48 protein-coding genes and 1 pseudogene (2 of these 49 running past the window's edge) are annotated in these 57,671 nt (G+C 33.8%); 38 read left to right on the top strand and 11 right to left on the bottom strand.

Going from position 1 to position 57,671, the window contains the following annotated elements:
* Nucleotides 1-572 carry the 5' portion of an RNA polymerase sigma factor gene (locus CJ739_RS01295; RefSeq protein ID WP_117172263.1) on the bottom strand. It extends 100 nt beyond the left edge of the window, so only the first 572 of its 672 coding nucleotides appear in the window; it begins with the start codon at nucleotides 570-572; its stop codon lies off the left edge, out of view.
* A gap of 113 nt (nucleotides 573-685) precedes the next feature.
* On the opposite strand from CJ739_RS01295, the gene CJ739_RS01290 reads away from it, so the two are divergent.
* A complete protein-coding gene (locus CJ739_RS01290) occupies nucleotides 686-1,051 on the top strand; it encodes a hypothetical protein (protein WP_117172262.1) in 366 nt (121 codons plus the stop codon).
* Between the two features lie 19 nt (nucleotides 1,052-1,070).
* A complete protein-coding gene (folE, locus tag CJ739_RS01285) occupies nucleotides 1,071-1,745 on the top strand; it encodes a GTP cyclohydrolase I FolE (RefSeq protein WP_117172261.1) in 675 nt (224 codons plus the stop codon).
* A gap of 521 nt (nucleotides 1,746-2,266) precedes the next feature.
* On the opposite strand, the gene CJ739_RS01275 is transcribed toward folE, so the two are convergent.
* Both CJ739_RS01275 and CJ739_RS01270 read right to left on the bottom strand, forming a co-directional pair.
* The gene (locus tag CJ739_RS01275; protein WP_117172259.1) at nucleotides 2,267-3,535 is read right to left on the bottom strand and encodes a chloride channel protein; all 1,269 of its coding nucleotides are present in this window, start codon (nucleotides 3,533-3,535) and stop codon (nucleotides 2,267-2,269) included.
* 15 nt (nucleotides 3,536-3,550) lie between these two features.
* Complete coding sequence (locus CJ739_RS01270; RefSeq protein WP_117172258.1) at nucleotides 3,551-5,014, bottom strand: potassium/proton antiporter; 1,464 nt, start codon at nucleotides 5,012-5,014, stop codon at nucleotides 3,551-3,553.
* 462 nt (nucleotides 5,015-5,476) lie between these two features.
* Here CJ739_RS01270 and CJ739_RS20730 point away from each other — a divergent pair.
* The 8 genes and pseudogenes from CJ739_RS20730 to CJ739_RS01230 form a co-directional block, all read left to right on the top strand.
* Nucleotides 5,477-5,611, top strand: a pseudogene (locus CJ739_RS20730) (DUF4372 domain-containing protein); the annotation flags it as partial.
* Between the two features lie 1,254 nt (nucleotides 5,612-6,865).
* A complete protein-coding gene (locus tag CJ739_RS01260; protein ID WP_117172256.1) occupies nucleotides 6,866-7,954 on the top strand; it encodes a sensor histidine kinase in 1,089 nt (362 codons plus the stop codon).
* A 5-nt stretch (nucleotides 7,955-7,959) separates the two neighbouring features.
* Nucleotides 7,960-9,279, top strand: coding sequence for a sigma-54-dependent transcriptional regulator (locus CJ739_RS01255; RefSeq protein WP_117178660.1), 1,320 nt, complete (start codon nucleotides 7,960-7,962; stop codon nucleotides 9,277-9,279).
* 351 nt (nucleotides 9,280-9,630) lie between these two features.
* Complete coding sequence (locus CJ739_RS01250) at nucleotides 9,631-9,999, top strand: hypothetical protein (protein WP_117172255.1); 369 nt, start codon at nucleotides 9,631-9,633, stop codon at nucleotides 9,997-9,999.
* 20 nt (nucleotides 10,000-10,019) lie between these two features.
* Nucleotides 10,020-11,324 carry a Glu/Leu/Phe/Val family dehydrogenase gene (locus CJ739_RS01245; RefSeq protein WP_117178658.1) on the top strand — a complete coding sequence of 435 codons (1,305 nt, stop codon included), beginning with the start codon at nucleotides 10,020-10,022 and terminating at the stop codon, nucleotides 11,322-11,324.
* Between the two features lie 10 nt (nucleotides 11,325-11,334).
* Entirely contained in the window at nucleotides 11,335-11,748 is a 414-nt protein-coding gene (locus CJ739_RS01240) for a GreA/GreB family elongation factor (RefSeq protein WP_117172254.1), read from the top strand.
* Nucleotides 11,749-11,767: 19 nt separating this feature from the next.
* Entirely contained in the window at nucleotides 11,768-12,148 is a 381-nt protein-coding gene (locus CJ739_RS01235; protein ID WP_162880094.1) for a hypothetical protein, read from the top strand.
* 675 nt (nucleotides 12,149-12,823) lie between these two features.
* Nucleotides 12,824-13,213 (top strand): hypothetical protein, encoded by a 390-nt coding sequence (locus CJ739_RS01230; protein WP_117172252.1) that lies wholly within the window; start codon nucleotides 12,824-12,826, stop codon nucleotides 13,211-13,213.
* A 1,096-nt stretch (nucleotides 13,214-14,309) separates the two neighbouring features.
* Here CJ739_RS01230 and CJ739_RS01225 read toward each other — a convergent pair.
* Nucleotides 14,310-14,600 carry a hypothetical protein gene (locus CJ739_RS01225; protein ID WP_162880093.1) on the bottom strand — a complete coding sequence of 97 codons (291 nt, stop codon included), beginning with the start codon at nucleotides 14,598-14,600 and terminating at the stop codon, nucleotides 14,310-14,312.
* A gap of 473 nt (nucleotides 14,601-15,073) precedes the next feature.
* Here CJ739_RS01225 and CJ739_RS01220 point away from each other — a divergent pair, with 473 nt between their 5' ends.
* The 3 genes from CJ739_RS01220 to CJ739_RS01210 all read left to right on the top strand — a co-directional run bounded on the left by CJ739_RS01220 (nucleotide 15,074) and on the right by CJ739_RS01210 (nucleotide 20,409).
* Complete coding sequence (locus tag CJ739_RS01220; protein ID WP_117172250.1) at nucleotides 15,074-16,126, top strand: glycoside hydrolase family 130 protein; 1,053 nt, start codon at nucleotides 15,074-15,076, stop codon at nucleotides 16,124-16,126.
* A gap of 536 nt (nucleotides 16,127-16,662) precedes the next feature.
* Complete coding sequence (locus tag CJ739_RS01215; protein ID WP_236951582.1) at nucleotides 16,663-19,113, top strand: TonB-dependent receptor; 2,451 nt, start codon at nucleotides 16,663-16,665, stop codon at nucleotides 19,111-19,113.
* A 12-nt stretch (nucleotides 19,114-19,125) separates the two neighbouring features.
* Complete coding sequence (locus tag CJ739_RS01210; RefSeq protein ID WP_117172249.1) at nucleotides 19,126-20,409, top strand: PepSY-associated TM helix domain-containing protein; 1,284 nt, start codon at nucleotides 19,126-19,128, stop codon at nucleotides 20,407-20,409.
* A 188-nt stretch (nucleotides 20,410-20,597) separates the two neighbouring features.
* Here CJ739_RS01210 and CJ739_RS01205 read toward each other — a convergent pair whose 3' ends face one another.
* The 4 genes from CJ739_RS01205 to CJ739_RS01190 all read right to left on the bottom strand — a co-directional run bounded on the left by CJ739_RS01205 (nucleotide 20,598) and on the right by CJ739_RS01190 (nucleotide 24,862).
* Nucleotides 20,598-21,365, bottom strand: coding sequence for an SDR family NAD(P)-dependent oxidoreductase (locus CJ739_RS01205; RefSeq protein ID WP_117172248.1), 768 nt, complete (start codon nucleotides 21,363-21,365; stop codon nucleotides 20,598-20,600).
* An 88-nt stretch (nucleotides 21,366-21,453) separates the two neighbouring features.
* Entirely contained in the window at nucleotides 21,454-22,383 is a 930-nt protein-coding gene (locus tag CJ739_RS01200) for a helix-turn-helix domain-containing protein (protein WP_117172247.1), read from the bottom strand.
* Between the two features lie 275 nt (nucleotides 22,384-22,658).
* A complete protein-coding gene (locus CJ739_RS01195) occupies nucleotides 22,659-24,398 on the bottom strand; it encodes a thiamine pyrophosphate-dependent enzyme (protein ID WP_117172246.1) in 1,740 nt (579 codons plus the stop codon).
* A 278-nt stretch (nucleotides 24,399-24,676) separates the two neighbouring features.
* Nucleotides 24,677-24,862: a CsbD family protein gene (locus CJ739_RS01190; RefSeq protein WP_117172245.1), complete on the bottom strand. Its 186-nt coding sequence runs from the start codon at nucleotides 24,860-24,862 to the stop codon at nucleotides 24,677-24,679.
* A 500-nt stretch (nucleotides 24,863-25,362) separates the two neighbouring features.
* Between CJ739_RS01190 and CJ739_RS01185 the strand changes: the two genes are divergently transcribed.
* Both CJ739_RS01185 and hpf read left to right on the top strand, forming a co-directional pair.
* The gene (locus CJ739_RS01185; RefSeq protein WP_117172244.1) at nucleotides 25,363-26,004 is read left to right on the top strand and encodes an NADPH-dependent F420 reductase; all 642 of its coding nucleotides are present in this window, start codon (nucleotides 25,363-25,365) and stop codon (nucleotides 26,002-26,004) included.
* Nucleotides 26,005-26,031: 27 nt separating this feature from the next.
* Nucleotides 26,032-26,331 (top strand): ribosome hibernation-promoting factor, HPF/YfiA family, encoded by a 300-nt coding sequence (gene hpf / locus CJ739_RS01180; protein ID WP_117172243.1) that lies wholly within the window; start codon nucleotides 26,032-26,034, stop codon nucleotides 26,329-26,331.
* A gap of 166 nt (nucleotides 26,332-26,497) precedes the next feature.
* Here hpf and CJ739_RS01175 read toward each other — a convergent pair whose 3' ends face one another.
* Nucleotides 26,498-27,865: an NAD-dependent succinate-semialdehyde dehydrogenase gene (locus CJ739_RS01175; RefSeq protein WP_117172242.1), complete on the bottom strand. Its 1,368-nt coding sequence runs from the start codon at nucleotides 27,863-27,865 to the stop codon at nucleotides 26,498-26,500.
* A gap of 403 nt (nucleotides 27,866-28,268) precedes the next feature.
* Between CJ739_RS01175 and CJ739_RS01170 the strand changes: the two genes are divergently transcribed.
* From CJ739_RS01170 to CJ739_RS20225, 3 genes are all read left to right on the top strand, one after another.
* Nucleotides 28,269-28,601 carry a YtxH domain-containing protein gene (locus tag CJ739_RS01170; protein ID WP_335645417.1) on the top strand — a complete coding sequence of 111 codons (333 nt, stop codon included), beginning with the start codon at nucleotides 28,269-28,271 and terminating at the stop codon, nucleotides 28,599-28,601.
* Between the two features lie 746 nt (nucleotides 28,602-29,347).
* The gene (mscL, locus tag CJ739_RS01165; protein ID WP_117178654.1) at nucleotides 29,348-29,800 is read left to right on the top strand and encodes a large conductance mechanosensitive channel protein MscL; all 453 of its coding nucleotides are present in this window, start codon (nucleotides 29,348-29,350) and stop codon (nucleotides 29,798-29,800) included.
* Between the two features lie 498 nt (nucleotides 29,801-30,298).
* A complete protein-coding gene (locus CJ739_RS20225; RefSeq protein WP_162880092.1) occupies nucleotides 30,299-30,469 on the top strand; it encodes a hypothetical protein in 171 nt (56 codons plus the stop codon).
* On the opposite strand, the gene CJ739_RS01160 is transcribed toward CJ739_RS20225, so the two are convergent.
* Nucleotides 30,447-31,766 carry an IS4 family transposase gene (locus CJ739_RS01160; RefSeq protein ID WP_117172240.1) on the bottom strand — a complete coding sequence of 440 codons (1,320 nt, stop codon included), beginning with the start codon at nucleotides 31,764-31,766 and terminating at the stop codon, nucleotides 30,447-30,449. The genes CJ739_RS20225 and CJ739_RS01160 overlap by 23 nt on opposite strands.
* A 320-nt stretch (nucleotides 31,767-32,086) precedes the next feature.
* Between CJ739_RS01160 and CJ739_RS20220 the strand changes: the two genes are divergently transcribed.
* The 18 genes from CJ739_RS20220 (at nucleotide 32,087) to CJ739_RS20725 (ending at nucleotide 54,574) form a co-directional block, all read left to right on the top strand.
* Nucleotides 32,087-32,299 (top strand): hypothetical protein, encoded by a 213-nt coding sequence (locus CJ739_RS20220; RefSeq protein WP_162880091.1) that lies wholly within the window; start codon nucleotides 32,087-32,089, stop codon nucleotides 32,297-32,299.
* A gap of 78 nt (nucleotides 32,300-32,377) precedes the next feature.
* On the top strand, nucleotides 32,378-33,454 hold the full coding sequence (locus tag CJ739_RS01150) for a CgeB family protein (protein ID WP_117172238.1): 1,077 nt from the start codon (nucleotides 32,378-32,380) through the stop codon (nucleotides 33,452-33,454).
* A 330-nt stretch (nucleotides 33,455-33,784) separates the two neighbouring features.
* A complete protein-coding gene (locus tag CJ739_RS20215; RefSeq protein ID WP_162880090.1) occupies nucleotides 33,785-34,165 on the top strand; it encodes a hypothetical protein in 381 nt (126 codons plus the stop codon).
* 98 nt (nucleotides 34,166-34,263) lie between these two features.
* Nucleotides 34,264-34,812: an RNA polymerase sigma-70 factor gene (locus tag CJ739_RS01140; protein ID WP_117172236.1), complete on the top strand. Its 549-nt coding sequence runs from the start codon at nucleotides 34,264-34,266 to the stop codon at nucleotides 34,810-34,812.
* 244 nt (nucleotides 34,813-35,056) lie between these two features.
* Complete coding sequence (locus tag CJ739_RS01135) at nucleotides 35,057-35,401, top strand: hypothetical protein (RefSeq protein WP_162880089.1); 345 nt, start codon at nucleotides 35,057-35,059, stop codon at nucleotides 35,399-35,401.
* Between the two features lie 1,103 nt (nucleotides 35,402-36,504).
* Nucleotides 36,505-41,214, top strand: a complete 4,710-nt coding sequence (locus tag CJ739_RS01130; protein ID WP_442914937.1) for a translocation/assembly module TamB domain-containing protein — start codon at nucleotides 36,505-36,507, stop codon at nucleotides 41,212-41,214.
* Nucleotides 41,211-43,499 (top strand): translocation and assembly module lipoprotein TamL, encoded by a 2,289-nt coding sequence (gene tamL, locus CJ739_RS01125; protein WP_117172233.1) that lies wholly within the window; start codon nucleotides 41,211-41,213, stop codon nucleotides 43,497-43,499. The genes CJ739_RS01130 and tamL overlap by 4 nt, the downstream gene beginning before the upstream one ends.
* A gap of 155 nt (nucleotides 43,500-43,654) precedes the next feature.
* Nucleotides 43,655-44,473: an MlaE family ABC transporter permease gene (locus CJ739_RS01120; protein WP_117172232.1), complete on the top strand. Its 819-nt coding sequence runs from the start codon at nucleotides 43,655-43,657 to the stop codon at nucleotides 44,471-44,473.
* Nucleotides 44,473-45,216 (top strand): ABC transporter ATP-binding protein, encoded by a 744-nt coding sequence (locus CJ739_RS01115; RefSeq protein WP_117172231.1) that lies wholly within the window; start codon nucleotides 44,473-44,475, stop codon nucleotides 45,214-45,216. Before CJ739_RS01120 ends, CJ739_RS01115 begins: the two co-directional genes overlap by 1 nt.
* Nucleotides 45,217-45,314: 98 nt before the next feature.
* Entirely contained in the window at nucleotides 45,315-46,049 is a 735-nt protein-coding gene (locus CJ739_RS01110) for an MlaD family protein (RefSeq protein WP_117172230.1), read from the top strand.
* Nucleotides 46,050-46,481: 432 nt separating this feature from the next.
* A complete protein-coding gene (locus tag CJ739_RS01105) occupies nucleotides 46,482-47,015 on the top strand; it encodes a lipid-binding SYLF domain-containing protein (RefSeq protein WP_117172229.1) in 534 nt (177 codons plus the stop codon).
* Between the two features lie 769 nt (nucleotides 47,016-47,784).
* Nucleotides 47,785-48,024 (top strand): DUF7218 family protein, encoded by a 240-nt coding sequence (locus CJ739_RS01100; protein WP_117172228.1) that lies wholly within the window; start codon nucleotides 47,785-47,787, stop codon nucleotides 48,022-48,024.
* A 36-nt stretch (nucleotides 48,025-48,060) separates the two neighbouring features.
* A complete protein-coding gene (locus tag CJ739_RS01095; protein ID WP_117172227.1) occupies nucleotides 48,061-49,083 on the top strand; it encodes an AI-2E family transporter in 1,023 nt (340 codons plus the stop codon).
* A 348-nt stretch (nucleotides 49,084-49,431) separates the two neighbouring features.
* Entirely contained in the window at nucleotides 49,432-50,043 is a 612-nt protein-coding gene (locus CJ739_RS01090; protein WP_117172226.1) for a nitroreductase family protein, read from the top strand.
* A gap of 206 nt (nucleotides 50,044-50,249) precedes the next feature.
* Nucleotides 50,250-50,603 (top strand): hypothetical protein, encoded by a 354-nt coding sequence (locus CJ739_RS01085; protein ID WP_117172225.1) that lies wholly within the window; start codon nucleotides 50,250-50,252, stop codon nucleotides 50,601-50,603.
* Nucleotides 50,604-51,069: 466 nt separating this feature from the next.
* Nucleotides 51,070-51,516, top strand: a complete 447-nt coding sequence (locus CJ739_RS01080; RefSeq protein WP_117172224.1) for a response regulator — start codon at nucleotides 51,070-51,072, stop codon at nucleotides 51,514-51,516.
* A gap of 5 nt (nucleotides 51,517-51,521) precedes the next feature.
* A complete protein-coding gene (locus tag CJ739_RS01075) occupies nucleotides 51,522-54,116 on the top strand; it encodes an ATP-binding protein (protein ID WP_117172223.1) in 2,595 nt (864 codons plus the stop codon).
* A gap of 140 nt (nucleotides 54,117-54,256) precedes the next feature.
* The gene (locus CJ739_RS20725) at nucleotides 54,257-54,574 is read left to right on the top strand and encodes a four-helix bundle copper-binding protein (protein ID WP_117172222.1); all 318 of its coding nucleotides are present in this window, start codon (nucleotides 54,257-54,259) and stop codon (nucleotides 54,572-54,574) included.
* A gap of 13 nt (nucleotides 54,575-54,587) precedes the next feature.
* Here the strand turns inward: CJ739_RS20725 and CJ739_RS01065 are convergent, their stop codons facing one another.
* Nucleotides 54,588-55,106 (bottom strand): response regulator, encoded by a 519-nt coding sequence (locus CJ739_RS01065; RefSeq protein WP_162880088.1) that lies wholly within the window; start codon nucleotides 55,104-55,106, stop codon nucleotides 54,588-54,590.
* A 703-nt stretch (nucleotides 55,107-55,809) separates the two neighbouring features.
* Between CJ739_RS01065 and CJ739_RS01060 the strand changes: the two genes are divergently transcribed.
* Together CJ739_RS01060 and CJ739_RS01055 are read left to right on the top strand one after the other, a co-directional pair.
* The gene (locus tag CJ739_RS01060) at nucleotides 55,810-57,294 is read left to right on the top strand and encodes an FAD-dependent oxidoreductase (RefSeq protein WP_236951581.1); all 1,485 of its coding nucleotides are present in this window, start codon (nucleotides 55,810-55,812) and stop codon (nucleotides 57,292-57,294) included.
* A protein-coding gene (locus CJ739_RS01055) for an SDR family oxidoreductase (RefSeq protein WP_117172219.1) crosses the window boundary here: on the top strand, nucleotides 57,291-57,671 show its 5' portion. 378 nt of this gene lie beyond the right edge of the window; 381 of the gene's 759 nt are visible here — the first part of the coding sequence; its start codon is at nucleotides 57,291-57,293; its stop codon lies off the right edge, out of view. The genes CJ739_RS01060 and CJ739_RS01055 overlap by 4 nt, the downstream gene beginning before the upstream one ends.

The following is a 57,671-nucleotide window of genomic DNA, read 5'->3' as shown; positions in this document are numbered from 1 at the left end:
TTTAGCATTTCTTTTGACCGGTGTAAACGTACTTTTACATTAGCAACAGTTAAGTTTAATACAATTGAAATTTCTTTTAGACTCATTTCTTCCACTTCTTTCATAATATAAACAGTTTTATATTTTATATCTAAACTGTCAATAGCATTTTCTAATATTTGCTTTGCTTCATTCCTTATCATTTTGTCTTGTGGATTTAATTGCCTGTTATCTGGAATTTCTAAAGTTGTATAACTTAAATTATCTGATTGTTCATTTAGACGATAAAGTTTTCCTTTTTCCTTTAAACGAGCTAAAGATTCGTTTATTCCTATGCGAATAAGCCAAGTAGAAAACGCAGAATCAAGTCTAAATTGATACAATTTAGTGAATGCTTTTACATAACTATCTTGCATTATATCTTCAATTTCAGCTTCATCTTTGAGGTAACCCCTAATTACACGATATAACTTTTGATTGTTCCGTCTTACCAAAATTTCATAAAGTTCTTTTTCTCCACCTAAAATGCGTTTTATAACTTCACTCTCTTTTATTTTATGATTGTTAAAATCATTGATGTTTATAGCTTCCATTTTATTGAGCCTTTTACTTTTGATGGGAAACTTTAAAAAAAGTTACAAAATTTTGTATCCTTTTTTAAAATCTGTTATCAAAAGTGTGTAATAAATTTAAAAAAACTAAAATTATGAATTCGAATTTACAATTAGTAAAAAACATTTTAAAGTACACTTTTGGTTTAGTGCCAATCGTTGCAGGATTAGACAAATTCACTAACATTTTAACCAATTGGTCTCAATATATTTCTGAAGGTTTTGCTGGAATACTTCCTTTTGAGCCTATTACATTTATGATGATAGTAGGTGTTATCGAGATAATTGCAGGTATGCTTGTTTTAACTAAAACAAAAATTGGTGCTTATATAGTTTGTGCTTGGTTGGTATCAATTGCCTTAACTTTAATTTTTAGTTGGACTTTTGTAGACGTTGCTATAAGAGATTTAGTAATGGCTATTGGTGCATTTTCTTTAGCAAAATTATCTGAAGATAATTAGAATAAAACCAATAATTAATATGACAAAATTGAACGGAAACACACGTTTGGTAGAAGAAAGTTTGAAAAATTCCAATCAACACGTGTCGATTAAAAATCCGTTACGTGATGATGCTTTTGATGTTGATGATACTTTAAAAACTGAATTAATAGCGGAGAAGTTTAAGGATATTATTGAAATATTGGGCTTTGACCTTACGAATGATAGTATAAAAGACACTCCAAATCGAGTAGCAAAAATGTATGTTAACGAAATATTTAAAGGATTAAATCCAATCAATAAACCTAAAGTTGCCGTATTTAAAAATGAATATGGGTACCATACTCCATTAGTAGAGTTAAATATTCCTTTTACTTCATTTTGTGAACATCATTTTGTTCCAATTCAAGGAAAAGTTAATATAGCCTACATACCAAAAGATTATGTTATAGGGTTGTCTAAAATTCATAGACTTGTTGATTTTTATGCGAGAAGACCACAAGTCCAAGAACGATTAACAATGCAGATCGTTCAAGAACTGTCAACCACTCTTGATACAAAGGATGTGGGTGTTGTCTTAAAAGCAAATCATAGTTGTATTTCTTGTAGAGGTGTAGAGGATTTTGGAAGTTTAACTCTCACGTCGGTTTTTTTAGGTCAAATAGAAAATGATTATAATTTGATGTCAGTTCTACTTGGTTCTAATTCTGTCTAATTTGTTTTTCCCAAACTTTGTACCTTGGCCTTTGTTTAATTGGGAAATCGAGGGTTTATATCATTAATGGTTTTTAGTAAAACGAAAGTATAAACAGTAATCGAAAATTAATGATTGTATTTGTTAATTCAATCAAGGGAAGTTTATACAATTAATACAAAGCAATTTGTGAAATTATTTAGTCCATCTAGTTCACATGTTTGTTTATGTGTGGCCTTCCCTTTTTTTACCTGAAAAGCTTTATCCACAAAAAGCATATGGTTTACATCGTATCTATATACTGTACAATGCCTACAATATTATGCCTTTCAAAGCATATAATGAATTCTCAGAAAAGAATGTGGATAAAGCTATAGCAGATGAACACATTTTTTTTTTGAAGAAGCCAAGGTTATTGGAGAAAAGCAACTGGATTATCTTAAGGAACTCCATGGCGAACCAATGAACTAATCTGAGTCAAAAGCTTTGATTTTACTTCTGTTTTGCCTGTTTTTTATGTGCATTTTTGTATACCTATTTCTTTATTCTTTCTCCATTTGCGAACCTATAAAAGGTATTCTTGGAGCCAAAAAATAGCCTGTTAAACTCGCAAAAAGGATGGGGATGAAATGTCCGAAACCTGTTAAAGTTGCCAATAAAATGGTCGTGCTCATTGGCGTTCGAGTAACACAAGCATTAATTGCTGCCATACAGCTAACAATTGCTAACGTCAGATTTATTGTTGGGAACAATTGATAAATTATCAGTCCTAATGTTGCTCCTACGAAAAACAAGGGGATAATGAACCCGCCTCTCCAACCGGATGTCACGGTTATTGAAATGGCTATGATTTTAAAAATCAAAATAGCAAACAACAAAGTCAAGGAAAAATTCCCTGATAACAGTTCGTTAATCTCGTGATGTCCGAAGTATCGGGTTAATGGAAAGTAAAATGCTATGACACCTAGTAGAACTCCCCCAATGAGTGTTTTGATATAAATGGGTATAGGTCTTTTCTCGAAAATTGATTTGAAAAATTTGGTGCAAAAAATAAAAGCCCATCCAAAAGCAGCTCCAATTATTGCGAACAGCACGGCATAACCAAAATCAAAAATTCCTGAATATTCATACGCAGATAAATCCCATATTGGTCCAAGACCTAAATGAATGATCAAGGCAAATACCAAATAGCTAAAACAACTTGCCACAAATGCAGGAATAATGGCTTTGTAATACTCCACGGCGTGTTTATGATGAAGTATCTCCAATGAAAACAAGCTACCGCCCAGTGGCGCTCCAAATAAGGCTGTAAAGCCTGATGCCATTCCTGCAATACTCAATGACCTTAATTCCTCCCCTTTAAGTCGGAACAACTTTCCTATCCAAGTACCTGTCGAGCCTGTTACTTGGACTAATGGCGCTTCTGGTCCGAGACTTCCACCTGATGCTACGCACAACAACGAGGATAGTACCATGGAAGGATTGTTTTTGGGGTCTAGCTTTCCCTTATTAAAACGGATATTGTTTACGATCAAATGTATTTCTCCCGGGTCTCCAATAAAGTGAATGATCAAACCTGCTAAAAGGCCGCAGGTTGCCATTACGGGAATTACTTGCCAACCACTAAAAAAAGCCAATTGGTGCGTTAGAAATTCAAGTCCAATCCAATAAAGTCCCGCTATTATTCCACCTACTAGTCCGAGAAAAGCCCACAATAAAAAAGTCCGACTGAAAACAAAAGGGTTGAATCGGACAGGTTGGTCTAAAATATTTAAGTACGTTACTAATTTTCTTCTTCGTTTTAATTTCACTTTTTCCTTTCTGTTTTATTTGGCCTGTATAGAATCGACCACTTTTGCAAAATCGTCCTGACTGTCTGCAAGGACCATTAAAATATCTTTTGCTTCCAACTCTGTTGAACCACCCGGACGAATATATTCCCCGTTTCTTTTTATCATCACAATAAACGCTGATTTTGGGAAATTCAAATCAACAATTCTTTTGTTTACTGCGTGAAAATGGGGCAAAACTTCAAATTCTTGTAAGGATGATTTAGGAAGTTCTAAAATGAGCTTGTCTATTTCAGTAACCTTTTTTGCTTTTTCGGGCAAGGCAACATTGAGCCATTTAGCAACAATGGATAAAGTTGTTCCTTGAATTAAAACCGACGTAACAGATATGAAAAACACGATATTGAAAATCATATTGGCCTTGTCGATTCCGGCCAACAAAGGATAAGTTGCAAACACAATTGGAACAGCACCACGCAAACCAACCCAAGAAATATAAAATCTTCTTTTAAGTCTCATTTTAAAAAACATCAAACTGAGAAAAACGCTCACAGGTCGAGCAACGATTATCAGAAATAATGAGATGATCATCCCTATGCCGAAATATGGAATTATTTGAGAAGGGAAAACAAGTAAACCTAACGTAAGGAAAAGCACAATCTGCATTAGCCAAGCCAAACCGTCATACATTTTTAAGATGGTTTTCTTGTGTATCAGGTCTTGATTGCCTAAGTAAACCGCACAAATGTAAATAGCGAGAAATCCGTTACCGCCCACAAAATCGGTTGCCGAGAATGTAATAAACATCAGAGCTATGACCAATACAGGATAAAGCCCTTCAAAGTCAAGCTTGATTTTATTGATTATAAATTTACTAAGTTTTCCAAAGGCAAAACCTACAATTCCACCCAAAATCATTTGTTGGAAAAACAGGGGAATGATGGATGCAATGCTTTGATCCTGATTGATTACCAAAGTCAAAAATGCAATAGTCAATACATACGCCATTGGGTCGTTACTACCGCTTTCTAATTCCAATGTCGGCCGTAGGTTTGTCTTTAAGGCAAGATTTTTTGAACGTAAGATTGAAAATACAGCAGCTGCGTCTGTTGATGAAACAATAGAGCCCAACAGCATACTTTCATAAATTGTAAAATCAGTAACGAACCAAACAAATGTCCCAAGTGAAAGGGCCGTTAGTAAAACGCCTAAAGTGGATAAAACAAGTCCTTCCCTTAGAATAGGTTTTACAGAAGTCCAATTGGTGTCAAGACCCCCTGAAAACAAAATGAAGTTAAGCGAAACAATACCAATGAATTGGGCAATTTGCGGATTGTCGAAATTGATACCGCCAATGCCGTCAGAACCTGCCAACATGCCAATCGTTAAAAAGAGCAATAATGTTGGAACACCAAATTTATAAGATGTCTTACCTACAATAATACTTACAAAAAGTAATAGAGAGCCAACTAATAATATATTTTCAATTGTTAAGTTCATTCTTTTTTTTTCTTACATCCATTGTTTAAACATTAGTAAAGTACTATTTACCTTTCTTTATTAATTCAAGTTTGGTTGTAATTGCAAATTTATATTTATTACCTCTATAGTAAGATTATTCAATTTCAATTATTTTCTCACCATCAAAAAAAATAGCCCCATCCAAAATAAAAATAGTGGTTGGAACCTCATTCTCAAAGTAATTATTTGGTTTGCTTGGCAAAAATAATAGTATTCCCCAAAGTATGTTCTACATTTTTTAATTTTAAGTTGTATTTTTCTTGATATATTAATGGACTAGTATCTAAGTCTAACATGTTAAGTTTTGGACAAAGTGACATGGAGGTATATTTAGTTTCATTGGATAACACAACCCCATCCTCTTATGGTAAAAGTAACTCTATTTTCACAAATATTTTCAAAATTGGACAGTTCTAGGTTTAAGAAACTTGTAAAAAACCAAACGGGTTAACACAAAAAGGGCAGGGCTATAACAGTTGGTCCCATTTAGTTTCGATGCTTTTTTGCCAATTAGCCAATAACCATTCGTTACGGGATGTAAGCAATGGTGTCTATAATCGGCAACAGCCTATTTAAATCATTTGGGAATACTTAGATTGTCGGCAATATCTACTTTGAGATATCAGAACAAACACAGCGATTTAGAGCTATTTAGAGATTATTATGTGATGTTAGATAATTTAGGACGGCCTGCCCAAATGACACGTGCTTAATTCAAGATAATGTCAAAAATATTTTTGTTAGAAGCCTCCACAATAGGATTGGGCTGGAGTTTATTTGATTGGAATAGGTTCAAATCAATAAAGGAGCAATAAAAATGCACACTGTATTTGAATATGACAGTCATTTGCCGGCCTCTGTAAACATCACTGATGGTAAAACAGCAGTCAACAAAGGGAGCTTATGACATCCCTTTACTAAAAGGAAATATTATTGATGTCGATAGGCTTTATAATCATTTTTCGCTACTGAATGTCTGGGACAGCAACGGTGGTTGTTTTGTGGTTAGGTATAAAATAACCTTAAGTTTAAAACCATAAAAGAGCTGGGGTTGCCTAAAAACAAGTGCCAACATCTTATAAAAGAAGAAATCATTGAATTTACAGGCAATGAGACCAAATAAAAATATCCGAAAAAAATAAGAAGAGCGGCGTTATGGGACGATAAAAACCAGCAAACTATAGGTTTGATTATTTGTGCTTTCGATTTTGCTTAGCTTCCAGCTTCATTTTTATTTTCTCCTGTTTCTTAGCTTTTAAATCGACTTTAGGATACTTTAAGTTTTTCTCTCTTCCCATGATTTGAATGTTTAAAATGTCTAAAAATAATTCACAATAAATTCTGTAAACGAAAATTCTAACCCGCAAGGAGTCATCAATTGTTTAGCAATCGCAATAGTTAAATGGAATTAAGTATTCGAAGTATATTAAGCAACTTCACCGTGCTTATAAAGTCAGGAAGATGATTTTCAATTTACGTATTTGAAAGACTGTTTGACCAGTGAGATAATAGCCAAAATAGGCACTACATTTTAGAAAACTTTCAATTTTTTTTATATCTTCAAACGTAATAGCAAACCTAAGAGATTAGATAACAAACCTAAAAAAATATCCATGGAAGGAAGTTAATATATTCATAAATTTAAATCAGATAAAGCAAATCTTTAAGTTATTTATATATGAAGGTTTTTTATAATTCAAGTTTATTATTCAAAGTATAAAACATATATTAAAAACCAATGAATTACAGTTTTGTCAATATATTTAATAAGTTATTTAACTGAATTTTTTAAAATTTGAATAAAGAGTTTATTGATTAAAATACTAAATTATGATTTCTACAGAAACAGCATTAAAAGAACGCATCAAAGAACTAACATGTCTTTACGAGGTGTCGTCTATTATTGTGAACGCTGATATTGAAACCTTAGAAGAAACCTTAAAAGCTATTGCATTTAGTGTACAAAAAGCATTCAGCTTCCCGGAAGAAACTGAAATTGTCATTTTAATAGACGGTATGAACGTTGTAACGTCTCAGAATTTAGATGAACATATAGAATTAGTATCAGAAATAGTCGTTTTCAATAAGTTAGCAGGTACTATTTCAGCCCATTTAAATCATTTAAAATACACTAAAGAAGATTTTTTAAATGAAGAACAACAATTACTGAATATCATAGCTTTAAAATTGGGGAGTTTATTTGAACGTGTACAAATCAGGAAAAATGAAATGTCCTTAAAACGCCAAATGGAGCATGCAGACCGACTTAAAATATTAGGAGAACTTACTGCAGGAATAGCCCACGAACTCAATACGCCTTTAGCCAATATTTTAGGGTTTGCTGAATTATTAAAAGATAATCTTAAAAATAATACTGAATGTTTAGCAGATTTAGATAGAATTATTCAAAATGCCATTTTCTCAAGAGAAGTTGTGAAAAAGCTCATGTTTTTTGCTTGTGAAATGCCTCAAAAAATGACTCGGTTAAATATAGTTCCAAGCATTAAAGGAGCTATTGATTTGCTGGATGCCACCTTCAGAAAACAACAAGTAAAGTACATTGTAAAAATAGAAGATGAAACCTTGTTGTTAAATGCAGACCCTATACAGCTTACACAAATCATATTCAACCTTATTACGAATGCCATTTACTTTTCGCCCAAAAAAGGACTTGTAACGATCACAACTTTTCAAACAGACAAAGATATTGTATTTAAAGTGACAGATGAAGGTCCAGGGCTTTCTTCCGAAGCGCTAGAAAAAGTATTTCAACCATTCTTTACTACTAAACCTACTGGCGAAGGTTCTGGTTTAGGTTTAAGCGTAGTTCATGGTATTGTTTCCAGTCACAAAGGAACCATTGTGGCAATAAATAATCCACTTAAAGGCACTACTTTTACAGTAACATTACCAAAGTAATTATGATGCAGTTTCAAAAAGAAAACATATTGGTTGTAGACGATGATATCAATATTTTGGAGTTAATACAAAGACATTTAAGATCATGGAATTACCATGCGTATAAAGCTGTTTCGGTTAAAGAAGCAGTTGCCATTTTAAGAGATACTTCCATTGATTTGCTAATTACCGATTTAAAAATGCCAGAAGTTGATGGTTTTGAACTTCTTAAATTTGTATCTGAACATTACCCAAAACTGCCTAGATTGGTTGTTACGGGTTATCCTTCCGTTCAAGATTCATTGGTCGCTATAAAATCTAAAGTCGTATATCTTACAAAACCTTTTACAAAAGATGAACTGAAAGCTGCCATAGATAGCACCTTGCCTAAAACTTGCGCTGAAACCAAAACCCAAAATCATCAACTACAAAAAGAAGGATATGGTGATATTATAGGGGTTTCAGAAAAAATTAATAGAATCATTCAAATTATAGAACGTGTTAAGGATAATAAAGCAACGGTTTTTATAAATGGCGAAAGTGGTACAGGTAAAGAGTTGGTGGCACGTGCTATCCATTATCGGGGTAAATTTTCAAGAGCGCCGTTTATTTCCGTTAATTGTGGGGGCATACCTGAAAATCTTTTGGAAGCAGAACTTTTCGGGTATGTAAAAGGTGCATTTACGGGTGCTGATATCAATAGAAACGGATATTTTCAAGCAGCCAACGGCGGTACCATTTTTTTAGACGAAATTGGTAATGCTTCTTTGGCAGTACAATCAAGACTGTTGCGTGTTTTACAAGAAAAGGAAGTGATGAAAGTCGGTTCTCAAAAATCAGAAAAAGTAGATGTTCGTATTATTTCGGCAACCAATAGTGATTTAAAGGACATGATAAAAAAACAAACCTTTAGAGAAGATTTGTATTATAGACTCACGGTTGTTGAAATTAATGTAGCGCCTTTAAAGGATAGGAAAGAAGATATACCGTTGTTGGTAGATAAATTTCTGCTTAAATATGGTGTGGAATACAAAGATCGTTTTGTGAAAATAAGTCCAGAAGCATCCGTTTTATTACAGCGTTACGATTGGCCCGGAAACATTAGGGAATTGGAAAATGTAATCCAGCGAGCTGTTATTATGTGTGATAAGATTATTGAAATAGAACATTTGCCCAATGCCCTCAAATTTAATATATATTTTTCAAATGAAAAATTATTGCCATTAAAGGAGGTGGAAAAACAATATATTTTAAAAGTTTTGAATGCAACAAACAATAACAAAACCAAGGCAGCTGAAATTCTTGGTATTGATAGAAAAACCATTCGTCAAAAACTTTCAGAATAAATCATCATAAATATCAAATGATACTGGAACATTTTGCCTCAACTGGGTAATTAAGTGCCACTTCCATTCTATTTACTAAATACTAAAAACCCTCAAACTCTTTGTGAACAAAGGGTTTTTCTTTTTTGCGTCATTATTGCAGTATGTATTGGCATAGGTATTGTCCTTATTCAGAAAAAGAATAAACCCTATGGATACAAATCATTTTAATATATGTCCTAGTTGTACGCATGTAAAATACTGTGTGCTCACTACGCAGAAAAGTCAAGTTTGGGAATGTAGTGAATATGATGAAATAACAACCCGTAAAAATTCCTTTATACAACTCGAGATAAATCAAATACATAAATCATGAAAAATTATGGAATAGCTACTTTAATTGCTATTTCAACCTTAAGTATTCATTCTCAAGAAGGGCTAAATAAAGCCATAGATGTAGCAAAAGGCGATATTATCAAAGTTGGTAATCCATCAAGTAAATCGTATAGGCATACAAAACTCCCACGAGGCAACTTTGTAGGAACAAAAAATGGAGTGGCTGATTATAAATCTGCTTTAGGAAAAGAGCTTGTTATAGCAGACATAAAAGAAATAACTAAAGGAAGCACAATAATTAGTGTAAAACGGAAAGATGGAAAGAAATTTTTTAATACTGTAGCTACATTAAATGTTTGTTTGGAAAAAGCTTTAGGTTTAAATGAAATTAAGTTATGGAAGTAGTAATCAATAAAAACAATAAAATGGCAATATTAACAGAGGAATTAAATTCTAAAACAAAGAAAGTGTTGCAAAGGGGTATGATAGATAATGTGATGGAGCAATTCAATCGTGCTGCAAATCATATTAATTTACATCCCAATATCCGAAAAATTTTAAGCATCACTAACAATGAAATAGTGATCCATTTTCCAGTAAAAATGGATAATGGTGAAATAGAAATTTTTACGGGTTACCGAGTTCAACATAATAATGCGTTAGGGCCATATAAAGGCGGTTTGCGTTATCATCCAACAGTTGATATTGATGCGGCAAGAGCCCTTGCTATGTGGATGACATGGAAAACATCGCTTGCAGGGTTGCCTTATGGTGGTGGTAAAGGAGGTATTCAACTAGATCCTTCAAAATATTCACAAGGTGAATTGGAGCGCATTACACGCAGGTTCACGTTTGCCTTGGCAGATAATATAGGGCCGGAGCACGATATACCTGCACCTGATGTTAATACCAATAGCCAAACCATGGCGTGGATAGCAGATACTTATATGAGTACAAGACCACCAGCAGAACGTTCGGCGAACCAGCACGTTGTAACAGGTAAACCTGCAGGAAGTGGTGGATTGGAAGGTCGTGATAGAGCAACTGGGTTTGGGGTATTTCTAAGCATCAAATTATGGATACAAAAACAAAATGATACACTAAATGATAAACGCTTTATTGTCCAGGGTTTTGGTAATGTGGGTTATTGGGCAGCTCATTTTTTAGAAAAGGAAGGTGCTAAATTGGTAGCAGTGCAAGATGCTTTTGGAAGTATTGAAAACCAAAATGGTATACATGTAGAAAATCTTTTTGAGTATACTAAAAACAATACAGGAAGTATTGTTAATTATCCCAAAGCTTCAATTCTTGGGAAGGATGATTTTTTTGGAGTTAACTGCGATATTTGTATTCCAGCAGCTTTGGGCAATCAAATAACCAAAGAAAATGCACCTAAAATCAAAGCGCGGTTAATAGCCGAAGGCGCCAATGGCCCTACAAATGTAGAAGGAGAGCAGGTACTTTTGGAGCGCGGTGTTGCAATTATTCCTGATATTTTATGTAATTCAGGAGGGGTAATTGCCAGTTATTTTGAATGGCTACAAAACCGAAATGGTGAACTATGGCATCTGGAAGAAGTTATGGATAAGTTAGAAAAAAAACTTAAAAGTTCTTATGAAACTGTTTCTAAATATGCCCAAAAAGAAGATATAGATATGCGAACAGCGGCCTATTGCATTGCTATCGCACGAATTGAAAAAGCTTATGTACAACGCGGGATTTTCCCATAAATTATTAAAAATGAAATACGGAAGTATCATGTTAGAAAAAAAGGAGTATGTGTACATTAAACGCATTCTTAACATTTCTGGATATGTAGGAGACCATGAAATCCAGAAGTCTTTGGCAAAATTCACAGAAGAATTAAAAACAGCACACATTTTGGATGAAGCAGAAATGCCCAATGATGTGGTGAGATTAAATAGTATAGTAATGGTAATGTCAGATAATAATTGGGAAAAAACCATTCAGATTGTGCAGCCTTCAGAAAAGGACATTAAGAAAAATAAAGTGTCAATCCTTACTCCTATGGGCGCTGCTTTGTTTGGGTATTCATTAAACGATATTATTAAGTGGGATTTCCCTACAGGATTGAAAGAACTAAAAATAATTGAAGTAACGCAACAAAAACAAGAGAAAATGTTGTTTTACTAAATTTTTAAAAAAAATGGCTATGGAAATTCAAAATCATAATTCAGATGCATTACATAAATACAATTTTATAGAGCTGAAATCTTGGGTGAATCAGCTTCAATATATAGATTCTGAAGTAGATAAATTATTGAATTTATATGAACAATCTATTTACATTGATGAGATTCCGAAACGTACTTTAATGCTTTTTTCTAAGAGAAAAGCGACAAATAAACAACTGTTGGATACTGTTTTGACATATTCAACTACTTATAAAAAAGTATTGGAGTGTGATGATTTACAGTGTGATATGGTTTTTTTAGATGAGTATGAAAGGCTTCGAAAAAGTTACCAGTACCATTTGGGTAAATATCAAAAACTTAAAGATTCATTATACGATAAAGCGTTTCAAAAATTATGATTCACAAATGTAAAAGTAACAAATAATAGGATGAAAAGTTTTAGGCAGTATTTCGTTTTGGGATTACTAACCACCTTCTTTATGGTTTTAATGTTAATGGTGTTTTATTGTATATAGAAATACTAAACCTTCATTATAAAAGTAATTGAGTGTGACTTTTATCGTTAGTGTGTTTTAAAGCCGTGGATAGAATTTTGTCTACGGTTTTTTAGTAAGGTATTCTGGTAAGGTATGGTGAGTTGCTTAAAAATACATCAAAGTAGATCAGACTAAATCTAAGTAAGCATATTTATGAACCATTTTTTCTCATGAAGGGAATTTTGTGACACCAACATATTGAGATGATTTTTATTTGGTATCATAAATAATTGTTTTCAAGCTGTTTAAATGTTTTGAAGTTTTTTCGTTTCGAATGACATTCACATTGTTTAATACATAGGATATGCAATGTCAATATTTTGATTAAAAATGAATCCAATAGGTATTTTAGTTGTATAAGTTTTTTTTGAAGGAGGTATTATTTTTAGGGTAAAGTATATAAATGAAATATAACAAGAATATAAAAAACATCCAACCATGATGCAAAGCCTGATATGATACATAGAATTAAAAGATGAATTCTTTGATCAGGCACAAAGAAAATTAAACTTTTGTAAAAAATTAATATATAATTTGTTGAATACAAAAATAACACAAAAATCAGACAGTTACAGAAGGCTTAGTATTCAAAAGGATTTAAACGAATTGAGCCTTTGGATTTTAACATTGGAAGATTTTAATGATGAATTGGATTGTTTCAACGTGTTTGAAAATCAGCTTATTCATAACATTGATATTGCAAATTCAATTAAAGCATTACGCAGAAGAAATGTATTGACTATGGCAACTTTTTGTAAGTACAACCAAGAGTTAATAAATGAATGTAAGTATGGACAAAATGAGTATAATTTAGTCAGAGCAAAAGTACATGAAAATAAAAGAATACAATTCTGGGAGCTAAAGAAGGAATACGATACTTTTAAAAGACATGTTTATAAAGTGTTAATGCGATTTAAGTTTAAATAATCCATAGGATGAAAAAAAATTATTCCCAACAGATTTCTCGTTTAAAAGTCATCAAACTATTAATTATATTGATTGTCCGTAATCAGTCATAATCAAGGGTTGTCAACCTGAACTTGTTTCAGGTTCTCATTGTAAACTTTTGAACATCAGAATTATGAGATTCCGAAAATAAATTCGGAATGACACGAAAAATAAACTTATGACACAAAACGGACATTCAATAATTATATTACCAAACTCTTTAAGAAAGAAACTTATGCTTTTTTTATTTTTTTAATATATATGCCTATTATATAGATGGTTTGAATGCCATAGCAATGTTACATAATAATCTAAATTCATTGGTTAATCATCTAGAAAACTATTTTAATCCCCCCTTTGAAATAGAATACTTAGAAATATCAAGGCCCGTTTTCTGGGAGAGGTCGAACAGCACAGAACCCTCATGGAATTAGTGGACTACCATAGCAAGGACATACAATCCACAATTAATCCGGTATACTCAAAAGCTATTTTACCACTGAAAAATATTTAAAAGGTTCCTGAAGAAAAAATTGAAGGTAAAGTGAAAGCCTGCTAAATACAAGAGCAGGTTTTCTTTTTTTAATCATATCCGTTGGCGGACAGGTCTAAAATCATATGTTATATATTTAAGCCGTTTACAAAAAGAAGAAATTTTCGTTTCAGGTGACCGGACATAGTCTATAGATGCTTTGGGTGACAGGCTTATCAAAAAGATAGATGGATGGGATAAAAACTAATTTCCGCTTGTACCATGACCTATGTAATATTGCCGAACACTTCCGATTTACAGCTTTTAGTTTTATTTGGGCGTGTCACCGCCCGCATTCTGCCCACGTACAGCAGCCTCCGCAAAAATGCAGGCGGGCCGGGTTATCCGCTATATCTTTTGTGGGTCTAAGGGACCCATAAAAGGATGCCGCTTCTACCCCTCACGCTATGTGTTGCCCAGAAATTGGTAGTTTAAATAGTATACTCAGCCCATTCCCCTGCATTCCGCGAGCCTGTCCTGAGCTCAGCCGAAGGGCCCCATTCCGGGAAAAGCGCTTCATTATAAAAGTCTTGGACACAAGCCCTAAGTTTTGAATTTCCATTGCGTCATTCTTGCTGAAAAATGCAAGATACTACATTCCCAATCCCAAACTTTGGGCTTAAGTCTGCTTAATAGGAATTCCATTATTCCATTGCGTCCCACTTCCTGACATTTTAAATTCCCCGGGTTTTTTAATCCACTTCCGAGCCATAACTGTCCATCTTTTTTTGGCAGCAAAACAACAACATTCATTCTTGGACGACGGCATACAGCCAGGTTCCCTTCGTCTACGGTTAGGGTAAACTCGCTCGCTCTTTTATACGTCTTATTCAAGGCTGAATATTGAATCATACAGCGGAGCTATACTACGGACGACGGTAACCAACGCTATGACACCGAAGTGGTAGCCGATGTGGGTAGTATGTGACAAAAAATAAAGAGGGTGTTCCCTTGAAACGTAGCACCCTCTTTTCATTGTTAATCTCTAAATAAAAAATAATGAAAGACAAAGTTTCTGTATTTACCCATTCATCAAGGCTTATCAACCTTGTTTGGTATTCTTGATTTAAAAACCTTGGTAAATCTTTACATTTTCAAATTTAAAATTTCTGTATTTTTATATGTATTAATGGATTATGACCAAAAAGGTGTGTTTAAGTAAAAATGGTAGTTAATCTACAAGGAAGAATTCTACACGCTTCACACCTCTAAACTGCGCCCTAAAAGAGGGGGTAGAACCAACGCTTGGAACGTGGTTTATGTTATTGGAAATTAAAAAAGCAAAACAAATCTAAATCTAAATTTTTATGAAAGATATATCACAAAGAAACAGTCGAAATCCACTTCTGTCACCAAGAGATTTAAGTCCTAGCAATGAAAATATGATGATTGAATGTTTACTCAATCCAGGAGTATTTGAATTTAAAGGACGAATAGGGCTCCTAGTGCGTGTGGCAGAACGTACTGATCAAAAAGAAGGACTTTTATCAGTACCCACATATGACTATTATGGAAATGTGGAAATTTTAAATTTTAATCTGGATGATCCAAAGCTAGATGCCTCAGACGTCAGAGTTATCAATTATAATGGGAAGGACTATTTAACAACCATATCACATCTTAGACTTCTTTTTAGTGACGATGGTGTTGTATTTAAAGAGGACAAGGAGTATGCATCACTTTTTGGAGAAGGCGACTATGAAGCTTATGGGATAGAAGATTGTCGGGTGTCAAAAATAGAAGACACCTATTATCTTACTTATACCATGGTTTCTGGTAATGGTGTAGGTGTTGGATTAAGAACCACGAAGGACTGGAAGACTTTTGAAAAAAAAGGCATGATTTTCAGCCCTCACAATAAAGATTGTGCCATTTTTGAAGAAAAGATAAATGGTAAATATTTCGCTCTACATAGACCAAGTAGTCCTAAATTAGGAGGTAATTATATCTGGCTGGCAGAGTCGCCAGATGGTATCCACTGGGGACACCATAAATGTATTGCAAAAACTAGAATAAATAAGTTTGATAGTAAGCGCTTAGGGGCTGGAGCTGCGCCTATAAAAACAGATAAAGGCTGGCTTGAAATATACCATGGAGCAACTGAAGAAGATCGTTATTGCCTTGGCGCATTACTACTGGATTTGAATGATCCATCTAAAGTTATTGCACGTTCTGAAGAACCCATCATGGAACCAATTGCTACTTATGAACAAACTGGATTTTTTGGAAATGTGGTTTTTACAAACGGACATATAGTTGATGGAGATACCATTAAAATGTATTATGGGGCATCAGATGAACATGTGTGTTTAGCTAGTTTTTCAATTAGCCAAATATTAAAAACACTAGGACAATCATGATAGATTTAGCAAAAGTAGAATGGAAATAGTTTACAAGGAGTGGCAAATATAACACTATTCCGCTAAGTGTTTAAACTAAAATTTTGAGGGTTTGGCTTTTTTTTAAAGCTAAGCCCTTTTTCAAATGTAGTTAAAAACTGTTTAAAACAATGTCCCAAGTTCTAATAGGCAACGATTCTTGTTAGTAACTCATGCAACTCTTTATCCTTCAATAAAGTTTCTACTACTGCATCGTAGAATGTAGTAAGTGGTGTAGGTATTATTGTTTCATTTGTTAAAGTGGTTCAAAATGAGAAGTTATCAAAAGTGAGATTTTCAGGAAAAATCGAACCAATTGCATTTTAATATTCCGTCCAACCCTTATTAAAGCATTCGCTTAGTTTTAGAAGATTGTTGATGCCAACATAGCACTACTACTGGCATTTTCTGAACTTATTAAATATTATTTAGAATATTTCTAAATAATATTTGGTTTTTGAATAATAAAAAATACATTTGCACCTTATTTTAATTAAATCTAAATAAACTTAATAAAAATGAAGTCTTTACACAAATTAAGCATGGGTCTTTGCATGCTATTATCTGTATGTTATGGTTTTGCTCAGGAGCAAAAGGGTAGCATTTCTGGAACTGTTAGTAATGCGAATGGTAATCCATTATCTTATTCTGCAATCTATATTGATGAACTTAAGAAAGGTACTTCGGCAGACGAATTAGGCCGTTATATTTTAGCGGGGATTCCTTCGGGTACTTATACCATTACGGTTTCTGAAATAGGCCATGATTCCCAAAAGGAAAAAGTCAGTTTGCAAGAAGGTCAGGAACTACATCTTAATTTTATTTTAAAAGAGAACATTACAGCATTACAAACGGTCGAAGTTGTTGGTCGTAAAGAAAAGAATTATAAAAATACCAGATCATTTGTAGGGGCAAAAACAGAAATAGCCCTTATGGATCTGCCACAAGCAGTCTCTTATGCCACAAAGGAACTTATTGCAGACCAAGGAGTGATGCGAGTAGGTGAAGTGGTGAAAAACTTCAGCGGAGTAAACCAGAATACCTTTTATGACGATATTATGATAAGAGGGTTCAGGGTCAATGGCCAAAGTAATACCCAATTATTAAACGGCTTGCGTACCTCCACCGGTTTTTGGAAACAGCCCCTAGCCAATTATCTTGAACGTGTAGAAGTCCTTAAAGGTCCGGCATCTGCCTTGTTTGGAAATGCATCTCCTGGTGGAGTGCTTAACAGGGTGACCAAGAAACCCCTGGACGAGGAAAGGAATTCTTTGAGTTTTTCTACAGGAAGTTATAATACGTTGAGGGCTTTGGCCGATTTTACCGGACCACTTAGCCAAGACAAATCACTATTATACCGTTTGAATATTGGTTATGAAGATGCCAACTCTTTTAGGCAATTGCAGTTTGATAAAAATATAGTGATTGCACCATCTGTTTCATTTCTACCAACCGATAAGACTCGGGTGAATTTCGACCTGATATACAACAGCTCCAAAAGCCGATTGGACAGAGGGCAATCTACCTTTAAAGACGACCTGTATTCAACGCCGGTGTCATTGTCACTTAGTTCGGCAAACGATTATCTGAATGAAGAGACCTATATTATTACTTTGGCATTGAACCATCAGTTTACGGATAATTTTTCCTTTTCGACCTCATATATCCGTACAGGTTACAGTGAAGACCTTTTGGAACATAGGGGAGCCAATGCTTATGCTGTAGACGGCAATGGTGAAGATATTGTGGATCTTATTGCCATGCAGGTATTCCAACGTAAACGCAAAAGGTTTATAGATAACCTGTCTACTTTCTTAAATTACAAAGTACAAACGGGAAAAGTGTCCCATAATGTGATTCTTGGATACGATTATGCACAGGAAGAGTTGCCTGCCGGTTCATCGCAGTTACAGGCTAGAGGTTACAGAAATGCAGCCAATAATGGATCCATCAATACATACAATCCTGATAACAGTGCTGCCTATCTACTTGATGGAAACGGAAATCCCGTACCCAATGTTCCCCATTACGATTTAACCAATGGAATTGCATCCCAGCAATTAAAGGATATGAGCAAGTATTTTTATAATGCTCGCGAATTTGGACCAAACTTTTACAATTCTAATGGAGTGTATATACAAGATCATGTTACCTGGGGTAAATTAAAAATGCTTATTGGCCTTAGGTATGATAGCTATACCGATAAACTCAACTATACTACCAATGAGGAAGAAAGTGTAAACCAAAATGCATTATTGCCAAGAATTGGGCTTACCTATTCAATTACAGACTATATTAACCTTTATGGTACGTATGTAGAAGGATACAATCCCCAAAGTGCTACCAATATGGATCCAAACCTTGGGGGACCATTCGATCCGCTTACGAGCAATATGATTGAATTTGGTGGTAAATCCACCTGGTTTAACGGAAAACTGGACGCTACCTTTGCACTGTATAAAATCGTTCAAAAAAATACCTTGTATAATGTAGCCGGAACAGATGAGCTTGAACAAATAGGGGAGGAAGAATCGAAAGGGGTTGAAATTGATGTGAACGGACGCATCTATTCCAACTGGAGCATTACAGCTTCCTATGCATTTAACGAATCGGGTATTACCAAAGATGCCGATGGCAACCCTACGGGAGTACAAAAACCCAATACTCCAAATCATCAAGGTAATTTATGGACCCGCTATAATATTAGAAACGGTATCTTTAAAGATTTTGGGATTGGTGCAGGAACTAATTTTGTAACCGAAAGAGTGCTGCAAATAAACAGTAATCAGACCATTCCAGGTTATTCCCTTGTAAATGCAGCATTATATTACCAAATAAATAAGTTCTCTATCCAATTGAACATAAATAACGTTATTAACAAGACTCATTGGGTTGGCGGGTACGATTATATTAGGTTGTTTCCGGGCACTCCAAGAAATTACCTGTTAACTGTTGGATATTCATTCTAAAAACCATTAGGAATGAAGCTTAATAAAAAGTTTTTTTTCCGTATCCATAGCTGGATAGGTGTTAAGTTAAGCATACTATTTTTTGTAGTATGCTTTTCTGGTACACTGGCCACGCTCAGCCATGAGATGGATTGGGTTTTTATTCCTGAAATTCGGGCAAAAACCCAAGACACATACGCTCCTAAAAACGTCATAGTTGAGAATGTAAAGAAACGGTTTCCAGAGGGAGAAATGGTATTGTGGCTGGCTTCGGAAGCGTCATATTTATGCGATATTATCTATGTAACCAATGCTGGACAGCGGTGGTACGTGTTTGCCAATCCATATACAGGAGAGGTTCAAGGCGCCACCAAATTCACGATCCAGCGCTTTTTTAGGGATCTGCATTATTATCTCTTTACTCCTCAGTACCAGATAGGCTATTTTATTGTGCTTCTTTTTGCCTTTATGTTGTTTGTCTCTATGGGAACGGCTTTGTTTTTTTACAAAGATTGGTACAAAAAGCTCTTTGAACTGAAGCGGGGAAAAGGCCGTGCATTTTTTTTCCGAAGCCTTCACCGCCTTATAGGGGTATGGTCAGTGCCATTTTGTATTTTATTTTCTATTACAGGAATCTGGTATTTTGTTGAAAGAACCAATATTGGAAATGTTGGTAAAATAGCCAATCCATCCATCCTAAAAACAGAAGACTTAGCAGTTGGTACCGAAGCCATTAAAATAAGCTCTTATATTATTGATTATGACAAGGCTGTAGCAATAGCTGAAGAGGCCATTCCAGGATTGGATGTTAAGGATATTTATCCACCAAGGGAAGCTCATGGTACACTATACCTTACGGGAAAAAGCCATGTCCAGTTGGTAAGGAACAGGGCAAATAGAATTTATATACATCCTGAAACCTATGAAGTTGTTGGTATACAGAGGGCCGATGCCCTGAATACAAAAACCTGGTTTAACGATATTATTGATCCGCTACATTTTGGTACTTGGGGCGGACTTGCGACCAAGATCATCTGGTTTTTTGCAGGTCTCTGTATTTCGGGACTCATTTTAACAGGTATCTGGATCAGTCTAAAGCGAAAAGTAAAGAAAAAGAAACAACATCAGTTACAACAAATGGGAAAATGGAAGTACGTTAATTGGTTTTTGATAGGTGGTGCACTATGTTTTATGTATTATAAATTAATAGGTCAGTATCATATATCAATCAAAGCTCTGGTTATTATTACCTTTGGGTGGGCTGTCTTTATAAGTATAGGGTGGTATTTATTTGTATATAGGTTACACAAAAAATAGGATAAATTACAGGTTTTGCTTTGCAATGTCCCTAAGCGAATACAGTATGGTAAGTTCAGACCTTGAGCAACTTTTGGATAGAAAATAAACAGCACTTAAAAATAACTTCTTGAAACCATTTTTTTGAACTCATCTTGACTTTTTCTATTTCCTAAAAAAAAAGTCAAGATGATTTAATTAATAAGATATTAAATATAAACACCTCCTGCAACCTCTATTCTTTGGGCATTTACCCATTTAGCATCATCACTGCACAGAAAGGCAACAACACCACCAATATCATCGGGCAATCCGACTCTACCAAGTGCGGTACTATTTGCAATCATATCATTTAACTCTTTGTTATCTCTTATTGCACCGCCACCAAAATCAGTCTCTATGCCACCTGGTGCTACGGTATTTACCCTAATTTTTCTGCTACCTAATTCGAGGGCTTGGTATCTGCTCAAACTTTCAATGGCAGCTTTCATTATGGCATATGCCGAATAGTTTTCAAAACTAAATCTTGCTAAGCCTGATGAAATATTTACAATACTGCCGCCATCAGCCAATACAGGAAGCATTTTTTGTGTTAGGAAAAAAGCCGCTTTTAGATGGATGTTCACCATATCATCAAATTGTTCTTCAGTAGTGCTGTCAAAAGAAGCATAAACACCTGTACCAGCATTATTTACTAAGGAGTGAATGTGATCTGTACCGAAGTCATTTGCCAATTTTTCTCTTACCTGACTTACAAAAGCGTCATAACCATTGCTCTTTGAGACATCTAATTGCAGCGCAATTGCTTTTTTGCCAGAGGCAATTATTTCCGCTACAACTTTATTAGCTTCTCGTTCATTACTATGGTAAGTGATAATTACATTAAAATCTTTTTTAGCCAATTGTAAGGCCATGTCTTTACCTAGTCCACGGCTACCGCCAGTTACTAGAGCTACTTTGTTTGAATTACTTTTCATATTTTTTACTATTTAATTTGAATACAAAGGTCAGCTTAATAGTAAATAACTTGCTTGTAAAAAGCAATCCAATATTTGCAAATTTCAATCAATTTCTATATTTCAATGGAGAAAGTTTGGTGTGTCTTTTGAAAAAGTTAGAAAAATGAGCTACTTCATCAAACCCAAGTACAAATGCAATTTCCGAAACATTCCATTTGGTTTGCTTCAGCAATATCTTGGCTTCTTCGGCTATTCTACCATTGATGATTTCGATGGTACTTCTACTAGTAGTTTCTTTCAGCACTTTATTAAGATGGTTTACATGGATGCCGAGTGAAGTGGCAAAATCAAGCGGCGATTTGAGTTGTATCACTTGTGCGTCGCTTTCAATAGGAAACTGTCTTTCCAATAATTCTATAAACAATGATGTAATCCTGCTAGCGGCATTAGCTGTATTAGGAACACTTTCCATTGATTTTAATTTTTGCCCCTTATGAATGAGTTCTAAAACATAATTACGGAGTAAATCATATTTAAAGGCATAGTCTGAAGATAATTCGGTATTCATTTTCTTGAATACTTCTTCCATTTCCTGATATTGCTCATCGTTTAGCTGATATACAAAATCACTATTGGGTTGATAAATAGGTAACTCATCAATGATCAATCCTGTTTTGGATTTGGATAAAAATTCTTTAGTAAAAACACAAAAAGAACCAGACTGGTCTTGACTTTGAGGAATGTATCGATAAGGGATTTTAGGTGTGGCAAACAATATGCCTTGTTTATCTATAAGTACGGTTTTATCTGCATATTCTACAAGATTACTTCCTTTTATCAAACTGATTTTGTAATACAATCTTCGATTATAGGACATCTTTGGTTTTTTGCTGTCACAATGGTAGAACTTTGCAGTGTCGAAAACATTAAAGTGTCCCAAATCGTTATTGCTTTTATTATCCAAAAAGTAATCAAGTTGGCAACCACTATCACCGCATACTTCTCTATAAAAATCTTTTATACTTATCTCCTCCATCTTTGTAAAATTCAAATATGTCAAAAATAGACATTTATTAAGGTACTTGTATTTGTTATGGAGATTTTTTAAAAGAATCTTTATTTAATGCATTCTTTAATTTAAAATTATTGTTTCTAGTATTAAAGTAGAATAGCAAAGCTTTGACAACGAACATTCTAATTAGTTGAGTAGAGCATGGCTAAGAGCAATATTAAAATATTAATGACATGTAGTCTATATTCTTTATTCTATATTCTTTTAGTAAAGCGGTCTTGAATCTTTTTAATCGTTTTTTATATTAATTCCCGTAAATATTTTAAATCGCTCTTTGCTGTATCTATTACTTCTGCAAATTTTCCATTTGCCACCGATTTTGCCATGGATTTTGAAAAGCCTTTCACTTGTTCAAAGTTTAGGGAAGGTGGCATTGCCAGAGCATTGGGATCTGTAAAAATGTTGATTATTGCAGGTCCCTCATGTTTGAATCCGTTTGAAAGTGCTAATTCCACATCTTCACATTCCTTAGCTTCCCATGCAGCAATGTTCATAGCGTCTGCCAATTTTACAAAATCAGGATTAACCATATCGGTCTGCCATTCCATATAGCCTTCAACACGCATTTCAAGTTTTACCATTCCTAGGGAACGATTATTAAAAATGATGATTTTTACAGGAATTTGATATTGACTAATGGTCATTAAATCACCCAAAAGCATTGAAATACCACCGTCGCCACAAAGGGCAATCACTTGCCGATCGGGATGTGATAATCCAGCACCTATAGCCATAGGCATGGCATTGGCCATAGAGCCATGATTGAATGATCCTGTTAAGTAGCGATTTTTACCTGCTTTTAGATAGCGTGCAGCCCATACGGCACTCATTCCTGTATCGACTGTGAAGATGGCATCGTCATCTGCTAATTTATTCACCATATAAGCTACGTACTCCGGATGAATATTTTTTTCAGATCCTTTACCTTTTACATATGAATGGTACGTTTCTTCAATATCCTGATGCAAATCACGCATTTTGTCAAGGAAATCAGTGGACGTTTTTACTTTAACCAAAGGCATAAGTTCTTCCAGGGTTGATTTTATATTACCACAGTATCCGTAGTCAACTTTTGCTCTTCGGCCTAATTTTCTAGGTTTAATATCTATTTGAATAATTTTACATTTTTCAGGAAGGAACTCACTATAAGGAAAATCGGTACCCAACATCAAAAGGACATCTGTCTGATGCATGGCTTCAAAACCAGATTTATTGCCTAAAAGCCCATTCAATCCAACAGCATAGGGATTTTCTTCATAATCAAAAAATATTTTTCCGCGAAAACTATAACCCAATGGGGCATTTAGTTTTTGGGCTAGTTGCATCACTTCATCAATGGCATCTCGACAACCATGCCCACAAAATAGCATCACTTTTTCATTGGTGTTAATTATCCCAGCAAGTTCATGCAGATCTTCAGTATTTGGAATGATTCGTGGTTCCGTATAGAAATTTTTATTGGAAGAGTGAACAGCTTCCGTTTCAGCCTCCGCCACATCGCCAGGGAGACCTAAAACAGCTACGCCCTTTTTACTAATAGCATGCTGAATAGCAGTTTGTAATCCGTTTAGAGCTTGTTTTGGAGTATTAGCCATAAAAACATATTTAGAACAATCTTGAAACAGGGATTCTGGTCTTGTTTCTTGAAAGTTGTCCAGCCCCATTTTGTCAGTATTAATGGTTGAAGCAATAGCTATAACAGGATTTTCAGATCTATTGGCATCATATAGACCGTTGACGAGGTGCACATGTCCCGGACCACTACTTCCCATACAACAACCAATGCCATCCAGTTCGGCCTCCATAGAAGCTGCATAGGCTCCGACTTCTTCGTGTCTTACATGTATCCATTGAAGTCTGCCGTCTCTTCGCACAGCATCATTTATTGGATTTAAACTGTCACCTGTTATGGCATAAATTCTTTTAACACCTGCCGCTACAAGTATTTCTACTAAATGGTCAGAAACATTTTTTTGCATAACTTAAACTTGATTTTTTTACTCTAATTGACTACGATACCCATTATAATTTAATCACGTTCTGATTTTTATATTACCTGAATTTTTCCACAAATAATTTTAAAGACAAACAGAACGTGATTAAATTATATGCAGTGATTGTGCTGGCTTGTTTTCCATGGATATCCAGCTAGAGATATTTATAAAAGGAGAAAAATAAGCTGTTCTATCAGGTTATGATGTTTTTTTACATAAAAGCCCTTGATTGTAGTAACAGCCTATTTGATAAGTGAAACTGACTACCAATTATCAATTTCTTCAAGTATTTCTTCTTTTTTCTTTCCAGTTTTCTCCTGTAACTTGCCTAACATTTCGTCGAATTTCCCTTCAGTGTAAGTAAGGTCATTGTCGGTAACGTTTGCGTACTTCTGTTTAAATTTTCCTTTGATTTGTTTCCATTTACCTTCTAATTGATCTTTGTTCATGATTTTATAATTTATAGTTAAACAATAGTTCTAAGCTATTAATAAATGATAAGTCAGAATATCTCAAAGGAATAATTTATTGACTCAATAAAAAACAGTCTGTAACTAAAAACCATTAGCGTTAATAATTTTATTGATTTGGTTAAGTAGTTTTATTTTGTTTGTAAATATTAGTACTAATCAAAGATTAAGACGGAATTCTGGTTAATATGAAGGAAAATGATTATAATCTATATAGAGATTTTATGTTTTATGTGATTGGGGTCATTAGAAAGAGGCTTTGGTGTTCCAAAGATTTTATATAACTGTTGCAGTAGCTGTAGGGTACTGTGGTGGTCGTCCAGATGAGCCACCCGAAAACTTACAGAAACTAGAAACTGCTATGTGAAAGAATACACTATAAACAATTTGCTTTTAAGACGCATGGAGTAGCAATGAAGACACGTGGAGCAACCACAATAAATAATAAACAAAAAATGTATTTTTAAAATAACAATATCATGAAAATAGGAATCATAGGAAGTGGAAACATAGGAGGGAGTTTAGGAAAACATTGGGCCAGAGCTGGTCATTACGTCATATTTAGTTCAAGGCATCCAGAGGAACTTAAAGACTTAGTTGTTGAAGCAGGTGAAAATGCTAAAGCTTTAAGCGTACAACATACATTTGAAGCAAATGCAGATGTATATTTGTTGGCAGTACCATTTAAGGCTATTGATAAAATAGCAGAGCTTTATGCAGACGAATATGCTACCAAAGTGATTATAGATGCCACCAATCCTTACCCTGAACGAGACGGTGAAATAGCATTAAAAGTTAGGAGCGCTAACTACAATGCTTCAGAATATACGGCAATGAAATTTGCAACAGCAAAGACAGCGAAGGCATTTAACACCATACATGCGGAACATTTACGAGATAGAGCATTTCGTGATGTGGATAAATTAACAGTTCCTTATGCGGCACAAGATGAGGAAAGTAAAGCTGTAGTGAGACAACTTATACAAGATATAGGTTTTGACTCTCTTTATATTGGTAATCTTAGTGATACGAGGATAATGGATCCCAACCAGGTAATTTATGGGAAGTCTTTACAGTGTGATGTGTTAAAAGAGTTGGTAGATGCAACAAAATCCTATTAAATAATTAAGCTATATAAAATTTAAAACATGCAAATAATATATGAGTACCATAATCTAATGGCAAGCGAAGATATAGAGAGACTTACAAGAGAAAAGTTAGAAGCCTTAGAGAAGAAATATGAGTTCGTGCACCGCGCCGACGTGTTTTTAAAAACAGAGAACCGCACTGATGATAGTGAAATGATATGTGAAATACGATTAAGCATGCCTGGACCTCGTGTTTTTGCAGCAACGAATGCTGAAACTTTTGAAGCTGCTTTGGCTGAAACCATTAGTGATCTTGAAAATCAATTAGAAAAGCGTAAAGAGAAAATGAAACGTTATTAAAAAATAAAGATTTGAATTCATTGTTATCCGATAAAGCTTTTACAATTCTCTGATTGCACAGTGATTATAAAAACAGACATGTAAACAGACATTTGAATATCACTTTGTCGTACAATTTTCTTTATTCTATTTTCTTTTAACGAAGCAGTCTTGAATCTTCCGGACACTAATGTTTATTAATATAGACGGTTTTTATATTTACAAATTCATGAATACCTTCTATAGAAAGTTCTCTGCCAAAACCAGATGCTTTTGTGCCTCCAAAAGGTAATCTGGGGTCAGACTTTACCATTTCATTAATAAAAAAAGCGCCGTCCGGGATTTTTAAAATTATCCGTCTGGCTTCTTCAATGTTTTCTGTAAATAACATGGTTCCCAATCCGAATTTTGAATTTGTTGTAAGCTTTAGGGCCTCTTCTAAATTGTCAACTTTTAAAATAGGTGCTACAGGTCCAAAAGTTTCTTCTTTAAATACGTCCATGTCTTCAGTTACTTCTGTTAAAATAGTTGGAGTAAAATAAGCTTTATATCTTTTATTGCCCATAATAAGTTTGGCCCCTTTTGTAATGGCGTCATTCACTTGTTTTTCTAGTTTCAAAGCAAGATCTTCACGAGCCAAAGTTGCAATTTCAGTATCTTTTTCTAATGGATTTCCAAGTTTTAGATCCTTGACTTTTTTTGTGAATTTTTCAAGGAATTCATCATAGATACCTTTAGTGACTATAAAGCGTTTGGCAGCGATACAACTTTGACCTGCATTTTGCATCCTGGCTTTAACTATAATATCTAAATAGGCATCCAAATTGGCATCGTCTAGTATAATACAAGCATTGTTTCCTCCAAGTTCAAGTACAGATTTTTTAAGATTTTCTCCAGCTATTTTTGCAATATGTCTACCGGCTTTTTCACTACCGGTTAATGACACTGCTTTTATAATATCATCTTTTATAAGATTTTCTATAACCTCATGATTAGTTAATAGGACCTGAAAGCATCCTTTTAGGTAGCCAGCATCTTCAAAAATTTCCTGAATAGCTAATGCACAGCCACTAACATTGGAAGCATGCTTTAACAGTGCTGTATTGCCAGCTGTTAAGGTGGGAACTGCGAATCTAAAAACTTGCCAAAAAGGGTAATTCCAAGGCATAATAGCTAAAATAACACCTAAAGGCTCGTAACTAATAAAGCTTTCATGGGCATCAGTCTCTATCATTTTATCAGCTAAAAACGTTTCAGCATTCATTACGTAAAAATCACATAAAAATATACATTTGTTTATTTCAGCGATACTTTCATTTATGGGCTTTCCCATCTCAAGCGTGATAAGCCCACTTAAATAATCAATACGCTCTTCTAATAAGTTACTGACTTTTGATAACAATACTGCTCGTTCATTAATTTCCTTTCCTTTCCATTCAGTAAATGCTTCATCTGCTAATTCAAGTTTAGATTTAATCTTTGATGGTGTATCCAAATTATAAACTTCAATGAGTTTTTCATTGTATGGGTTAACAGATGTTATGTTTTTAGACATTTATCTAGATTTTAGTTATGAACTCATCTCGACTTTTTTTAATTGGCTGCAAAATGATCTTTTTACCCCATATTTTACCTTTTTTTTTACTCCGTAGCGCTGCTATGAAGTGCTAAAAAGCTAAAATCTGGAAGAGGACGGAGCGTATAAAATAACCCAGTGGGTTATTTTAGCGAACGAGCCAGCTTGCGCAGAGGGTATTTTCGCTTCAATCAAAAAAGTCAAGATGAGTTCTATACAAATTAATAGTATTTATAGCTTATCAATTAACTAAATAGCTATAAATATTAACGTAATCAAAAATTTAATTTTTGAGACAATAATAAAAGCAAAAGAGCTAATGGAACCTTAAATCCAATCGTATATTTATAAAATAACGTTTAAATAAAACAAATAAATAATTATGAGTAAAAGTAATATATTGATTGGAATACTGGCAGGAACAGCGATAGGTGCAACACTAGGTGTTCTATTTGCCCCAGATAAAGGCATTAACACCAGACAAAAAATTGCTGATGAAGCCATGGCTGCAAAAGACAAAATAGCTGATACTGCAATGGGTGTAAAAAAAAGAGTTGTTAATACGGTTAGCGCAAAAAAACAAACTTTAGATGAAGAAGTGGAAACTTTAATATCAAACACAAGTTATAAAGTTGAAGATATCATTGAAACACTGGAAAAGAAACTAAAAGATTTGAAAGAGAAGAATAAAAAACTGCAAAAACCACCATTATAAATGAGTTTACTCATATCCTTGGATAATTCTTCGGCAGAGACTGTTTAATATTTGCGAGAAGTATTTAGAAACTTCTCATACATACTTGAAACTTAAGTTACGACTGAATGACATTACTCTGTTTTTTTATAATTTTTTCATGACTAAACTTCTGTTCAAAAAAGCCTTTTATAGTACAAAAAAAAGAAATAGGATTATATTCTGAAGTTCCAGAAGTTAAAACTATATTTTCAAAAAAGATACTATTAAAATCTGCCAAACTCCCCAGTCAAAAAAGGATATTTTATAGATCCTTCTACTAGATTATTGTCCATTTCTAAAATATATTAGCCCCATTTTTGGTTTATGCTACTTCCAATAGGGTATTTGCTTGGCACTTTCAAAACTATTAAAAACTGTCACGTCGATTTCTTAAATGAGTTATTATTACTGCATTTTAAAAGGTTTTAAAGTTATTTGGAAAGTTCCTCCTTTTCTTTGTATTGTATTTACTTCTACGCATGGTTATACTTTTATCGTGAAAAGAAATTTTGGACGAAGTGGGACATTCACCAGCTCTGTATAACAAGAAACAAACTACACATTTTTAATCCAATACATATTAAAAAGAACGCATTTAATTTAATGCTATAGATGTCCACATAATAATTTATAAATTAGTATGAAATGGATATACTTACCACTACAAGTTTGGCTGGGAAATTATAAAAATTAGCAAATCATATTTAATGTTAAAAGCAAAAGACATGAAATTTTTGAAAGATTTTAAGGAATTTGCCATTAAAGGCAGTATGATGGATATGGCTATCGGTATCATTATTGGAGCCTCTTTCAATAAAGTAATTGATGTATTAGTCAAAAAAATACTTCTTCCTCCCTTGTCCTTATTGACCGAGGGAGTAAATTTTCAAGATAAACTTATAATCTTAAGGGCTGCCGAAACAGATGTTGACGGCAACATCATTAGTGATCAAGTGGCTATTGGCTATGGTGAATTTATTGGAACTTCCTTAGACTTTTTAATTATTGGTCTCACAGTTTTTATAGCGGTAAAATTTCTAAACAACCTGAAAAAAAAGGCTGAGGACCCAAATGATAATACAGTAACGACTCCAAAAGACATTGAGTTACTTTCGAATCTTACCCAGTTGATGGAGGAACAAAACCAATTATTAAGGCAAAAACAGAAAGATTCATAGATACTTAATTTTTGTATAAACTTCCTTGTTTTTCAACTTATAAATAAGGGGTGCTCATCTACTTCTTAAGCCAATTTCATTAAAATAAATGTTAAGAGACTGTCCAAGTTTTATCCTTAGGTTCTTGTATGCGTCTTTTTCTGCCATACTTCAGTTGTTTTTCGGTCTGTAGCTACGTACCTCTCCCTTGCGACAGCCTGGCTCCTTCGCTAAAAAGGTCTCCCAGACCTTTTTTATACGCTCGACCCTGTCTGAAGAAAAAATACACTACAAATCTTCCATAAATAAAATTTAGACAGCCTCTAATACTTGCATTAAAATTTATAGAAGTTAATGAAATTATGCATAGTAGCAACTATTATATAAGTCAAAAAAATTACTCAATAAACGGTTGAATCATGTAAACTTATTGTGATAACAATAAATTTTATTGAGCACAATTTCCCCTGCATTATTATTTAAGTTTACCGAAAATCATTCATTTATTCTTGAAAAAAAATGACTAAATCCTCAGGAGAAATTATAAGAACATCATTAATGACAGGAGGTGCTGGAGGCATTGGAATGGCCATTAAAAATAAGTTTAATCTAAATAATTCCCCGAAGGCTCTGCTTCGGGGTGTCCAATTCACCTCTCCTTTGGAGGCTACTGTGTACCCACATCTTTAGCCATCATCCAGCCTATAAATATTTGGTTAAATTTATCTAATCCATTTTTTAGAGTAATTGGTCCCGGTGGTCTTTGCGATTTATATCCTGACCACCCACCAACTCTTGCCACTATCCAAGTCGCCCATTTTAAACTGTTGGGTCGATATGGGTTTTTAAGCTTCTCTGTTTTTCCTTCATTTCGTATGTTCAGAAGTGTTAGGCATTCTATTTCATGTGTTGTAAAAGCCAATCCCGCATCTTCTTCTTCACTTGCACTATTGTAGGCCAAGAGCATTTGCATGACTCGCAAGACATTCTGTAGGAGTAATAAAGTTAATTTTCTTAATGCCCAACCTGTACCTAACTCGCTATTTTCTATCTGATACCCTTTGTTTTTTAACAGCCTAAATACCTGTTCTATAAACCACCTCATTTGATACCATTCTACTATCTGAACGGCTTCTTCAAAAGTTGTAACTTCATGAGTAGTCAATAATCGCCAACAAATACCGTCTTGTTTATTAGGCTCTCGGGCTTCAACAATCCATACTTTTACACTTTGTGGCCTGTCATCTTTTTTATTAGATGGTTTTTGTATTGATACTTCCGAATATTTAACCTCTAGAAGGGCTTCTCTTGGTTGCCTCTGTTTCCTTTTATCGCCTGATACTTGTATTTTGTAGCTACCACAAAGGGCTGCATTTTTTAGTATTCCATGTAATTTACTTCCTTCAGAAGTCTTTCGGTTGATTCTGTTACGTGCTAAGACATGTGTGCTTTGTTTTTTGGCATCCGTAAAAAGCTCGTATAAATCACTCTCTCGATCTCCAACAACTGTAATACTTGCAGCGTCTTGCAGGACTTTTGTGCTATCGTTACAACATTTTATCCATTTATAGGATTCTTTTTCTTCAACAGCTAATTTTCTATAACCTCTAATCTCTTTCGTGTCTTTATCTATTTCTCGGCTCCAAAGATTAATACTACTGTACCCAATAGCTTGATAAGCTTCGATGTCAACCACTAATCCTAAGTGAGCAAAAAAGCCAATGTCTGTATTATTTCCAACTAAACCGATTCCTGTTCCTGATTCTATTCTTCCACGATGACGCTGCAAGTTTATCTCTGTCGTGTCATTTAAAACCAAAACATTCTTGCCTTTGGATAATATTTCTGTCCTCTCACAACAAGCAGATATCAATTCTTGCTCGGTTACATTTTCATTGTTCAAAAAACGATAAGTTGCCTTTTGTGCGGCTTTATTTTTGCTGGCCTGCCTAATACTGCTGTCCTGACTCGAAAATAAACTTTTCATTATAATAGCCCCCTTTTTGCAAGCCTCTTATCCTGAAACTTGCCCGAGAAATCTAATTCCATTCCTTGATATAATAAAGCACCCATAGTCTTTTTTTCAAATTTAATCATTTTATACTTGTGGGTACACCGTAGCCTTTGGAGGAGAGGTCAGAACTGCCTTTTCGGGCAGTTCTGGGTGAGGTAAAATACAAAATTTCGGTTTTTGACCCAGAGGTCAAAATGAAACAGGCGAAATACCTCTATGGCTTTGCCTCGAGGATAGTCTGTTTCAAGAAATTTTTTATTTCAAATCATATAAAAGTGGCATTAACTGACATAATGATTCCCACAGATATAACGTTTCCCTTTCTTGAATGCGATATTCGAGATGCCAAGCAAGTAGAAAATTTATACCAATGGGTAAATGATATCATAGATGTATCGGATATTTCCTCATGTATTATAACGGACTATTGGCGTGGTATTGAATTATTTTTTGAGACCGATAAGGAAATCGCTTATTTAAAAAGTATTAAACCACCACACCTATAGGCATCGTGCCAAATTACTTAATAAAATTCTTTTAGAAACTTTAGATAAAGAGCATTTTCAATTTAAAACAGAAAAAATATGAAACTAACAGTTATAGGATTATCCATCACTTCATCATGGGGCAATGGTCATGCCACCACGTTTCGGTCCTTATTAAAGGCCTATAAAAAATTAGGACATGACATTACTTTTTTAGAAAGAGATGTAGAATATTATGAAAAGAATAGAGATCTTTCTAATGCTGATTTTTGTGAAATAAAGTTATATAACTCAAATGAAGAACTAAAAACACTTCACGCCAAAGAAATTACCAATGCAGACGTAGTCATGTTAGGTTCTTATGTCATGGAAGGTATTGAGGTGGCCGAAATCATTTTTTCTTTAGCAAAGGGAGTGACTGTATTTTATGATATTGACACCCCCGTAACTTTAAGAAAACTGACTATGGGAAATTGCCCCTATTTAAGTCCTTCACAGATTGCGCGCTTTGATCTGTATCTCTCATTTTCCGGAGGGCCTATTTTGGATTTTATTATGGATAAATACCACGCTCCTTGCGCCCGCGCATTATATTGCTCGGTAGATGTGGAACTTTATTATCCCATAGATTGTTCAGAGCAATGGCAATTGGGATATTTGGGAACGCACAGCGTCGATAGACAACCTACAGTAGAAGAATTGCTTAACTATCCTGCTAAGTGGCTCCCAGAGAAACAATTTGTAGTTGCCGGACCTCAATATCCACATGGATATCCTTGGGCTAGTAACGTGCAACGAATAGCATATTTACCACCTTCACAGCATCGTTCTTTTTACAATTCCCAACGATACACTTTAAATGTGACACGAAGAGATATGATAGATGCTGGTTATTCACCAAGTGTGAGGCTCTTTGAGGCTGCCGCATGCGGGGTACCTATTATTTCAGATTTTTGGAATGGTATAGATACATTCTTTGAGATTCAAGATGAAATATTGATTGCTCAAAGTTGTAAAAATGTGTTAGACCTTTGGGATGAAATATCTGAAGGCGAACGTTTGGCTATTGGAAAACGAGCACGAAACAAGGTGCTTAAATATCATAGCTCAACTGTTCGAGCCAAGGAATTGGAGTATTATGTCATGGAGGTGCTTTCAGCCTCAGTAAAGTTATGAATTTAGACATAAAAGAACAGATAGAAAAACTTTTACCTTGGTTCCGCAACATTCATTTTCCCAATGGGCAGCAAACGGTATTCCCATCATTTTTTGGGTGATTTTCCGTCGTTTAAGTGGAAAAAAATAAAAAAGGCTATTCCCGATCAATTGGATGGCTGGAACGTTTTGGATATAGGCTGTAATGCCGGTTTTATTCTATTGAACTTGCAAAACGAGGTGCTTAAGTAACAGCAATAGATTTGGATGAACACTATCTAAAACAGGCAACATGGGTGGTAGAACAGTTTGGACTGCCATCCAAAATAACATTTAAGATGATGCAAGTATATGATAACCTTAAACCTGTCCCTCATAGAAAAGAATAAGATCCCTATAGAACCCCACTCTTTTATACTGTCGCAGCACGATACTATAACCTCATTGAAATTATTGCTGAATAAATCAAGTCTCAGCAATACCGTTAAAGAGCATTGTAGCACCGCTTTCAAGGTTATGGGCATTATATATACCGATCTGGTCTATAGCACAGGAACACGGCTTTTGTCAAGAAAGGAATTTGACACGTTCTTTAAATCGTTTCCTGCCGCATATTTTAACAATAGGAAATTGATATCTATAGATACATTAACCAAGAATATTAGAGAATGCATCGAAACAAATGAAGTGGTAGCTATTGGCAGGAAAGGAACAGAGCCTAAAAAAGGATGAAAAGTATATAGGTAGTATAGGCTTATCAAGGCCACTTACAAAATTTTTTGAATTTTGATAAATTCTATGCTATATAAAGTCACGAGGAGGGAAAAACCATGAAGGAAGGTAGAGGAGAACTAACATTTAAAGATTACAGCACGCTTTTTAAGAGCCTGTACCCACAACTATGTGTATTCGCACACAAATACCTTGATAATTTAGAGCTCTCAAAAGACATTGTTCAGGAGGTTTTTATTAAAGTATGGGAGGAAAAGACTACTTTTCAAGATGAGAACCATACCACCGATTATTTTTATAAAGCCGTAAGGAATAAATGTCTCAATCACCTAAAGAGCAAACAACATCTGCTTACAGAGCGCTATGGACAGGAAAACATGGAAATCTATGGTACGGAAGAATTCCTTATGTCCGAGGCCATAGTCGTGGAAACCACCGTTATCATAGAAAACGCCATTAAGACACTACCGGCCAAAGCAGCCCAGGTCATTAGGCTCAGCATCAAAGACTACACCAATGATGAAATTGCCAAGGCATTGTCCATCTCTATCAATACGGTCAAGGACCATAAAAAAGTGGCATACCGCAAATTAAGAAAGCTTCTGGATTTTTTAAGGCAAGTTCTAGGCTTATTGGCTATGGGGTAACCTTTGGAATCCATTAGTTGCTAATAATTTTATTGAAATCAAATTCGTAATGTATTATTTTTTGGAGTAGTTTTTTTATAGATAGAGAACGTCCGTCTTAAGAACTAATACTAATTTGGGTATTAATTTTAAAACTAAATATATGAAAAATACACTAAAAGTTTTATCAAGCTTACTCGTTTTACTCTTAATAGCATGCGGCAATTCACAAAAAAAGACAGGGACTGATAGTACAGATACCTATATGACAGACCCTGCAATAAATGATAAGGATAGTAACAACGACCATATGTCGAATGATGGGACCATGAACAATACCCAAGATCCTGATCTCACCCAAGAAGAGTATGACACACAAAGAAATGAGCACATGTATTCGTCTTTAAATATGACAGATGAACAAATACAACGCTATGAAACTGCGATGCGTACATCAATGGATACATGGGAGAGAAATAATCCTCAAAAAACAATAACCATAAAAGACAGAATGAAAATTCAGAGAGATAACTTGGTACCCATTCTGGATGAGTCACAATTTAGAAATTATGAGCAATGGGCAAACGACAATCCTTATAGAGAAGATTAATTTAGCAATTTTAGTGTTTATGTTGTAAGAATTAATTTTAACTTTTTTGATTGAAGCGAAAATGTAAGATGGCACTAAAGGATGGTATTGAAAAATAAATTGCCCTTTTTTTGCACAAATCCAAAAGACTGTCTAAATTTTGTTTTTGGAATATTTTATGGTGTATTTTTTCGTCAGACAGGGCCGAGCGTATAAGAGGCTGTCTAAAAAGTCTAGTTCTGTGTCAGGTTGAGCTTGTCGAAATATTTTAACTAACTGGTAATCAATATCAATTTCGAGAAGCTCAACCTGACAAACTAAATTTAAAGGGCTTTTTAGACAACCTCTAGCGAAGGGGCCAGGCTGCCGCAAGGGAGAGTTCATAGCATAGCTACAGACCGAAAATAGCTGAAGTATGACGGGAAAGATGCATAAAAGACCAAAAGGTTAAACTTAGGCAGTCCCTAAAAGCTCTTAAAATACAATCTCATTTTTAAGAGCTTTGTCGTTTTTATAAAAGCAAGGCCTCTTTCAGGGCAAACGCACCAGTTTTAGAAATAAAAATCAGCCACGAATTTGCTTCGCCTGTTTGCTGTCGCTCGGGTCACGAAATAACACAAATTTGAATGTTATAATATTCCACGAATCTGCCAAAGGCAGATAAAATTTGTGTGATTTTTTAGAATCATTAAAATTTGTGCAAATTAGTGTAATTCGTGGCAAAAAGAAAACTCATAGATATGCTCTGAGATCTCTTTCCGCTTATTTCGTAAATAAGATATAAATTCGTACATTGTGTGATTGATGGCACCAATACATAAATGGTGGAGCTACTAAGATTGGCATGTTAAAGTCGGGTAAAGGTCACTAACTTTAATGCATGTTTATGGAAAGTCCATCTTTAGCTTAAAATCTTAAAAGAATTTTTTATAATTATATAATAAATCGAAGACATATAGCATTATCTTCATGAAAATTTTTAATTATTTAAAATTGGAGAATGAAATTCAATAGTATGTTAGAAAAGGATTTTGTGCGGGAACTATGTGTATATCTATAAAAAACATCTTGATTTGGGATTTCAGCTAGCAAAAAAACTTATTTAAATTATAACCGTCTTAAAATTGAAAAAAGCTGCTAAACTTATATTGAAAGTTATCTTGCTATTTGTAGTGCTTTTTTTAATTCTGGTTATGTCATTACAAGTGCCTTTTGTCCAAAATATTGTAAAAAATAAAGTGGTCAATTATCTAGAAGATAAGATAAAAACAGAAGTCAGAATTGGCTCCATAGACATAAGTTTGCCTAAAAAAATAAACTTAAATGATTTCTATTTTGAAGACCAGTCGCAGGATACACTTTTACAAGGAAAATCGTTAAAAGTGGATATTGGTCTTTTTGCATTGTTAAATAATAGGGTTGAGATTAACTCTATAGTTTTAGAAGCAACCACTGTAAATATTAAGGTTGATAAAGATTCTGTTTTCAATTTCGATTACATTATCAAGGCTTTTGAAACTCCCGATAAACCCAAAAGTGATGAACCTGTAGAATTGTCAATCGATAAAATTAATCTCAATAATATAAAGTTTAGTTACAAAGACGAAGTTGCCCATATTAATACTGGGATTACCTTTTCCGAATTTGCAGCTACGTTAAAAGCCATCGATTTAGAAAAGCAAACCATACGCATAAATAGTTTGGAGTTGAATCAAACAAATGGCTATGTTATTTTGAATGCATCAGAAAAAGTAAAAGAACCTGAGTTGAAATCTGATGAAAGTAGCTCAAATACTTCTTGGAAAATAACAGCAGATGATGTTAATATTACCGCTTTCAATTTTGTTTTTGATAATAATAATGCTGAAAGATTGTCAAAAGGTATCGATTATAACCATCTTAAAATAAAAGGTTTAAATCTTAATGCAGAATCGTTTGCAATGCATACCGATAGTTATTCGGGCACAATTCATGCTTTAAATTTTAAAGAAAAAAGCGGTTTTGTTTTAGAAGCATTCACAACCAAATTCGATTATACTCCAACGAGCGCCTTTTTAAAAAATCTATACCTTAAAACGCCTCAAACCATTTTGAAAGACCATGTTTCAATTGCCTATCCTTCGATTGAATCCTTAAGTCGACATCCAGAAACGCTTTATATCGATACCAATCTTGAAAATAATAGCATTGGATTTAAAGATGTTTTATTATTTGTTCCCAGTCTTGATACCATAGATGTTTTTAAAAACCATCCAAAAGCGATTATAAACTTGAATGCGATTGTAAAAGGAAAATTAGATGATTTAAAAATTAGCACATTGAATGCCCAAGGTATTGGGAATACCATAGTGGATATAAACGGCACTATCACAGGGCTGCCCAATGTAGATAAAAGTGTTTTTGATATCACTATTCTCGATTTTGAAAGTTCCGCTAAAGACATATATGCTTTTACACCAAAAAACACCATTCCAAATACCATTCAACTCCCTAAAAATTTCCACATTCAAGGGGCTTTTAAAGGAAGCATCCATGCTTTTGAAACGCTTCTGGATTTAGAAAGTTCATTGGGGAATGCCGTTGTGGATGCTACCTTCGACCAATCACAAAAAAACAACGAAAGATACAGTGCTGATGCCAGTGTGGAAAATTTCGATTTAGGCACCTTCATCAAAAACAATCAATTTGGAAGAGTGACCGCAAACGCCACTATAAATGGCAGAAGTTTGGATCCAGCAACAGCAACGGCTAAACTGACATCAAAAATTGTAAAAATAAAATTCAATGGCTATGAGTATCAAAACATAACCATGGATGGTCATATTGATAATGGTAAGTATGTTGCTAATGCCAATTTATCAGATCCAAATTTGAATTTTGTTTTAGATGCAAATGGGTCTTCAGATTCAAATAAACCGACATTAGATTTAAAACTGAATATAGAGCTCGTTGATTTAAACAAATTGAATCTTCATGCAGGGCCTTTAAAAATGAAAGGTGATATTGCTGCAAATTTCACGGATTTAAATCCAGACAATTTGAATGGCAGTGTGAGTTTTAATAACTTTTTTGTGGCTTTGGAAAACGAACAATTTCCGTTAGATACTATAAGTATTAGGGCTGTTTCAACAAAAGAAAAAGATTCGATTGTATTAAAATCTCAATTTGCAAGTGGATTAATTACAGGTAATTATGAATTATCTACCATAAGCGACCAGCTCATTAATTCATTTTCAAAATACTACCAAGTTGATAAAAAGTATATAGCTACAAATACAGAGCAAGATTTGCAATTTGATGTCATTATTAAAGATAATCGCATTATTAAAAAAATGGTTCCTGAAATTAAAGAATTATCAGAAATTACCATTAGTGGAAAATATAACTCAACGAATGATACCATCATCATTAATGCGTCCATTCCCAGATTTAATTATGGTAATATTGAGATTACCAACGGCATTTTTAATGCAAATACACAGGAAAATGCTTTGCTTTATGATGTTTCCATTGCCACTATTAAAAGCGATGAACTTATCATTCCACAAACTAAATTAACAGGAAAAATAGAAGATAATACTGTGGATTATGAGCTGAATATAAAAGATTCAGAAAATAAAGAACGCTATAATATTTCGGGCAACTTTAAAGAAAACAAGGGGACTTCAGAAATTCATTTCAATCCGGAAGCATTCTTATTGAACTATGAAGAATGGGGCATTAAAGATGATAATCTTATTAAAATTGAAAATAATGGCGTTCTAGTTAATAATTTTGAGATTCAAAATAACCAACAAATTTTTTCAATTCAATCTGAAAACCCTTCTGTACAATCACCAATTGCAGTCGATTTTGAAAATTTTAAGCTCGAGACCTTAACGAGCATTGTGTCTTCCAATTTTGAAATTGGGGGCAGGGTAAATGGCAATACGACTGTAAGGAACATCGCTACGACTCCCTTGTTTGTAGCAGATTTGAATATAGAAGATTTTACGTTTAAAAAAGATACCATTGGGAATCTTACTGTAAAAATAGATAACCAAACCACTAATTTGTACAGTGCAAACGTGGTATTGACCGATAATGACAATCAATTAAATGTTGATGGAAATTATAATATTAGCAGCGAAACCCTCGACTTTGTTGTAGATATTAAAAGACTGGACATGGCATCGCTAGAAGCTTTTACCTTTAATAATCTAGAGGAAGGTGAGGGGTACATAAACGGAAAACTAACCGTTACGGGCAAAGCTTCCAATCCCAATGTAAATGGAAACATTCAATTTAATGACGTTGGTTTTACGGTGGTTAAATTAAATTCCCGATTCCAATCAATTAATGACCCTATTGTTTTCAATACCAATAAAATCATTTTTAACAATTTCAAGCTACAGGATAAAAATGATAATCCATTAACAATTAGTGGTTTTATAGATAGTAAGGATTATACCAATTTAGGATTTGATTTGAATGTGGTTGCCAAAAATTTTAGAGCGGTAAATTCGCAAGCGCAGGACAATGATTTGTTTTATGGTGAATTGTATTTGGATAATAATTTAGGGATCAAAGGCACTTTGGATCGTCCGATTATTGATGGCACTGTCAAAATCAATCCAGATACAAAATTCACTGTTGTTTTACCCCAAAACGATCCTTCCATTGTAGATAGGGAAGGCATTGTAGAATTTATTGATCAAGACCAACCTGTTTTAATTACGGTTAAAGATCCAACAAAACAAATCACGCAAACAGAAATAAAAGGTGTGAATGCTTCAGTAAATATTTCTGTAGATAAAGAAGCAGAAATATCCATTATTATTGACGAAGCGAATGGTGATTATTTAAAACTGAAAGGGGAAGCCGAATTGTCTGGGGGTATTGATCCTTCAGGGAAAACAACTTTGACGGGAAAATATGAGTTTGTTGGTGGAACTTATGAAATGAATTTCAATTTTATAAAAAGAAAATTTGATATCCAACCTGGAAGTTATATTCTTTGGACGGGTGAGCCTACAACAGCAAACATCAATATTACCGCAGTTTATGATGTGGAAGCACCGCCCATAGACTTGATAAGCGATCAATTAACAGGAATAACCGCAGAAACAAGAAATATGTATAAGCAAAAAATTCCTTTTGAGACGAATTTAATAATGAAAGGCGACTTACTGCATCCGGAAATTACGTTTGATATTATTTTACCAGAAGGAAATAACGATGTTTCAACCGAAATAATTAATGCAACCCAAGCCAAATTAGAACAAATAAGACGTGATGAAGCTGCCTTAAACAAACAAGTTTTTGCTTTGTTGCTATTGAACCGTTTTATTGGTGAAAATCCGTTTCAAAGTGAAGCTGGTGGTGTAAGTGGTGCTTTTTTAGCCAAACAAAGTGCTAGTAAAATTTTATCGCAACAGTTAAATAACTTAGCAGGAGATTTAATAAAAGGATTTGAATTGGATTTTGATTTGGAAGCGACAGAAGATTATACGTCTGGACAAAGACAAGAAAGAACCGATTTGAATGTAGCACTTTCCAAACAATTATTGGACGACCGATTAAAAGTAACCATAGGAAGTAGTATTGGTCTTGAGGGCACTGGACACGAAAACGAGCAGGCGTCAACCATTGCAGGCGATGTTTCCGCCGATTATTTAATTACCAAAGATGGCCGTTATAAATTAAGAGCATACAGAAAAAACAACTATCAAGTCGCTTTACAAGGTCAGGTTATTGAGACGGGCGTGGCATTTATCATTACCATGAATTACGATAAATTTAGGGAGCTATTTCACAGAAAACGAAAAGACAATAGAAAAGACCAAAAGGAATGAGATTTTATAAGTACATACTATTATTTTTTTTAGTTTCCATGCTGTTGAATTGCAGTGGGACACGACATGTTCCCGAAGGAGATTTATTGTATGTTGGCCATACTATTGATATTGAAAAAGGTAAAGAGCCAAGAAAAATCAGGAGAACCATAAAATCTGAATTGGATGAATTAATTCGTCCAAAACCCAACAAATCCATTATAGGAATGCGCCCCAGTATCTTTTTTTACAACATATTTGATAAAGTAAAAAAAGATAAAGGTTTTAGATATTGGGTTAAATATAAATTAGGGCAAGAACCTGTTTTAATGAGTAAAGTCGATTTGGAATACAACCGAAAAGTGGTTCAAAACCATGTTGAAAATAAAGGTTTTTTTAATGCTGAATCTAAAGCCGATTCTACAAGAATAGGTAAAAAAGCAAAAGCCAATTATAGTGTTAAATTACACAATCAATATAAGATTAAAAAAGTTGTTTTTCCGAAGGATTCCATACTTTTAAGTAAAGAAATTAATAAGCTGAAAGAAGAAAGCCTTTTAAAAGTAGGAAAGCCGTATGATTTGAATACTATTAAAAATGAAAGAGCAAGAATTGATGCCCATTTAAAAGAAAGAGGTTTTTATTATTTCAATGAAAACTATCTTTTGGTTCAAGTAGATAGTACGGTTGCCAATCATGAAGTAGATTTAATTGTAAAAATTAAAAACGATATTCCCCAAAAAGCTAAAAATCAATATAGTATCAATAATATTTTTGTGTATCCCAGTTTCAATTTAAGAAGAGATACCGTTGCTACCACAAAAATGGATACTTTAAAATATAAAGATTTTACCATTATTGACAATAAAACTGTTTTTAAGCCTCTTATTTTTGAAAAAACCTTGTTATTTGATAAGGGCGATTTATATAATAGAACGATGCATAATCTCTCTTTAAACAGATTGATTACTCTTGGAACTTTCAAATTTGTGAAAAATGAATTTAAAGAAACGGATGCTGTTAACAATCAGTTGGATGCGTATTATTATTTAACACCGTTACCAAAAAAATCAATTCAAGTCGAAGCGTTGGCTAAAACGAATTCGGCTAATTATTCAGGAACCGAATTAAACATCAATTGGAGCAATAGAAATACATTTAAAGGAGCAGAATTACTCAAAATTTCAGGATTTGCAGGATTGGAAGTTCAAATTTCTGGACTAAATAAAGGGTATAATATATATCGGTTTGGTGGAGATGCCAGTTTGGTTTGGCCACGATTTATCTCGCCATTTAAAATGACTTCAGGCAGCGCTTATGTGCCAAATACAAAAGTTTCCATGGGTTATGAATATCAATTAAGAACCAAACTCTATTCATTAAGAACATTCAATGGTTTGTTTGGATATGTATGGAAAGAAAACGAGCGAAAAGAACATAACCTTAATGTCGTCAACATCGCTTATACGTCATCCAATAATGTGTCCGATTTATACAAACAACAAATTGCCGATAATCCGTCTTTACAGAAAGTCATTGACAAACAACTCATTTTTGGCACGACTTATTCGTATACCTACACCAATACCATGCTGAAAAATAAAACAAATAACATCTATTTTAAGGGAGGTATCGATTTATCGGGTAATGCCATAGGATTAATCTTAGGGGCTAATGATAGCGACAATCCCAAAACTATATTAGGAGTTCCCTTCAGTCAATATTCAAAACTAGAACTGGAATTTCGTCATTATTATAACTTTGGAAAAGAAACCACACTTGCCAGTAGAATTATTGCTGGGGCAGGAATTCCGTATGGAAATTCTAAAGAGTTGCCTTTTATAAAGCAATTTTTTATAGGAGGTACCAATAGCATTCGGGCTTTTAGGGCAAGGTCTATTGGCCCGGGAACATTTAATGGCAACGAAGTGACCAATACGTTTTTACCAGACCAATCGGGCGATATAAAGTTGGAGTTCAGCACGGAATTACGAACCAAAATATACAAATTAGTAAAAGGAGCTGTGTTTATTGATGCGGGCAATATATGGTTATTAAATACAAATGATGAAAAGCCGGGAGCCAAATTTTCTGGTCAGTTTTTAAACGAGTTGGCCGTAGGTACTGGTTTGGGATTACGATTCGATTTCAATTTTTTGGTGCTTCGAACCGATTTTGCTTTTCCTTTAAGGAAACCATATTTACCAAAAGGCGACAGATGGGTTTTTGACGCTATTAATTTTGGGAGTAGTGCATGGAGAAAGGAAAACCTGATTTTCAATTTAGCAATAGGCTATCCTTTTTAACCTCTATTTTATTTCGTTTATAGATTTATAATACACTTTGTCGTCTATTTTAAGACGCAACACGCATCGGTATTGTATAATAAAATCTTAAAATCCTGTAAATTTTTAAACTCAAAAAGCATGTAATTTTATTCCATTATTTTAAGGATATCATCATGCCAAAAAAAACAAGTCAACCTAATAATGTATCTTCAAATATTCCATCTTTTATTCCTTATATAAAAGAAAAAAGTATTCAATTTTTTATAGATATAGCAAATGTGCTGGGCTATTTAAAGCTGGTATCAAGAAATTTCATTACCAAAAAGTTTGAGTTTGAAGAGTTTTTAAAACAATGTTATCAAATCGGTAATAAATCGGTTGGTCTCATTTCTATTACCGGTATTATTGTAGGTTTGGTTTTAACCATTCAATCAAGGCCACCACTGGTCGAATTTGGAGCCGTCGCTATGTTGCCGGGGATGGTTGCCATTTCAATCATTCGAGAAATGGGACCTGTAATTACAGGCCTAATTTGTGCAGGAAAGATAGGTTCAAGTATGGGGGCCGAATTAGGTTCTATGCGAGTAAGCGAACAAATTGATGCTATGGAAGTGTCTAATACCAACCCTATAAATTTTTTGATAATCCCCAGGGTTTTGGCAGCTACCGTTATGATTCCATTATTGACACTGTACGCAGACGCCATTGGTATTTTTGGTAGCTGGTTAGGGATAAACATTAAGGATGCCATAAGTTTAAAGTTATTCCTAAACCAAGCCTTTAATAATGTAGATTTTATCGATATCATCCCAGCCATCATAAAATCATTCTTTTTTGGAGCTGTCATTGGTCTGGTTGGATGTTACAAAGGATATCATGCTGGTAAAGGAACAGAAAGTGTGGGAATTGCGGCAAATTCGGCAGTAGTAACCGCATCATTATTACTAATTATTGTAGACTTAATTGCCGTACAAATAACCGATTTATTATAATGAATAAAAAAGGAAACAATGCAGTTGTTGATATAAAGGATCTTAAAAAAAGTTTTGGAGATTTGAAGGTGCTTGATGGCATAACGCTCCAACTTCATGAAGAAGAAAATTTAGTGATATTAGGAAAATCCGGTTCGGGAAAATCGGTGTTGATTAAGTGTATTGTTAATCTTTTAAGTCATGATGAAGGAAGCATTAAAGTGGGCGACTACGAACTGACCGATATTAGTGAAGAGGATTTAGTGGAAGTGCGTAAAAAAACAGGCTTTCTTTTTCAAGGCGCAGCCTTGTATGATTCCATGACGGTAAGAGAGAACTTGACTTTTGCACTTTCAAGATTAAATGAAGTGTTTTCTAAAGAAGAAATTAACAATAAAATTATTGAAGCTTTGGAGAATGTAAATATGCAAGACTCAATTGATAAAATGCCATCAGAATTGTCTGGAGGCATGAAAAAAAGAATTGGTTTGGCAAGAACATTAATAGTGAATCCAAAGATTATTCTTTATGACGAGCCTACTACAGGTTTAGATCCCATAACGTCTAACGAAATAAGTGAGTTGATAAATGACACCAGAAGTAAATTCAAAAATTCATCTATAATAATAACCCACGACATTAATTGTGTAAAAAAAGTGTCAGATAGAATCGCTATGATAAAGGACGGAAAAGTTTATAAAGAAGGCCATTTAGAAGAATTCGTTACTGATGACGATCCATTTATTCAATCATTTTTTAAATAGAGAATTATGAAATCGCCATTAACAGTAAGTTCGTTGCAAACAGTACCAATGAAAATAAGGCGATAACATATGACCTTAAAAACAATAAATATAAACAGATGAATACAACTAACAACGCATATAAAATAAAATTAGGAATTTTTGTGTCCATAGGGATCCTCATACTATTTGTAATTATTTTTTTTATAGGTAGTAATCAAAACTTATTTAGTTCAAAATTTAAGATTAACACCCATTTCCGTAATGTAAGCGGACTCCAAATAGGAAGTCAGGTTCGTTTTTCAGGAATTTCAGTAGGAACTGTTGAAAGTATTGTAATTATTAATGACTCAACGGTAAGTGTTGTAGCTGTGATGAATAAAGAGGTAAAGCAATTTATTAAAAAAGACAGTAAAGCCTCTATAGCATCTGAAGGGGTCATTGGAAATAAAATTTTAATGATTTCACAAGGAAGTTCAAACTCACCGCAAGTTACAGATGGTGCTTTTATTAAATCTTTTGAGCCCGTAGAATTTGAAGATATTTTATCATCCATTAAAGTGAGTGCCGAAAATGCAGAAGTCATAACCGACGAATTGGCTATCATGTTAATTGGTATCAATGAAGGGGAAGGCACTTTAGGGAAATTACTAAATGATGAAGGTGTGGCCAAGGATTTGGAAAAGACGATGGAGAATTTAAGACAGGGTTCTAAAGGATTGGAGGAAAACATGGAAGCAGCAAAAAACAATTTTCTTTTAAGGGGTTATTTTAAAAAGAAAGAAAGGGAAAAGGAAAAAGCAAGGGAACAGGCAGAAAAAGAGGCAGCAGAAAAAGAGGCAGAAAAGAAGTAAATCAATTATCCGTTTTTAAGTATACACCCAGAAATACAACACTTTTGAGAATCTCTATTCCCATTCTGGTTTTATAGGCTTAACGATTAAAAGTCATTTCGAAAGAATTATATAGCGGCCTCTTTAGTACATGACAAAAATTTTAATATATTCAGATGTCAGTCTGAGCCTTTCCGGAAGCTACGCTTTTATCTTCAAATAAAAACACATTTTCATTTTCGATAATGCTCAAGATAAACTAAAGTCGAAGACATTGGAAATATCGTTTTTAATAGCATTTCGACCGCGCTCAATGTGACACGCTTCTATTTTTGTCCTATACTAAAATCACCATCATATTTTTAGAGTTAATAATCCATGTAATTGGGGTATTCTGAAAGCGGGTTATTCTATAAATTTAATTCATCTAATTAAATTAAAAAATAAAAAATCATGAAAACTATAAAAAAAATACTGATAGGTTGCCTACTTCTAATAGGTTTTGGGGCCATAGCACAGAGTGACAAAGACAAAGAAATAATGGCAGATGCCAAAAAAGCAAAACAAACACTTTTAGCCAAAGATGCTGGACTGGAAAAATTCTTTAAGAATGCCTCTGGGTACGCTATTTTCCCTAATGTGGGTAAAGGTGGTTTAATTGTAGGTGGCGCTAGTGGAAATGGTGTTGTTTATGAAAATGGTTCACCAATTGGAATGTCATCTTTAAAAAAAATAAACATTGGCCTTCAAGCGGGCGGACAGGCTGTTATAGAGGTTATCTTTTTTGAAACCGATGCAGCTTTAGAAAAATTCAAAAAAGGTAATTATGAATTTTCTGCTGAAGCTTCCGCAGTAATTGCCGAAGAAGGAACATCTGAAAACGCTAATTATTCAGATGGTGTTGTGGTTTTTGCTATGCCTAAAGCTGGTCTTATGGCCGATGCTTCGATAGGTGGACAGAAATTTGAATACCATCCGTTCAAATAATAAATATCTTAATCTAAATCTAAAAAGGTGGCAAATGACCACCCTTTTTTTTCAATCTAAATAATTTCCCGACGGCTCAGCCTCGGGGTATCCAATTTACCGCTATCGCGAGCGTCCAGCTCGTGACGGCACTTTGTCGAAATGACATTTTCCTTAACTTAATGACATTGTGATAGCTAGCGTTTTATTTGAAATAGAAAAGGGAAAAATGGCATTTTATTGTGGTCATTTCAAAGCTTAAATGGAATAGGTAAAAGTTTAAAATCCTTGTACTCCTAAATTTAAAAGAGTAAAAAGAAAACACCCCCACATTGCATAGGAAATAGGGGGTGTTTTAACTAACCAACCAATAAACTAAAGAAACTAATTACTAATTAAAAATAGTGATACAGTCTTCTTTACTAATTAAATATAGCGATACAATTTTCCTTTCAAGTTTTTTAACTTCAAGTCCTTTTAAAATTTAATAGCTAATTTAATTTTATCAAATCCTTCTTCAGAATTACTCATTATAAAGATTAATAGCTTCGTTTAATAATGAGTCCTATTCTCTTTAGAAATTTTTGATATGTTAAAATTAATTATTCAAAAACAATGGAATTAACCCAAAAAAAATATTTCTTGACGCAATACCTATTAAAAAAATCATTATATTTTAAGTTAGTAATAAATGCGATTAAGTCAACCGGTTTTATTTTTTATGTTAAAATTTGAGATATAAATTTTTTAAGTATAATATATTTTTAAGTATAATATAAAACTAAAAGCTATGGATATTCCAAGTATAAAAAATGAAGATCAGTACGAGGCACTTCGGGAGAAGGGGTACAGCAAACAAAAAGCAGCACGAATTGCCAATACACCCGATGCAGGTAAAAAGGGAGGTAAGGCAAAGCCTTATGAAAAGTGGACTAAAACCGCATTATATAAGCAAGCTAAGAATGTAGGTATAAAAGGGCGGTCTAGAATGGATAAGTCAGAACTTATTTATTCCCTTCGAAATAATTAAAACCAATTTCAATTTTATAATAATATGATATAATTAGTGAACATTATAGACCCTAAGATAATACGTCAAATCTTTACCCTTTTATTAATCATATTAATGGGAGGGTTGATTTTTATGGAAATAGCGCCTTATTTTTCAGGTGTATTGGGAGCCATTGCTTTATACGTTTTATTAAAAGGATTTATGAAGAAGTTGGTAAGCAAAGGTTGGAATCCCAATTTGGCAGCTGCATTACTTATGTTTGCGTCTTTCATTGCCATCTTTCTTCCCATTTCGGGGATTGTTTTAATGCTAAGTAATAAAATAGGCAAAGCAGCTCAAAGCTCAGAAAGAGTTATATGGGCTTTAAAAACACAATTAAAAGATTGGGAACATTATTTTGGTTACAATATCACGGACCAAATAGATGCATCTTCAATTTCCAGTGGGATAAATAAAGGTGTTACCAGTGTTTTAGGAGGTACTTTTAATACGTTTATAGCCGTTTCGATTATGTACTTTTTTCTGTTTTATATGTTAACTAATACTGAGCGGCTTCGTGAAACTTTAATAGAGTATATTCCTATAAGTAAAGAAAATATTAAAACATTAGGTAGCGAAATGGATGTCATGGTGCGTTCTAATTCCATAGGTATTCCTTTGGTGGCTGTTGCACAAGGCGTTGTTGCATTAATAGGCTTTTTAATATTTGGTATTGAAAATCCGTTTTTTTGGGCAGTCGTGGTCGCCTTTGGCTCTATGATCCCTTTTGTTGGAAGCCTATTGGGAATAATTCCTGTTTTTATATTAACGCTCTCGAATGGGAGTCCATTTCAAGCATGGGGTATTTTATTGTATGGTCTCATAGTTGTAGGATCTGCAGATAATCTTATTCGCATGTATGTTTTGCGAAGACTGGATAATGTGCATCCTCTTATCACACTTATTGGGGTTATTATTGGTATTCCCCTTTTTGGTTTTATTGGGTTGGTTTTTGGACCCTTATTGATTAGTTTGTTCTTACTGGTAGTACGTATTTATAGAAAGGAATATGCAAAAGAAAATAAAGGTAAACTCTAAGGGGTTGTCTCAAACAGTAAGCAATACGGTCAATTTATTGGTCGCTATTTAGAATAAAGAAAGCATGGTAGTGATGGTATTCTAGCCGTTGATGGTGGATTAAGTGCCTAAATATATAGATAAAATTTAGTACATGACAAAAATCCAAATATATTCAGATGTCAGTCTGAGCGCAGTCGAAGACATTGAAAATACTGTTATTTAATCGCATTTCGACTTTAGTTTGTCTTGAGCATTACCGAAAATGAAAATATATTTTTATTTGAAGATAAAAGCGTAGCTTACGAAAGGCTCAATGTGACACTCTGCAGTTTTTGTCATGTACTAAATAGATAAAAAAGAAAAATTATGAAAGAAATAGAAGAAGTAAAATTAGAGAATATTGCTCATACCAAATATGACATATTGACCTTTTTCAAGTTAAGGTATAGTCCTAGAATGTTTGATGACAAACACATAGAGAAGACGCATATGGATCAGCTTTTCGAAACCATTCGTTGGTCTCCCAGTTCAAGTAATTTACAACCATGGCGTTTTATTTATGCTAAAAAAGGAACTGAAGCCTATGAGTCTATTTTTGATTGTCTGAGTGATTTTAATAAAAGATGGACTATACATGCACCACTTTTAATGTTGGCAGCATACAAAGAGAAAGATGATGAAGGAAAAGAAAATTTTCATGCTTTACATGATTTAGGATTGTCTTTAGGTTTGATGACGGTACAAGCGCAATTTTTAAATATTGGAGTGCACCATATGGCAGGTGTTGATTGGGAAAAAGCACAAAAAGTATTTAATGTTCCTGCAGGGTTTCATATTAGTACGGCAATAGCCCTTGGCTACTATGGTGGGAGTTTGGATGACTTGCCCAAAGATTTAAAGGAGCAAGAAACAGCCGAGCGAAAAAGAATTGGTCAAGAAAAGTTTGCTTTTAAAGAAGCGTGGAATAAGAAGAAATGAGAATGCATATCATTACACTATAAAGACGCTGAATTTTTAAAAAATGAATAGTTTTAGTTATACCATTTGAGCTTTGAAGTGGTATTGAAACAGCAATTGCGTTAAATTAGAATGCAATTGCGTTAGTTTAAAAGATCCTTTTTTAGTAGATTGTTAACCCTACCTATAGCTAAAAGAATAGAAATTAATCCCAAAACAATAAAGAAATGAAAAAGGAAAAAAAGGAATATGCACAACACGAAAAAGATTATATAGAAATATATCAGGATCAAGGATATAATTCTAATTTTTATTTTGAAGATGATAAGCTTATAAATAGTGAAACAAAAAAAGAATATACACCTGAAGATATACAGATTGTTGCAGAACATAGATATGAAGGGATGAGCGACCCTTCAGATATGTCCATATTGTATGTAATTGAAACAAATAAGGGCGAAAAGGGCACTTTTTTAATGGCTTATGGACCCAATGCAGATAGTGAAGGCACAGAGTTTTTTAATAATGTACCAGAATCAAATATTTCGGATGAAGAAAATATTAATTTGAAAAACACATAATGAACTCATCTTGACTTTTTTGATTGAAGCGAAAAATACCCTTTGCGCAGGCTGGCTCGTTCGCTAAAATAACCCACTGGGTTATTTTATACGCTCCGTCCTTTTCCAGATTTTAGCTTTTTAGCACTTCATAGCAGCGCTACGGAGTAAAAAAAAGGTGAAGTATGGGATAAAAAGATCATTTTGCAGCCAATTGAAAAAAGTCAAGATGAGTTCAATACATACGTTAACTCAAACTATCATAATAAAGGCACTTTAATTTGCTCTTAAACAGATAAATTAAGGTGCTTTTTTTATGGAAACATTTAGACAAATTCATAAAAAAGGTGTGTTTAAAAAATAAAATTTCCAAGTTTAAATTCCTCATTTAAGGCTGGTTAAAAAAATAAAATAGTATGATTTTATATCGATATCATTTTTATGAGAAAAATTTATTACATTTAGCCTACAATAAATTACCACGAACATGAATGATAATCTATTAAACATTGTTTTAGCAGATGATGATGAAGACGATAGAATGTTATTTAGTGAAGCCATAGATGAAATAGCAGTGCCTGCTAAATTATCGCTCTTCAAACATGGCCAAGAATTATTGGATTATCTTACTCAGCCCTATATTAAGCTTCCAAATTTGATTTTTTTAGATTTAAATATGCCCATAAAAAATGGGATGCAATGTTTACTTGAAATTCGAAACAATCCTAAATTAAAAGACATATACATAGCTATATATTCCACCTCATCATCTAATCAGGATATTGAAGATGCGTTTTCAAATGGTGCCGATATTTATATAAATAAACCTAATTGTTTTAATAAATTAAAAGAAATGGTAGAAAAAGTTATTCGTCTCAATTGGAAGAACCATACCTCTAATTTAAATAAAGATACTTTTCTATTTCGCATGTAATCACCATGGATTTTAAGCGTATTTATAGATCTTCTAAATTTTATGTCATATTATTGATTGTTGCTGTAGGGTTACTTCTATTTGCAACAAGTATGGCATATAAGCAGATGATGCTTACGCAAAAATCTGCCGAAATAATGCTGCATACCTTGCATGTTTATAATGCACTAGGCGATCTAGGTACACATTGTACCAAAGCCGAGTCTGAGGAGTTTAGAAAAGATTTATTAAAAAGCACGCCTTTTAGCAGTGTCTTGGAGTCTTACAAAGCAGAAGGAAGGGCCATAATCGATACCCTACGGGTATTGACTGAGGATAGTAGTTTACAAAAACTGCGCTTAAAACTATTGTCTGATTTGTTGGATAAATTAAATGACGATCTTTTAAGTTTAGATGTGGTTAATCAGCAAAAAGGCAAAAAGACATTCCAGGCTCTCGAATTACAAAAAATAGAAATCAGTAAAACATTAAACGATATACGAACTATTAGAGATAGAATGCTTGCAGACGAAAAACGTTTTATGCATAATAGGAAAGCTAATTATATTTTACATAAAACCTTAACACCTGCATTGTTATTGGGCATGGCGTTTTTTGCACTTGTAGTATTTGTTATTTCTTTTTTTAGAATATATTTTACCAAAATTAAGGTTAGAAAATCTGAAGCTTTCTTAAAAAGTGTCCTGGCAAATACAGACAATATTGTTAATTACTACGAACCGGTATTTAATAAAAATAACGAAATAACCAATTTCAAAATTCTATATGCAAATGATTGTAACCATGATTATTTGGGTCTTAAACCTGATGAAATCTTAGATAAAACCATCTTGGGCATGTATCCACTTCATAGATCTTATGAAGAATTAAAAGAATTAATACAATCTTATAACGAACAAAGCAAAGTTATTTTTAATAGAGAGATTATTATAGACGATAAAAAGATGTGGTTTCATTCTCTAGCGACACCATTGAATGGTGGTATTTTGGTTACATCTAGAAATTCTACACCAGAAGAAGAGGCAAAAAAAATTGAGTTGACCCTAAAAAAACGTCTCGAAAACCAAAACTTAAAATTACTTGATAACCGTGCATTTCTTACAAATATCTTTAAAAGTATTTCGGATATCGTGATGCATTTTAAAAGTATTAGGGACGAAAATGATAAGATTATAGACTTTGAGATTTTATTTACCAATGAGAGAATTAGCACAATTACCCGCGATACTGCAGAAGAAATTAAAAATAAAAAAGTATCGGATATATATCCAAATTTATTTAAGTCCAGTGTTTTTGAATATTTGGTTCATGCGATAGAAAATGACAAGCCCATTGAATATGAAGTACCTTTTAATATAGGAGGCAGAAATTATTGGTTTCATGCTACTGCCATAAAATTGGGTGATGGGGTTACGGTAACTATTAGGGATATAACGGATGAAAAGGAAAAAGCAGATAAAATAATACAATTAAATGAAGAGTTGGTTATTCAAAATTCTATTTTAACTGATGCCGAGCATATTGCCAAAACTGGTAGCTTTATTTGGTATCTGGATAACGGAACTGCCGAAATATCAGATAATTTTTATTATATGTTAGGGTATGCGCCAAAAGAATTTGAAGTTACATATGAAAGATATAGAAGATTTGTACATCCAGACGATTTGGATGAATTTGATAAAAATGAGCAAAAGGCACTAAAGGAATCTTACACAGAAGAGACTACGTATCGCGTTATAACCAAACAAGGAGCTATTAAATACTTTAAGACCAATGGTCAATTTACATTAAAAAAAGGGAATAAGGTGATGATAGGCGTTGTACAAGATGTGACCCAAACCATCGAAGCAGAAGAAAGATTATTAAAAAGTAATGTAGCATTAAAAAATAGTAATGCTGAACTCGAATCATTTAGTCGCATAGCAAGCCATGATTTACAAGAACCATTACGAAAAATACAATTGTTTGTTTTAAGAATAGAGGATCTTGATGGTAACACCCTTTCCGACAAGAGTAAAGAATACTTTAGGAAGGTGACAAATGCAGCGACACGTATGCAATCTCTTATTCAAAATTTATTAGCATACTCCAGAATAGATAGTAGCAAAAAAGATTTTGAAAAAGTTGATTTAAATCAAGTTTTAAATAAAGTTAAGGACGATTTGGTTACGGCTATAAACGATTCCAATGCAGAAGTGGTTTCAGATAAATTACCAAAAATAAAAGGTGTTGTATTTCAAATAGAGCAATTATTCACAAATATTATCTCTAACGCTTTAAAGTACAGAAATATGAGTGAGCCTACAAAAATTCAAATAAAATATAAAAAGGTAAACGCCAAAGATGTTCCTTCACTTTTCAAAACCTCAAAAAAATTCTATCATAAAATTTCTTTTCTAGATAACGGTATTGGTTTTGATTCTCAACATGCAGAAAAAATCTTTGAAGTCTTCCAACGTTTACATCAAAAAACAGAGTACTCTGGTACGGGCATTGGTTTGGCAATCTGTAAAAAAATTGTAGAAAACCATAATGGCTATATTTTAGCTAAAGGTTCGACTGGAATTGGAGCAGAATTTGTTGTTTATCTGCCCGTATAGCTTATTCATTACCGTCATATCAATATATCTTATAAGAAAACGAGGTCTATATGTTATCGTGTTAAAATTATTTCCATTTGAACAAATACATCTTTTGTTATTCACTTAAATTGAAACATAATAATTAAAAAAATAAGGATATGATACGTAATTATGAAAGTTGTATAAAAGCCTGTCAACAATGTTGGATTGATTGTCAATATTGTCTTGCTCAAATGGCTGGCAAGCAAAGTGATAACGATTGTCCTAAATGTTGTTTGTTATGTGTGGATGCTTGTTTAATTTGTATTAAGTTTATGGTAGCCGAGGGGCCACTTACAAAAGAATATTGTCGTTTATGTGCCGAAATATGCGAGTGGTGTGCAGAACAGTGTGAACAACACGATCATGATCATTGTAAAGCATGTGCCGAATCTTGTATTGCTTGTGCACAAGAATGCCGTAAACTTATGGCATAATTAAAATAGGAAACTAATGTGTTTTTTGAGAGATAACAAATTCTGAAGCCTGAACTATATTCCTGGAATCACTTTTAATATATTCCAGGCTTTTTCTTAATAGTATTTTAAGTAGCTCAAAAGAGTTGGGTTTTTCCAAATATAGATCAGCACCTTTTTGTTGTAAATTAAGGACGCCGGTGTTATCCATATAAGTGGAGTAAATTATTATGGGAATTTGGGCAAGCTCTGGCTCATTTTTTATGTCATTTAAACATTCTTCACCATTCATTAAAGGCATATTTAAGTCCAGATAAATAGCATGTGGTAAAGGTTTGCTTTTGTTTAAAAGATTGTCCATTAATGTGACGCCATTGTCATAGTCTTCAATAGTAATATCCATATCGATCTCATCCAATGCTTCTTTAAAAAGCATACGATCATCTTTATCATCATCGGCTAAGTAGATTAAGATGGGGTTTAATAGCATAATTTTATTCTTAAAGATTGGGGTTATAAATCCGTTTATTAAAGTCATAATTAGTAGTACCATTTGATTTGTTTGTTGACAAATCATTTTGTTTTTCGTCCTGTAAATTTTTTATTTATAAAGTTTAGTAGTTAGAATATATTTTGAAATTATGAGCTCATCTTGAATGTTCTATCATACTTAAAAAAGATCTCCCTCTAGATTTTTTCATAGACCCAAATATAATTCAAATATGAATCATACTTTTATAGAATTATTGGGCAAGATTACAGAATTTCCATGATTCTAATTTTTACTCTAAAGAATCCCCCGAAGGCTCTGCCGAGGATAGTTTGTTTCAAGAAACTTTTTATTACAGCCTTTACCCAGTTTTTTCAAAATCCTGGAGACATATAATATTTAAAATAATTGGGACCTTATGTTATAGTGTCATCAAGCGTATAGTCTGTAAAACAACTGCTTTTATAAGAACTTATTAAAGTTAATTAGTTTATAACTAGTATGATGAATTATGATGAATGTGTTTTTATTTCAAGAGAATGTTATAAAAATAAGATGGTAATTATATAAAATATGTAATTAAAGTTGTAAACCTGTTCATGTTCTTAATTGTTAGTTTTAAAATTAAATATTCAGCAATTCTAAACAGAAAATCGATAATATGGACAATTTAAATAATGAATCAACTGAGGGCCGTATTACTTCGGGAGACCATGTTTCCTTTTGGATAGACTCCACAGCGATTACTTCCTGTAATACCCCCGATATGGACATTCAGACAGAAGTACTTATTATTGGTGGAGGCATAGCAGGTTTGACTACTGCTTATAAATTACTAAAAGCAGGAAAAAAGGTAGTACTGGTAGAAGATGGCTATATAGGCAGTGGAGAAACAGGACGTACTACAGCACATCTCGCCAGTGCGCTGGATGACCGTTATTATTTTCTTGAAAATATATTTGGCGAAGCGGCCACAAAACTAATAGCAGAAAGTCATACGGCAGCTATAGACGAAATTGAAAAGATTGTTACTGACTTAAATATCGATTGCTCGTTTAAACGCGTAAATGGTTATTTATTTCTACACGAAACCGATAAAGACGAAAACTTGAATAAAGAATTTCGGGCCACCCAAAAAGCGGGATTACAAACATATATATTAAAAAAGATTCCAGTAATAACTGGTGGTAAAAACCAAAGATGTCTCGCTTTTAGTGATCAAGCTCAGTTTCACATCATGCACTATCTCCAAGGGCTTGTTAAAGGTATTATTGCTCTTGGAGGTACTATTTATACACAGGCCCATGCAGAAGATATTACAAAAGAAGGGGCTAAAGTAAATGGCTATACGTTTTCTGCCAAACATATTGTAGTGGCAACAAATTCTCCAATAAATGACACCTTAACGATGCATACTAAGCAGCATGCTTATAGAACGTATGTTATAGCAGGCAAAGTGTCTAAGGGAACATTACCCTATTTTTTATTGTGGGATACAGGCGATCAGGAATCAAAATGGGTGACCCAACCTTACCATTATGTTCGGTTGGAAAATTTTGATGACCAATATGATTTACTGATTTCGGGCGGAGAAGACCATAAAACAGGTCAGGCAGATGAGGAAGGGATTCCTCAGTCTGAGCGATATAAAAGACTGGAAGCATGGACACGAAATTATTTTCCGATGATGGATGATATCTCATACAGATGGTCGGGGCAAGTATTAGAGCCCGTGGACTCTTTAGGGTTTATGGGTAAAAATCCAGGAGATGATAATATCTATATCATTACTGGCGATTCTGGAAATGGTATGACACATACTACGATTGGTGCCATGATTATCTGTGATAGTATTATGGGTATAAAAAATAAATGGGCCGATTTATATAGTCCTTCACGAATAACCCTTAAAACTACCGGAGATTTTATTAAAGAAGTCGGCAATATGGCTTCGCAATATCTGGATTGGTTAACGGCATCTGATTTAAAAAGTACGGCAGAATTACTCGTAGGAGAAGGAAGTTTGCTTTCTTCAGGATTAAAAAAGATTGCTGTTTATCGCAATTATGATAATACCTTAAATGCTTTCTCTGCCGTTTGTCCTCATCTCGGCTGTATCGTGCAATGGAATAAAGATGAAAAATCTTTTGACTGTCCCTGTCACGGCTCACGGTTTGCTAGTGATGGAACAGTAATAAATGGGCCTTCAAAAACTAATTTGCATAAAATTAATATTAAAAATTCGCTATGAAAAATATAACAGATTACTTCGGCCAAAACATACAACAAAAGCGCATTGTTATTACAGGCGGTACAACAGGCATTGGAAAAGCGATTGCCGATTTATTAATTTCACAGGGAGGCCGCGTACTTATTTTTGGTAGAGACATCCATGACTTTGAAAAGGCCTTTGATGATATTAAGAAGAATTTCCCGGAAAGTGAATTGTATGGGGCTCCTATAGATGTAACTAATAAGGAAGATGTAAAGATGATATGGGAAATCATAGACAATAACCTGGGAGGAATTGATATCCTTATCAACAATGCTGCCTTAGCAGCGGAGGGAGTTACTGAGGATAATCCCGATCATTGGCAATATATAATAGATACCAACGTGATGGGCTAT

This window comes from Mariniflexile sp. TRM1-10 (assembly GCF_003425985.1).
Lineage (GTDB): Bacteria > Bacteroidota > Bacteroidia > Flavobacteriales > Flavobacteriaceae > Mariniflexile.
The sequence above is the reverse complement of the archived record's forward strand: the minus strand, read 5'-3'. Positions and strand labels throughout refer to the sequence as shown.

What these genes read in the sequence shown, in the direction of transcription:
- CJ739_RS01290 (WP_117172262.1), top strand. Translation starts at nt 686, where the DNA reads ATGAATTCGAATTTACAATTAGTAAAAAACATTTTAAAGTACACTTTT.
- folE (WP_117172261.1), top strand. Translation starts at nt 1,071, where the DNA reads ATGACAAAATTGAACGGAAACACACGTTTGGTAGAAGAAAGTTTGAAA.
- CJ739_RS01270 (WP_117172258.1), bottom strand. Translation starts at nt 5,014, where the DNA reads ATGAACTTAACAATTGAAAATATATTATTAGTTGGCTCTCTATTACTT.
- CJ739_RS01260 (WP_117172256.1), top strand. Translation starts at nt 6,866, where the DNA reads ATGATTTCTACAGAAACAGCATTAAAAGAACGCATCAAAGAACTAACA.
- CJ739_RS01255 (WP_117178660.1), top strand. Translation starts at nt 7,960, where the DNA reads ATGCAGTTTCAAAAAGAAAACATATTGGTTGTAGACGATGATATCAAT.
- CJ739_RS01250 (WP_117172255.1), top strand. Translation starts at nt 9,631, where the DNA reads ATGAAAAATTATGGAATAGCTACTTTAATTGCTATTTCAACCTTAAGT.
- CJ739_RS01245 (WP_117178658.1), top strand. Translation starts at nt 10,020, where the DNA reads ATGGCAATATTAACAGAGGAATTAAATTCTAAAACAAAGAAAGTGTTG.
- CJ739_RS01240 (WP_117172254.1), top strand. Translation starts at nt 11,335, where the DNA reads ATGAAATACGGAAGTATCATGTTAGAAAAAAAGGAGTATGTGTACATT.
- CJ739_RS01235 (WP_162880094.1), top strand. Translation starts at nt 11,768, where the DNA reads ATGGAAATTCAAAATCATAATTCAGATGCATTACATAAATACAATTTT.
- CJ739_RS01220 (WP_117172250.1), top strand. Translation starts at nt 15,074, where the DNA reads ATGAAAGATATATCACAAAGAAACAGTCGAAATCCACTTCTGTCACCA.
- CJ739_RS01215 (WP_236951582.1), top strand. Translation starts at nt 16,663, where the DNA reads ATGAAGTCTTTACACAAATTAAGCATGGGTCTTTGCATGCTATTATCT.
- CJ739_RS01210 (WP_117172249.1), top strand. Translation starts at nt 19,126, where the DNA reads ATGAAGCTTAATAAAAAGTTTTTTTTCCGTATCCATAGCTGGATAGGT.
- CJ739_RS01205 (WP_117172248.1), bottom strand. Translation starts at nt 21,365, where the DNA reads ATGAAAAGTAATTCAAACAAAGTAGCTCTAGTAACTGGCGGTAGCCGT.
- CJ739_RS01200 (WP_117172247.1), bottom strand. Translation starts at nt 22,383, where the DNA reads ATGGAGGAGATAAGTATAAAAGATTTTTATAGAGAAGTATGCGGTGAT.
- CJ739_RS01195 (WP_117172246.1), bottom strand. Translation starts at nt 24,398, where the DNA reads ATGCAAAAAAATGTTTCTGACCATTTAGTAGAAATACTTGTAGCGGCA.
- CJ739_RS01190 (WP_117172245.1), bottom strand. Translation starts at nt 24,862, where the DNA reads ATGAACAAAGATCAATTAGAAGGTAAATGGAAACAAATCAAAGGAAAA.
- CJ739_RS01185 (WP_117172244.1), top strand. Translation starts at nt 25,363, where the DNA reads ATGAAAATAGGAATCATAGGAAGTGGAAACATAGGAGGGAGTTTAGGA.
- hpf (WP_117172243.1), top strand. Translation starts at nt 26,032, where the DNA reads ATGCAAATAATATATGAGTACCATAATCTAATGGCAAGCGAAGATATA.
- CJ739_RS01175 (WP_117172242.1), bottom strand. Translation starts at nt 27,865, where the DNA reads ATGTCTAAAAACATAACATCTGTTAACCCATACAATGAAAAACTCATT.
- CJ739_RS01170 (WP_335645417.1), top strand. Translation starts at nt 28,269, where the DNA reads ATGAGTAAAAGTAATATATTGATTGGAATACTGGCAGGAACAGCGATA.
- mscL (WP_117178654.1), top strand. Translation starts at nt 29,348, where the DNA reads ATGAAATTTTTGAAAGATTTTAAGGAATTTGCCATTAAAGGCAGTATG.
- CJ739_RS20225 (WP_162880092.1), top strand. Translation starts at nt 30,299, where the DNA reads ATGACTAAATCCTCAGGAGAAATTATAAGAACATCATTAATGACAGGA.
- CJ739_RS01160 (WP_117172240.1), bottom strand. Translation starts at nt 31,766, where the DNA reads ATGAAAAGTTTATTTTCGAGTCAGGACAGCAGTATTAGGCAGGCCAGC.
- CJ739_RS20220 (WP_162880091.1), top strand. Translation starts at nt 32,087, where the DNA reads ATGATTCCCACAGATATAACGTTTCCCTTTCTTGAATGCGATATTCGA.
- CJ739_RS01150 (WP_117172238.1), top strand. Translation starts at nt 32,378, where the DNA reads ATGAAACTAACAGTTATAGGATTATCCATCACTTCATCATGGGGCAAT.
- CJ739_RS20215 (WP_162880090.1), top strand. Translation starts at nt 33,785, where the DNA reads ATGATAACCTTAAACCTGTCCCTCATAGAAAAGAATAAGATCCCTATA.
- CJ739_RS01140 (WP_117172236.1), top strand. Translation starts at nt 34,264, where the DNA reads ATGAAGGAAGGTAGAGGAGAACTAACATTTAAAGATTACAGCACGCTT.
- CJ739_RS01135 (WP_162880089.1), top strand. Translation starts at nt 35,057, where the DNA reads ATGACAGACCCTGCAATAAATGATAAGGATAGTAACAACGACCATATG.
- tamL (WP_117172233.1), top strand. Translation starts at nt 41,211, where the DNA reads ATGAGATTTTATAAGTACATACTATTATTTTTTTTAGTTTCCATGCTG.
- CJ739_RS01120 (WP_117172232.1), top strand. Translation starts at nt 43,655, where the DNA reads ATGCCAAAAAAAACAAGTCAACCTAATAATGTATCTTCAAATATTCCA.
- CJ739_RS01115 (WP_117172231.1), top strand. Translation starts at nt 44,473, where the DNA reads ATGAATAAAAAAGGAAACAATGCAGTTGTTGATATAAAGGATCTTAAA.
- CJ739_RS01110 (WP_117172230.1), top strand. Translation starts at nt 45,315, where the DNA reads ATGAATACAACTAACAACGCATATAAAATAAAATTAGGAATTTTTGTG.
- CJ739_RS01105 (WP_117172229.1), top strand. Translation starts at nt 46,482, where the DNA reads ATGAAAACTATAAAAAAAATACTGATAGGTTGCCTACTTCTAATAGGT.
- CJ739_RS01100 (WP_117172228.1), top strand. Translation starts at nt 47,785, where the DNA reads ATGGATATTCCAAGTATAAAAAATGAAGATCAGTACGAGGCACTTCGG.
- CJ739_RS01090 (WP_117172226.1), top strand. Translation starts at nt 49,432, where the DNA reads ATGAAAGAAATAGAAGAAGTAAAATTAGAGAATATTGCTCATACCAAA.
- CJ739_RS01085 (WP_117172225.1), top strand. Translation starts at nt 50,250, where the DNA reads ATGAAAAAGGAAAAAAAGGAATATGCACAACACGAAAAAGATTATATA.
- CJ739_RS01080 (WP_117172224.1), top strand. Translation starts at nt 51,070, where the DNA reads ATGAATGATAATCTATTAAACATTGTTTTAGCAGATGATGATGAAGAC.
- CJ739_RS01075 (WP_117172223.1), top strand. Translation starts at nt 51,522, where the DNA reads ATGGATTTTAAGCGTATTTATAGATCTTCTAAATTTTATGTCATATTA.
- CJ739_RS20725 (WP_117172222.1), top strand. Translation starts at nt 54,257, where the DNA reads ATGATACGTAATTATGAAAGTTGTATAAAAGCCTGTCAACAATGTTGG.
- CJ739_RS01065 (WP_162880088.1), bottom strand. Translation starts at nt 55,106, where the DNA reads ATGGTACTACTAATTATGACTTTAATAAACGGATTTATAACCCCAATC.
- CJ739_RS01060 (WP_236951581.1), top strand. Translation starts at nt 55,810, where the DNA reads ATGGACATTCAGACAGAAGTACTTATTATTGGTGGAGGCATAGCAGGT.